Genomic DNA, 57,671 nt, shown 5'->3' on the forward strand with positions numbered 1-57,671 from the left:
CGGCGCCCCCCGCGGCGGCCGCCCCGGCCACCGGGGCCCCCCCGCGGCGCGCGCACCGGCGCCGGCCGGGCTCAGGCGCTCCAGCCGCCGCCGACCGCCCGGCTCGACAGGTAGGAGTCGCGCAGCGCCTTGCGCAGGCCGGGGACGGTCTCGTCGAACCGTGCGGCCAGCGTCTTGAGCGGCTCCTTGTGGGTACGCAGGTCCGCGCGGCTCCACACACTGGTCACTTCGAGCTCGACCGCGAACACGGCCATGGCCAGCTCCTCCAGCGGGACCGACACCGGGTCGGCGCCGCCGAGCACGACGCCGCGCACACGTTCCTGGAGCGCGGCCACCTCCTGCGGGTGGGTGACGGTGACGCGGTCGGCCGGGATGAGGCCCATGACCTTGCCGCGGGACACGCTGACCTCGCCGGCTGCGGCGAGCTGGTCGCGGACCGGAGTCTCGGCCGTATGGGCCTTGTTGTGCACGAACTGCAGCCAGCCCTTGGGCCTGCTGTCGGGCAGGTCACCCCACACGTCGGCGGCGAAGGGGTCGTCCGGCGCCTTGCCGGGCTTCCGGACGACCTTCTTGCCCTCGGTGGCGAGCAGCCCGTCGCGGGCCAGCTCGGTCAGGGCGCCGGCCCGCAGCAACTGGCCGCGGCCCTGCAGGTTGTCCAGCTGGAACTTGCCCTTGTCCACGGTGTAGCAGAGCAGATAGAGCTGTTGCGGCAGTGTCGTGAGCACGTTGTCTCTCCTCGGACGAACGGTAGGGACGGATGCATGCGGTGTGGCGCGGTGCGGGCGCGGTCAGAGAACCGCGCGGGGAGCGCGAGCCGAGGAGCACGCCGGTGACGCGGCGGTCCCGGGCGGCGCACGGCGCGGAGCCGGGTGCGCTCAGGCCGTGTCGGTGTCGAGACCCAGGTGTTCGGTCAGGAAGCGTTCCGCCGCGGTGTAGAGGGCGACCACGTTCTCCGGGTTCTCGATGGCGTGCCCCTCGTCCTCCATGACGATGTATTCGACGGGCACGTTCCGGGAACGCAGCGCCTCGACGAGCCGGTCGGACTCGGCCAGGGCGACACGGGCGTCGTTGGCGCCGTGCACCACCATCAGCGGAGTGCGGATCCGGTCGGCGCGGCTGATGGGGGAGCGGGCCAGCATGTCGGCCTCCTGCTCCGGGTCGGCCGGGTCGCCGACGTACGCGTACCAGTTGTAGGCGAGCATCGGTTTCACGAAGTCGGGCTGGCTGCGCATGAAGGCGGCCAGGTCCGAGACACCGACGACGTCGATCGCGGCGGCGAAGACGTCCGGTGTGAAGGTGACGCCGACGAGCGACGCATATCCCCCGTAGGAGCCGCCCATGATCGCCACACGGTCCGGATCGGCGTAGCCCTGCTCGACCGCCCACCGCACCCCGTCGATGAGATCGTCGTGCATCCTGCCCGCGAACTCGCCGATGCCCGCCCTGGTGAACGCCCTTCCGTAGCCGGTGGAGCCCCGGAAGTCCACCTGCAGCACCGCGCAGCCCCGGTTCGCGAAAAGCTGGGCGGCGGGGTTGTAGCCCCAGCTGTCGCGGCTCCACGGGCCGCCGTGGACCAACAGCACCAGCGGGAGGCGGGAGGGCTCCACGCCCACCGGAAGCGTCAGGTGCGCGGGCAGCGTCAGGCCGTCACGGGAGGTGATCGACACCGTGCGCATCGGCGCCAGGGACTCCGGGTCCAGGTCCGGCTTCGCCCGGTGGAGCAGGCGGCTCTCACCCGTGGCGTGGTCGTAGAGGTAGGTGACCCCGGGGTCGCGGTCGTGGGTGAAGGCGGCCACCCAGCGCCGGCCGCTGTCGTCGGACGACAGCGCCGCGAGATCGCCGTCGGACAGCTTCTCCAGGTTCTCCAGCACCGCGGCGAAGTCCGGGTCCAGTGCGTGGACGACCTGGCGCTGTCCGAGGTACCGGACTCCGAGCAGGTCACCCGTGCGCCGGCTGCGGATCAGGGGGGAGGGCAGAGCGGGGAAGACCCGGGCGCGGGTGTCCAGGTCGTACTCCGGATGGGAGTCGACCTCGTGCTCCTCGCCGGTGGCCAGGTCGAGCCGGGCCAGGCGGAGGCGGTCGCCCCCGCGGTGCGAGCCGAGCCACACCCCCGAACCGTCCGGTGTGACCTCCAAGGGGTAGATGCCCAGGGGAGCGTCACCGCCGTCGAACCGTGCCACGGGGTGCGCCGAACCCGTGGCGCCGTCCCACCGGGACAACTCGATGTCGCCCTCGGGCGTCGTCGCCGTCATGAACGGTCCGCGCTCGCTGTACAGCCACCCCTCGCCGTTGTTCCGCGGGCTCTCGGCGAGCGGGGTGATGTCGCCGGTGGCGATGTCCAGTTCGACCAGGTCGAACTGGGCCCGGTCGCGGAGGTTCAGCTGGGTGACCACCGTGCCCGGCCGCTCGGCGGGCAGGTCCAGGCCGATGGTCCGCGCCCCCGGGTACGGCGTGAGGTTCACCGCGGCGGCGTCCGGGTCGTCCAGGTCCACGCGGTAGAGGTGCAGGTTCTCGTCGCCTCCCTGGTCCCGGGTGTAGAGCAGCCAGCGGGGGTCGCGCGTCCAGTGGTAGCTCACCACTCCGCGGTCCTCGGTGGTCACGCACCGGGCGTCCCCCGGTGTGTCGACGCTCTCGACCCAGACGTTCATACGGTTCTCCCACGGCGCCAGGTAGGCCATCCGCCTGCCGTCCGGGGAGAGGGTGACCTTCGCCCGGGGCGGTGGTCCGAAGAACTCCTCGACGGAGATGGTCTTCCGCTGTGCCATGTCGTCCCTCCTGCGATCGGCGCCCGAGGGCGCGGGGGAGGCCGGGTCGAACGCCCCGCCTGTCACTTAATGACACTGTCACTAAATGACAGGAGTGGCAAGTGTGCTCCCGGAGTCCGGGCGGGCGCGCTTCCGGGGCTCGGGCGAGTCGGTGCGCTTTCGGGCGCCTCGGTGTGCCTCGGTGCGCCTCGGTCGATGACGTGGGCACCTCGGTCGGCGAAGTGGGCGCCTCGGGCGGGGAGTAGGGGCGGCGTGCCGGGGAAGTCGGCCGAACAGGGCCCGCTTGTGGCGTGCGCCACACTGTGAGGGGTAGCCAAGAATGTCACTTGATGCCAAGATGGCATTAAGTGACGCAGTGAAGATTTCTTGTCCCCCCACATGAACTCGGGAGAGCTGACCACCATGAAGACCAAGAGCTTCCTGGAGACGGAGTCCGACGCGAAGGCGGAGACGACGGGAGCCCCGCAGCGCCCCTCGGCCCTCGAACAGGCCGGAGGAACCAAGGGGATCGTCTACTCGGCCCTGCCCGCGCTGGCGTTCGTGGTCGCCAACAACTTCGGCGGGATAGGGGTGGCGATCATCGCCTCCCTCGCCGTCGCGGTGGCCATCGGCCTGGTGCGTCTGCTGCGCAAGGAGTCGATGCAGCCCGCGATCGGCGGGGTATTCGGCGTCGTGGTCGCCGCAGGCATCGTCTGGTTCACGGGCTCCGCCAAGGACTACTTCCTCATCGGCATCTGGGCGAGCCTGGCCGGCGCCGTCCTCTTCCTCGGCTCCGTCCTGGTGCGGTGGCCGCTGGCCGGCGTCCTCTGGAACACGGCCACCGGAAAGGGCAACGTCTGGCGCGAGGACAAGCGCTCGCGGCTCTACTTCGACATCGCCACCCTGGTGCTCGCCGTCGTCTTCGGCGCCCGTTTCGCCGTCCAGCAGTACTTCTACGTGACCGACCAGGTGGGGTCGCTGGGTGCGGCCAAGATCGCCATGGGCTTCCCCCTGCTCGCCGTGGCCCTGCTGGTGGTGGCCTGGGCCGCCCGCAGCTCGAACAAGCGACTGGCGGCCGTCGGTCTGCTGCCCGCCAAGCGCGGTTGACCTCCACGTGCACGCCGGTCGTCGAACGGCGACCGTCACGCGCGATGAGGCCTCGCGCACACCGTCCGACAGCGGGCGGCCCCCTCCGTCCATGAGGGGGCCGCCCGCTGTCGTGCCGAGCCCGCGCGGTCGGTGGGCGTGCGGCTGCCGTCCGGAGACTCGATCGCGCCGCTCTGGCACGAGTGCGTCACTTAATGTCATTATGACACTGAGGAGTCGGCTGAGCGGAGGTGACCTGGCATGGCTACGGCCAAGGGCGGTGGGAACGGAATGAGCGAACAGCGGCGCCATCGGCTGCGCCTGGAGATCTCCCGTGAGGCCTCCCGGCTGTTCTGGGAGCAAGGTGTCGATGCCACCAGCGGTGATCAGATCGCCGAGGCGGTGGGTCTGTCCACCCGGACCATCTGGCGGCACTTCCGCAGCAAGGAGAGCTGTGCCGAGCCCATTGTGAGGCAGGGCGTCGAATGGGAGATGCGCACGCTGCGCGACTGGCCCGCGGAGCTCTCGCTCGAAGAACGCCTCGTCGCGGAGTCGAGCCGCTTCCACCAGGAGGCCGAAGCCGTCGAGCGGAGCGACAACGCACTCGCGATGCGGATGATCCGGCTGGCCGACACGGAGCCGGCCCTGCGCACCGCCTGGCTGATGGCGTGCGACCAGGTGGAGCGCGAGATGGCCGAGATCATCGCCAAGCGTCTGGGACTCCCCGTCACCGATCTCCAGGTGCGCCTGCACGCCGCCGCGGCCTCTGCGGCCCTCAGGGTCATCAACGAGGACATCGGTGCCGCTCTCCTCGACGGCGCCGACCCCGCACAGTTCGCCAACGCGGCCGAACTCGTGGCGAGCGCCGTCCGCAGGGCCACGGGCGGGGCCGTGGGAGACGCGGTCACCGCCTGAGCTGGACCGTCCCGGTGCGCCCCTGCGGCCGACCGTGCGCACCCGCAACCGCGGGGCGGGGCGAGGCGTCCGCTCCGTTTCGTTGTCCCGGGATCCGGGAGCGGTGAACTCCGCCGGTGAGCACGAGCGCGCGGGCCCGGGCTCCCTCCTGGTCGTTCAGGTGCAGGAACTTCCCATGGGCGGTTGGTCGACTTCGTGGAGAAGGACTGCCGGAGCGCGATCGCTGACGGCCGTGCGAGGGTCTTCACGCATCATGTGTGCAACCTCCGAACGTCTGTTGGCTCGTTCTTGAACTCCACCGGTCTGCTCTTGGACGGCTGAGGGTCGATGTTGCACAGGTGCGGAACGTTTTTCCCGTCCCGTTCGGGGGTCCCCTCACCCGCCGTCCGCCGGGCGGGTCCGTCCAAGGGTCATGGGCGACGTACGCCCCGGTCCTCGCGTGCCGCGCACGGGCGGCACGGGGACCGCGTCGGCGGCTGCCCACTTGTCACTCGCGCCACTTAATGCCATCGTGGCACTTGGTGACATTCATAGTGGGTTCAAAGAGGTGGTACCGGTGGAAGCCCTGCTGAGCCCTGCCGCGAGGAGCACGAGCGAACGACGGCGGCATCGGCTGCGCCTGGAGATCTCCCGCGAGGCCTGCCGGCTGTTCTGGGAGCTCGGCGTGGCCGGGACCAGCGGCGACCGGATCGCCGAGGCGGTGGACCTGTCCACCCGCACCGTCTGGCGTCACTTCCGCAGCAAGGAGAGCTGCGCCGAGCCCATCGTGCTCCAGGGCGTCGGATGGGAGATGAGCGCGCTGCGGAGCTGGCCGCTCCATCTCTCCCTCGACGATCACCTGGCCGCGGAGGTCGTCAGGCACGAGAGCGCCGTCGGTGCCGTCGAGCGCGGTGACATCCTTCTCGCGATCAGGATGATCCGGCTGGCGGACGACGAGCCGTCGATCCGGACGGCCTGGCTCATGGCCTGTGACCAGGTGGAACGCGAAATGACCGCGATCATCGCGGGACGGCTGGGACTCCCGGCCGACGATCTCGTGGTGCGGCTGTCCGGGGCGGCCGCCTCCGCCGCCTTCCGGATCGTCAACGAGGACCTGGGCGCCGCCGCCCTGCGCGGTGCGGTTCCCCTGGACTCCGAGGCCGAGGTGATCCGGCGTGTGGCACGGGCGGTGCGCGACGCCACCGGAGGCGCGATCGGCGACGCGGTCTCCCCGCTTCCGCCACGGGGATCCCCGCACGGACTCCGCTGATCCGGTCCCCGTGACGGGGCGTCACCGTGCCACCAGCTCCGTGAGGTCCGCCAGCAGTTCGGACGCGGTCACCGGATCGAGTTCGGCGAAGGAGGGCCCGGGCAGCTCACCGCCCGGACCCCACGCGCTGGGCTGAGCGGACAGTCCGACGAATTCCAGAGACTGTTCGGTCGAGACGTCGACGGCTCCGATGGCGAACCCCTCCGACGGGCCGACGGCGATCCAGCGGCCCTGCGCGACGCGCTTGGAGAGCCGGAACTGCAGACCCGAGAACATCGGCTCCTGGCGCTCCCGGCCGCGCCGCTCCAGTCCGAGCAGTGCGGTGGTCGGCAGGTGAGGTTCTCGAACCGCTCCAGCCGGTCGTCGCCCGACAGCCCCAGATCGGCCGCCAGCTGAGCGATCTTCACATCGAGCGCAGGCAGAAGGGGTGTCCGGCCGGGCTGGCGTAGACGCGACTACCGGTGCGGGTTTCCGGGGTGATCTCGTCGGTGGGTCGCAGTCGGGTGGCGCCGCCGTCGGTGGCCGCACGGTCGGAGGTTGCGAGGTCGTCGACGCCGAAGTCGAGGTGCATCTGCTGGGAGGTGCCGTCCGGCCAGTTCGGGACAGTGTGTCCGGGAGTGGACTGGACGACGATCACCGGGAGGCCGGGGGCCTGAACGAAGTGGTGGGTCGGTGTGAGGGTGAGGGAGCCGCCGAGCAGCCGGTGCCAGAAGGAGCTTTCCTTCTCGATGTCGGCGGCGTCGATGACCACGGAGGTCAGGGTGATGGGCATGGAGGTGTCCTGTTCGTACTGTCGGGTGGTTGCTCAGACGGTCGGGATGATGCCGCCGTCGACACGGAACTGCGCTCCGGTGAGCCATTTCGCGCGGCCGGAGGCGAGGAAGGCGATCATCTCGGCGACGTCCTCGGGATCTCCGGGGCGGCCCATGGGGACCTTCAGGTGGTCCACGATCTGCTGCGTGACTTCCTCGGTGGTCACGCCCTGCGCCTCGGCCATGTGCCGGAGGTGGGCGGTGGCGCCCTCGGTGACGACGAAGCCGGGAAGGACGCAGACCACGCGCACCCCGTGTGAGCCGACTTCGGTGGCCAGTTCGCGGCTGTAGGTGTTGAGCGCGGCCTTCGCGGCGGCGTAGGACGCCTCGGTGCGCTGAGGCAGTTGGCTGGCGATCGAGGAGACGTGCACGACGACGCCGGAGCCCCGCTCGACCATTCCCGGCACCAGGGCCCGGTCCAGGCGCACGGCGCTGAGGAGGTTCGTCTCCAGGTCCGCCTGCCAGGACTCGTCCGACCGGCCCAGGGTCGGTGCCGGGGCGCTCGCCGCGCCCGCGTTGTTCACGAGCACGTCCACACCGCCCACCTGCTCGACGACCCGGCGGCCGAGTTCGGCCACACCCTGCTGCGTGGAGAGGTCCGCCGCGAGGAATGTGGCACCGCTGTCCTCCTCGGGCCGGCTGCGGGAGGCCGTCAGCACGGTCGCGCCCGCGGCGACGAAGCGGCGGACGGTCGCCGCACCCAGGCCCCGGCTGCCGCCGGTGACCAGTACCCGAAGGCCGTCGTGGCTGTTGTCCGCGATGGACATGGGAGCTCTCCTCCGTAAGATGAATCCGACTCCGGAAACGATACACGCAAACGGAGTCGGACTCACCTTATGGAGGTTCTCTTGCCGGCATCACGCCCGCTGCGCGCCGACGCGCGGCGCAACCGCGAGGCACTGCTGTCCGCGGCCCGCCAGGCGTTCCTCGGCGGCGACACCGACGCACACGTCGAGGGCATCGCCCGCAAAGCCGGCGTCGCCGTCGGAACGCTCTACCGCCACTTCGAAACCCGCGAAGCGCTGATCGAGGAGGTCTACCGCACAGAGGTCGACGACCTGTGCGCCGCACCCGGTGCCCTGCTGGACCAACACGCCCCGGAGGAGGCGCTGCGGCGCTTCCTGCTGCTGCTCGTGGACCACGCGGCGGTGGGCAAGGGGATGTCCAGTGCGCTGGAAAGCATCATGGCGACAGACTCACCGGTCTTCGGCGACGCGCGCACCCGTATGGCCAACGCCCTCTCCCTGCTGCTCGAAGCCGGCAGCGCGGCCGGCACCGTCCGCGACGACGTCACCGGCTCCACCCTGTTGCGCGCCCTGGGCGGTATCTGCGGAATGCGCGCCACGGAGGGCTGGTTGGTCGAGGCCCGGCAGATCACCGCTCTCCTCTTCGACGGTCTGCGACACGGCGCCCCGCCGCCATCCTGAGCCGGGGGCAGAGCGCCGGCGGCCGGGACGCTGGCGGTGAAGTCGTAGCGGCCGAGCGCGTCGAGGTCGGCGTGATTGAGCGGGGAGACGCGGGCGACGTCTTCGTCCAGGACGTCGTGCTCGCGCTCCTCGGCGGGCAGGGCCCGCAACTCCTCCACTGCGGCGTCGAGATGGCGAGTCTCCCACCGTACGGCGGCGTACAGCACAAGACCGAGCGCGCCGAACTGGTCCTCCTGGCCCGTCCTGTACGCCTGCATGACGACAGAGCCAGCCTCGCACCACGTCCGCGCCGTCGTTCCGTACCCGGTCTCCCACCGACCGGATCGTGCTCGACAGCACCATCGGGGACACCCATCTCGACCGCGAGGGCATGTGCCGCTACGCCGTCGGTACGGAACAGACCCTCCCCGACTTCGCGATGTGGGCGGCCGGACGGCACGACAGCTACGGACTCGGCCGAACCTCCGCGGAGGCCCGCACGAACTACCTGGCCCTCGTCGTGACCTGCAACGACGTCGTGTGGCCCACGAGTGTGGACACCTACCGCGCGGGGGTCGCCGAGGACCGCAGGCGCGGGGCCCCGCCACCCCGCCGCGGCGGCGGGTGTCCGCCCTGTTCGACGCCCTGCTGTGTTTCAAGCTCGCCAACCGCAGCCCCGCGTTCGCCCTGGAGGACGGCGGGGGCTGCAGCCCCTACCTGGCGGACCACTAGGCGCGCTGGCACCGCCTGCTGCGGGACGTCCTGGAGCAGATCCCCGGACGGAGCGACGGCTCCTTCACCGCCCACGCGCTGCTCGCCGCCACCCGGGCCGACCTCGTCGAGCACCTGGCCGGGGAGGAGCGGGCGACGCGCGAGGAGATGCGCGCCCGGCTGGCGGGCTTCACCCGCAGGGTCCTGGGGCCCGGATCACCCGGTGAAGCGGCCGTGGAGGACTGACCGGGGCGTGGGGCGCCGCCGGTCGAGGCCGCGGACGGCGGCCGGCCCGCGCTCCGTCCGGGTCGCACGCGCCGCCGCTCAGCCGGACGGCGTGTCCTTGCCGCGACCCGCCCGGACCGTGCCCACGGCCGCAGCGGTGAGCCGCACCAGGGAGACCAGCCCCCCGGGGCCGAACAGGAGCACCCACAGGGCGGGCTGCCCCGGCGAGGACCGGTCCGCCGCGATCACCAGGGCCACCGTGGCGGCCAGGTGGGCGCAGCCGAACACGAGCCGGGCGGTGCGGCGGCGCAGCGGGAGCAGTGCCGCCAGGAACCACAGCAGACCGATGAGCAGGACGAGCAGGACGAGTCCCATGGGCCGGACGCTCTCCAGACGGAAAGGGTCCGGCCGGCCGCGTGAGGGCGGCCGGCCGGACGTGGATCAGGATCGGACGGTCAGTAGCTGCTGTACCCGGCGTCGAGCGGGATGCTCTTGTCCAGACAGAAGTGTGCCGGGGAGGGATCGGTTCCGGCGGACGACGGCGCCGTGATGTCCCAGGGGTTTCCGCTCTGGTCGGTGGCGAAGTTGCACGGCCCGAACGGGTTGGGCCACAGCGGGTAGTCCTGGTTCGGGTCGGGGATCTTGCTGAAGTCCTGGAAGTCGCCCTTGATCACGGGCGACGCGCCACCTGCGGTGCCGTCCAGGTTCATCGCGGTCCCGTCCAGATACAGGTACTGGTCGGGCATGTGGCTGGAGCGCAGGTAGGGGCGCCCGCTCACCTTGCGCACCGATCCGTCGGCGCAGACCTTCAGACTCAGCTCCTGCCAGATGGGCGGCGCCTGACCGAAGGCCGTACCGACCAGCGGGGACAGCAGCTCGGTCTGGAAGAAGTTGGACCAGATCCCGTGGGCCAGTTCGGCCACGACGTCCGGCACCCGGCTGTCCCCGTCGGCCTTCTTCTGCCAGTTGTCGACGTTCTGCTTGGGCGCGTCGGCGCTCAGCATGGGCCGGTACCCGATGGAACCGCCCGAGGTGTACAGGGTGGCCACACAGGTACCACCGGTGTCGACCGGGGTGTCGTCGTCCTTCACCACGGTCGGCTTCTTGCCCGCGTAGGCGTAGGAACGGCCCGGCAGGACGCCCGTCGCCAGTGGGTCGGCGTTGTGGCTCTTGTTGTCGTGCTGGTTGAGGTTCTTCAACGCGTAGCGCAGGTCGGGCCTGGCGATCCCGTAGTCCGTGGCGAGCGCGGAGAAGGTGTCCAGCATGAACTTGGGCAGGTGCGTGTTGCCCGTGCGGTTGCCGTAGTCGACGTACTCACTGCCCGGGATGACGGTGCCCGCGGCGTCCTTGACGAACGACACGGTGGTCCGCGAGCGGATCTTGTACGAGTTGTCGTCGGTGTCGAACCTGGACGGCTTGGCCGAACTGGTCGGCCGGTCGGTGTACGGGTTCGCGAAGCCCACCCAGGTGGCCTCACTGGTGCCGTCCGGGTGGTTGACCGGGTCGGTCCCCGCGGCCGTCACCTGGGAGCGCCAGGCGGTCATGGCGCTCTTCGTCGCCGGCATCACGCACCCGGAGGCCGGGCCCGCCGTGCACGAGGGCAGGGAGGAGATGCGGCCGGTGAGGTCCATCCCCCAGTCGTAGAGGTTCTGACGGCTGGTGAGCGGACCGCCGATCCAGGACGCCGGGGCGGAGGTGTCGATGTCCTGGTCCTCGTCGAAGAGGGCCACGGCGTCGATGCTGCGTTCCACGTACGTCCCCGTGATGGGCACGAAGGCGACGGCGTCGAAGGCGATGTCCTCCTCGCCGGTGCCGTCCGACGTCACGGAGCTGAGGGTGACCTTGGGGACGTTGCCGAACATGAACGCCCCGATGGAGACCCAGCGGTTGCCGTTGCCGGGCTGCCGGACGATGCGCGAGCGCACGCCGTTCTTGGTGGTGACGTCGTACTGGGCGAGCTGGGTCTGCGCCCCGTGGTCGGGCAGGTGGACCAGGACGCGGGCCGGCTGGCTGAGCGTCTTGTTGAGGGTCCAGGTGCCGGTGACCTTCATCTTGCCGCTCTCGGCGCTCGCCTGGCGGGTGTGGGCGAAGGAGAAGTGGCCGCCGTAGCCCGCGCCGAGCTGATGGAAGTCGATCTTCGAGGGGTAGAGGCCCTTGGAGTCGGCGGCGAAGTTCAGCCCGAACGTGCCCTGGTTGGTGGTGGGCGTGGTGCATCCGGGCCGCACGGACGGGGTGCCGTCCGGCATGTCGTCGATGACGAGGGCGCCCGAAGGGAGGCCCGAGGTGGAGCAGTTGGGCGGATAGGCGGTGCCGTCCGGCTGTTCGGCGTAGGTGCTGTCGAAGCGGACGAGCTCGTTGCCGCAGGAGTAGGAGCAGTCGCTCTTCCAGGTGGTGCTCTGGTGGTACCAGCACTTCAGGTCGTACTGGCCGGAGGCGTTCTTGTGGGCGCAGGGGCCGGCCTTGGCGCCCGCGACGTCCGGGGCGTTCGGCGTGTACGACTTGCCCGGCTCACAGGTGTTGCTCGCGTCGCAGAACTGGTTCACCGGCGGCTTGGCGTTGGCGCGGTTGAGCGGGGCGGTGACGGCGTCACCGTTCCACCAGGCCGGACGGTAGGCGGAGACCGGGGTGTTGGGGGACTCCAGCAGCTCCGGCGGATGCCCGGCGAAGCCGATGACCTTCTCCGGGTAGGGCCAGTCCTGCGGGTGGGCGGCGTCGGCGTAGCTGGTGTCCATGAACGAGGCGCGGTTCGCGGGGTACTCCGGGTTGGCCGGGTTATTCGCCCATCCCACGCCCCAGGCGCCGCTGTTGCTGCCGCTGCTGGACTGCGGGTAGAAGCCCGAGTTGTAGGCCCAGAGGGCGAAGAACCAGTTCTCGATCTTGGTCGCGTCGCCGTTGTTGACCTTCATCCCGGCGCCCCGGGTCTGGTTCCACTTGTCGGTGAGGATCTGCAGACCGGCCGCGACGTTCACCGCGTAGTCCAGAGCGACGGCACGCTGGGTCTGGTAGGCCCAGGCCGTGTCCGACGGCCCCTTCTCCTTGCCGGCCAGACGCATGTGGTCGGTCACCTGCGTGATGCCGTAACCGCAGTCGGCCTCGGCCCAGTTGATGTCCCAGTCGTCGGCGCTGCTGCTGTTGTAGATCTCCAGCCCGTAGTAGTTGCCGATGAGCGGATTGGCGGTGACGCCGGGGACGGCGAAGCGCGCCGCCTGCCACATGTTCGACTCCTGCGCGGTCACGCCGAGCATCACCTGAGCCGGGACGTGGTCACCCTCCAGGAGCGTCTTCCTCGGGAAGAGGCCCTGCGGCGAGTACGCCGGCATGCCGAGGTTCTTCCAGTTCGCGGGGCGCGACGCCTTGGAGTCCAGGGTGCCCATGACGGCCTGGTCGACGGCCCACTCCACCTGGCGCGGCTTGGGCTGCATCGCCTGGTTGCGGGGATCGTTGCGCGGGACGGAGCAGTACCGCTCGTCCTCGACCGGATCGCTCGGCGAGGCGGCCGCGGCGAGACCGCTCGTCGCCCGGGCCGCCTTCTTCCCCGTCCCGGTGCCCAGACCGGGCGCGGGTGCCACGCCCTGCTGGGCGTCGGCGCCGACGACCGCGGCGGGATCGACGACGAACGTCATCGTGCGCTTGCGCGCGGGCAGTGTGACGCCGAGCGTCACGGAACGGGCCTCCGTCGCCTGCTCCGCGGTCACCCGGGAGTCCTTGCCGTCGGTCCAGGCGGTGCTGGTGATGACGGCCCTGCCACGGGTGGAGACACGGGCCCCGCTGGGGGCGTCGAGCATCCTGACCGCCTCGGGCAGCGCGCCCGCGGCTGCCTCGCGCCGGGCACCGGTGAGGTAGACCCGGCCGTCGGCGGAACGGGTCACGTCGACGGCGTCGAGCTTGCCGTGCCCCAGGGTCGCGGCCCTGCGCCCGGAGGCGGGGGACTTCACCTGACCGGCGCTCAGGTGACGTGCGGTGGCGCGTTCGCCGGAGCGGTCGAGGAAGGTCAGACCGCCGTCCTGGTCCGGGGTGAGCCGGAAGGGCACGGCGTCGGTCGCGGCCAGGGTCGAACGCCGGCCGTCCGCGGAGACGGAGACGATCCGGGAGGTGTCGGCCGCCACGATGCGCCCGCCGCCCGCGGGAACGGCCGAGGTCAGCTGTCCGGTGACCTTGACGGGAGCGGCGACCTCACCGGTCGCCGCGTCGACGCGCAGCAGCCGGGTCGAGGACTTGTCCTCGCCGCCGCTCTGCGTGAGGACGGCGTCCTCGCCCGCACCGCAGCCGGGGTTGTAGTAGGCCAGGCTGACCTGGCGCCGGAGCTTGGTGACGTCACCCGTGGTGAGGTCCACCACCGCGGCGAAGGCGCCGCGGGCGAAGAGCTCCGCCTTGTTGGTGAAGGTGCGCGGCGCGTAGACCACCACGGCCCGTTCACCGGACGCGGTCACGCAGGCGTTGCCGATCCAGGCGTCGGTGTCGAAGCCGGGCTCGGCGAGCGTGGCGGCCGTCCGCCAGGCGTATCCGGACCGTTCGTCGGCGACCAGCAGGTGCAGCCCCTGGGCGTCCCCGGTGGTGGTCCACAGCCGGTCCCGCGAGCTGCGCCATCCCTTCCCGAGCGTGGCGTCGCGGTCCTTCTCCGGGATGCCTGCCTCCGCGGCGTCCGGCCGGCGCTCCGGCACGTCGGAGCGCGGTGCGCCGCTCCACGGAGTGTCCTGCGCTGCGCCCGAAGCGGCCGGCTTCGGGGTGGGGGGCGCAGGCGCGGCGGTCGCCTGCAGGGTGCCGGCCAGCAGGCCTGCCAGCACGACTGGTACCGCCGCTGCGAGACGGAGTCCGCCTCTGGGTCTTGGCATGGGGGTTCACTCTCTGTCTGCGCTGTCGGCGCTCATCCGGTGCGAGCGGCTCAGGCGCGCCACCGGGCGCGGAAGGCTCGCAACCGGCCATGCTGGAACCCGCACGTCTCGGTACGCTCTCCGCGCCGTCTCACGGGCCGTCTGACGCACCGGGGCGGGGACCGGAGCGGGGACCGGGCCTGCGGCCGCCCGCCCGTGACCGGGCTCCGGGTGCTTCCCCGCGTCGCCGTCGGTCCGCCGCTGCTGCGGGCCGCGCGGACCCGTGCGGGGGTGCGCCCGCGCGGAGCCCGGTCCGGTGCCGGTACACGACGGCTCCGGCGTCTCCGGCCTACGGCACGTCCCGAGGACCGTCGGACGGGCACGGCCCTCCCGAAGGACGCCGGACGGGCACGGTCCTCCCGGCGAACCCCGGCCGGGCACCGGGGCGGGAGGCGAAGACCTCCGTGGGGTGCCTACGGGAGAGCTCCACCGGACCGGAGGTGTTGGTGCTGTCCCGGGAAACCACGGGAACCGGTCGATCGCGCCCGCGCCCGCGCTCGCCGGACACGGGCCGGGGCGGCCCGGTGAGCCCCGGGGATCGCACGGGGTGCCGGCCGACGGGGCCCCGAGCGCCCCGGCCCGCTGCCCCGGGCACGAGGCCGACGGCCCCGGCGGGCGGGCCTCCACCGGTGTCCCTCGCCGGCCGGCCGGGTCGCGGGCACGCGGCGGGGGTCAGCCGTCGTGCAGCTCGCCCTGGGCGATCTCCACCGTGTGGTGCAGGCTCACGAGCCCGGCCGTGGCCTCTGCGCCGGCCGCGACCGAGCAGGCCAGCAGCAGACCGGCCGCCGCGGTGGCCAGCCGGTGGGGGACGGGGGCCGGCCCGAGCATGGCCCGCACGCGTTTCGGCACGGGGCCGCCCACGGCGCTCGCGGCGAAGCCGGGGCGACTGCTGCCGGCCCGCCCGGCGAGGGCCGCGCGGCCGATCGCGCGCGCGGTCAGGCCGCGGTCGCCGACCGTCTCCGCGGCCGCCTCGTCCGCGACGCGCTCGACGGCCAGGCCGACGGCGTCGCGCAGGCCGCCCATGGCGGGGTGACACCGGGTTGCGAGGTCCGCGGCGGCGAGGAAGTAGTGGTGGCGGCCGGTCAGATGGGCCCGTTCGTGGGCGAGGAGGGCCTCGCGTTCGGGTCCGTCCAGGGAGCGCAGCATGCCGGAGGTCACCACCACGCGCCCCGGGTTCCCCGGGAGGGCGTAGGCGTCGGCCTCGGGGCGGTCCAGGATGCTGAGGTCTCCCGCGGTGGTCGCGTCCCGCAGGTGTCCCCGCGCGGTGCGGTACTGGCGGAGCTGGAACAGCACCGAGCGGATCACGGCGCGGCCGCAGACGGCGAGCGCGCCGAGGGCGAACACCGTGACCGGACCGGACACGACGGCCGGCGCGACGCCCAGGGGGTGGATCAGATGGCCGAGCCGGGCGACGGCGGAGACGGTGAGCGTGCCGGCGAGGAGCAGGGCGCCGAGCGCCGCCAGCCAGCCGGCCGCCAGCACGCACGCCGTCGCGGTCAGCGCCCACATGGCGGCCACGGGCCGCAGGCGGGGAGCCGCCCACCGGGCGAGTGCCGGTGCCGCGAACGGCATCAGCAGCGGCACCAGGAGTGCGGCGATCACCGGCCGCCCCCCTCCTCCAGGAGATCGCGCAGAATGCGCTCGTCCTCGGGCCCCAGGTCCGAGACGAACCGGGCGAGCACGCTCTGGCGGTCGTCGTCCTTGTCGAGCTCGTGGTGCATGCGCCGCGCGGTCAGGCCGTGGGCGTCCCGGACGGGGAAGTACGCGAATCCGCGTCCGGCGCGCTCCCGGCCGACCGTCCCCTTGTCGTGGAGGCGGGACAGGATCGTCGTCACCGTCGTGCGGGCCAGCTCCACCGCCAGGGCGCGCTGCACCTGGCCGGCGGTCCGGGGGCCGTCCGCCGACCACAGGGCCGCGAGCACGCTCGCCTCCAGCTCACCCGCTCCTCTGCGCTCCGCCGCACGTTCCGCCATGGCGCCCCCTCGTCCCTTCATCGTCTACAGTGCAGTAGACCGTCTACGTGATTGTAGTCGACCGGCGGTCCTGCCGGTCACCCCTGTCCGCGTTCAGCGAGAGGCCGCCCACCCATGGCCCTGTCCGTCATCGCCGCAGCCCCCCTCGCGGTGAACCTCCTCGACGCCCGGTCGCTGCTGGCGACCTTCGGCGTCCTGGGCATCGCGGTGGTGATGTTCGCCGAGACCGGGCTGCTGGTCGGCTTCTTCCTGCCCGGCGACTCCCTGCTCTTCACCGCCGGACTGCTGTGCGCGGGCACCGCGGACCGGGCCGCGACACTGTCCCTGCCCTGGGTCCTGGTCGCCGCCGCCACCGGCGCGCTGGCCGGTGCGCAGTGCGGCTACCTCATCGGACGCAGAGCCGGGGGAGCGGTTCTCGCACGGAGCAGGTCCGAGCGCCTGCGGGCGGGCGCCGAGCGCGCCGAGGCGCTCCTGCGGCGGTACGGCCACGCCCGAGCGATCGTGCTGGCCCGCTTCGTCCCCGTGGTGCGCACGGTCCTGAACCCGCTCGCCGGTGCGCTGAACATCCCCGCCCGGGTCTTCACCGTCTGGCAGCTCGCCGGCGGCCTGGTCTGGACGGCCGGCCTGGTGCTGGCCGGGTACGCCCTCGGCTCCTCCGTCCCCGACGTCGACCGTTACCTGCTGCCCATCGTCGCCCTGATCGTGGCCGTGTCCCTGGTGCCGCTGGCAGTCGAACTGCTGCGCTCCCGGCGGGCCGCCGCACACCGGAACGAGACCCCCTGATGCAAGCTTCCTACGACGGCTCCTCCCTCGACGGCCCGGCCTACCTCGAGGTCGTCGGACTGGCCCACCGGACGCCCGGCTGGGCCGACGGCCTGATCACCGCATGGTCGGCCTACGGGCTCGGCGTGTTCGCGCTGCTGATGCTCCTCGCCTGGTGGCGGGCCCGCCGGGCGGGCACCCCGGCCGCCGCGGTCACCACGCTGGCCGTCCCCCTGGTCACCGTCCTCGCGTTCGGCGTGAACTCCCTGCTGAAGTCGGCCGTCCACGAGAACCGGCCCTGCCGGCAACTCCACGCGATCACCCTCGAAGCGTGCCCCGCGCCCGGCGACTGGTCCTTCCCGAGCAACCACGCCGTCATCGCCTCCGCGGCCGCCTTCGCCCTGCTCCTCGTCTCGCGGCGCCTCGGCCTCGTCGCGGCGGTGGCGGCCGTCCTGATGGCGGCCTCCCGGGTATGGGTGGGCGCGCACTACCCGCACGACGTCCTGGCCGGGCTCCTCGTCGGCGCCCTCGTCGCCCTTCCCGTCATGGGAGCGGTACGGCGGCATGGCGGCGCGCTCGCCACCCGCCTGGAGGGCGGCCCGCTGCGCCCCCTGCTGACCCCGGCGTGACCCGCCGCCCGCCCTCCGCCGCACGGTGGCTTCCCACCGCTCGCCCCGGCGGGAAGCCGCGGGTCCGTGCCTTCCCGCCGGGCGGGGGGCCGTCCGCGCCTCGCTCAGACGGTCGAGAATCCCGGGACGGATCCCCCGCCGAGGACCCAGAGCGCGGCGGTGTACCAGAGGAGGGCCACCCCGAGGACGAGCAGGGACCCGACAGCCGGCAGCAGCAGGCCCGGCAGCCGCCTGCTGCGCACCACGATCACCTTGGCCACGAACGCCCCGTAGAGCGCGCACCCGGCGAAGGAGTGGATCGCCACCCGCGGTGACGTCGTCTCGATCCCGTAGGTCGTCAGGCAGTGCCAGGCGATCGGCAGCGAGAGCAGGAACGCGAGGACCCCGAGCGCGCGGTGCCACGGGCGCACGGCCCGGGGCACCGTGGCGACGCCCGGCACACGGCCGTACATCCACACGGCGAGGCAGAGCTGGACGAGGGCGAGACCGAGCAGCGCGGTGCTGAGCTCGGCCTTGAGGTCGACGGCGGCGGGGCCGTGCTCACCGAGGAGCCCGCTGTCGTAGCGCGGCGTGTGCAGGGTGCCGAAGAGGTAGACCCCGACACCGGCCGCGACGGGCAGCAGGACGGCGAGGACGGCGACGGGGGCCGCGCCCCTGCCGCCGCCCGCACGGCGCCCGGCGCGCAGGTCCTCCGGCCGGCTCAGCTCTCGACCTTGTCGCCCTTGGCGTCGAGCACGTACCACTCGGCGCCGAACTGGTTGAGGGCCTGGCCGTTCGTCTGGCCGGGCTTGGTGTCGCCGGCGTAGTAGTACAGGGGGTGGCCGTTGTACGTGACCTGCTCGTCGCCGCCGGAACGCTTGGTGCTGCCCAGCAGCTTCTTGTCGGCGCCGCTGCCCACCTCGGCGGCCCCCTTGGTGAGGAGGGGAGGCCACGCCGTGGCGCAGGCGCCCGCGCAGTTCGACGTGTTCTTCGTGTCGGCGAGGAACAGATAGAGCGTGTTGCCCTTGTCGTCGACGAGGATGGTGCCCAGCTTGCCCTCGGCCTTGGTGTCCACGGTGGCCGGGGCGGAGGGCGAGGCGCCGGCGGCGGTGGGCCCGAGGCCCTCCCCCTGCGACGTGCCGTCCGAGCAGCCGGTGAGGGCGGCGGCGAGCAGCAGGACGGTGGTACAGGCGGCCGTGGCGGCGGGGCGTTTCATCGGGGCTCCGGGTGTGAGGGGGACTGCGGCGGGACCCCCGGTATCTCCCCGTCCGCAGCCGTCCGTTCACAGCCCCACCGGCAAGACCACTCACCCGGGGGCACCCCCGACTCCCGTGCCGCGGCGGCCCGTACGCAAGGCCGGACCGACCGGACCGGCGCCCCGCGAGCCGCCCGCCGGGGCCCGCCGCACCTCGTCATTCCAGCTCCTGCACCGTGCCTCCTGTCGTCAGCGAGACCGCGGTGGTCCCGAGCCGGGGCAGCGGGACCGGCAGGGAGCCGTCCGCCGCGGCGTGCAGCGCGGGGCCCACGGCTCCGAGGTAGTCGGCGGACGCGGCCCCGGTGAAGGAGAAGCCCGGGGTGATCCGGCAGACGACGGCCTCCTCGGCGAAGGACTGCAGGCGGACGAGCACCCGGCCCGGCTCCGGCACGGTCAGGCCGACGATCCGCACCCGCGGGTCGTCGAGCGTCAGCAGCGCGTAGGAGGTGCCGGGGGAGGGCTCGGCCGCCCCGCCCGCCCGCACCGCCAGCAGAGGACGGCTGCCGACGGCGGCGGTGCGCATGCCGAGCACCGCGCCACCGGGCGCCGCGGCGTCCTGCCACCCGACGCTGTACCGGAAGACATGGTCGAACGCCTGCTCCGAGGGGAAGTTGGTGTCCCAGATGTTGTTGTGGACCCACGAGAACACCGTCCCCGGCTCCTCCTGCGCCAGTGACTGCGGATACGGCGCGTAGGGGACGGCCACACCCCCCACCTGGACCAGCGGTGCGTCGTGGGTCGCGAGGGCCGCGCCGGTGGCGCCCTCCTGGAGACTGACCCAGCGGCGCACCGCCCGCATGTGCCGGGCCGAACCGGGAACGACGGGCAGCCCCGTGCCGGTCACGCCGCCGGTCGCCTCCATCCGGACGACCGGGGAGCGCATCGCGAACGGGAAGGCGAAGAACGCGCTCTCCTTCGTCAGCGTGGCGGCCTTGTCGATCCGGTTCTCCAGGTCGATCCGCGCACTCCCGCGCGGCAGATGGACCCTGACCCGCAGGCCCCGGGTGCCGGCCGGGGTGCACGCGTAGACCAGCGTCTCCCCGGTCGCGTCCGAGGTCCGTTCGACCAGGGCCGCCGGGGGAGCCGTGTTCCGGGTGGCCAGCAGATGCATCGAGTCGTCGGCGATGGTCTTGCTCGACTGGTGGTTGAACCCGCCCGCCGTGGCGTACTCGTCGTAGAGATACCCGTTGAAGCCGACGGTGGCGTCCTGGCGGACCAGTTCGCGGTCCGTCCGCTTGTCCAGGACCGAGTCGATGCAGGCGGACGCCAGGTCCACCCGGACGCGCAGGAACTCGTTCTCCAGGACGGTGGAGGCACCGGCCGGGGAGCCGTCCTCCCGCTCCGGTCCGGCCGAGGGGGCGGGCGCCGGCTCGACGTCCACCCGAACGGCTCCGTGCGCCGGTACGCCGGGCAGCCGGAACAGCAGGAAGCGGCCGGCCGCGCGGTGGAGTTCGTTGCTCTGCTCCTCCTCCACCACCTCCAGCGCCGTACCGCTGCGGGAGTCGACGACCCGCACCGCGTCGGCGAGCGGCACGGTGCTCTCGGGGAGGAAGAGCCTGACGGTCTCGGACCGCTCCCAGCCGCAGGTGTTCACGACGTAGTACCCGGCGAGGCTCCCCTCCCGGGGGGCCAGGCGCTCTCCCAGTGCCGCGGCCGCCGAGTCGAGCAGGGTGCGCGCGCCGTCGTGGGCGCCCAGGGCCTGGGCGTACTTCCAGTGCCACTGCCGCTCGCCCGACGCATGGCCGTGATCGCCGTGCGTCCAGGGGTCGCCGGCCCCCCAGGTGTGCTCGTTGAACAGGGAGGCGGCACGGTACACCTCGGGGGCCGCCGCGGTGATCCCGGACGCCTCCGCGGCTCCGAGGATCTCCGCGTGGCCCGCGACGGTCTGTGCCTCCGCCAGCGCCGCCTGCCCGTCGCGGGTGGCGGCCAGCGGGACGGCCCCCGCGCCGACGCCGTCGACCCACCAGTCCGTCCAGTCGCCCTCGAACGTCTCGATCCGGTCGCCGAGCCGCTGCTCGGCGTCGGCGAAGAAGTCCTCGTTGCGCGAGGTGCGCAGGACGGGGAAGGCCCACTCCTCGTTCCACCGGCGGACCGTGTCCGCGATGATGCGGCGCGGCGGCCCGTTGTCCGCGAACTTGCCCAGGACCCGCAGGTGCAGGACGTCCCAGGGATACGGTTCACCCGTGAACTCCTCGTCCAGGACGGGGAATCCCGGGATGCCGCGGCCCTCGTGCGGGTACGGGTGGCTCGCCAGCGCCGAGAGGTAGCCCGGCAGGAGGTCGTCGACGCGCTCGAAGGACTCGTCGAAGCCGATGATCGAGCCCTCCATGTAGGCGAGGCCGTGCGGGGTGTCGGTCCGCCACACCAGCACCTCGTTCCCGCTGGGCCCGCGCCACCGGAACAGGCGCGGCAGGTCCTGGCCGCCGACGTGGTGCGGCACCGCGCGCCCGGCCCAGTTGTGGGCGACCGAGAGGTAGCGGATCCCGCTGGCGGCGAGGACGTCGGGCAGCCCGACCACCTGCCCCGGCACGTCCGTCTGCATGGCCGTGGTGATGTCGATGCCCTCCCGCTCCCGCAGTTCCCGCACCGGCCGCAGCAGCTCGTGCAGTTCGTCGGTGGAGCAGGTCTCGGTGTGCAGGTTGAAGGGCATCGCGGTCAGTTCGACACGCCCCTCGCGCACCCGGTCCAGGAACTCCGCGACCATCCGCGGCGGCCGGTTCCGCGACCAGTTCTCGTAGCTGAAGAAGCCCTCGACCGCCCAGCGGAACTTCGACGCGTCGGGCCGGTCGTCGGTGGCGCGGCACAGTTCGAGCAGCGAGTCGAGGTACTTCCGCCCCTCGGCCAGCACGGTGCCCTGCGGGTCGGTGTACCCGATGTCCAGGTGGGCGTGCTGGACCAGGTGGAGCGTCCAGTAGCGCTGCGGGGTCAGGAGCACCTCGATGCTCTCCGCGCCGCCGAGCTCGGGCAGTTCGACCCGCACCGGGGTCGGCGCGTCCACCTCCGGCACCAGCAGCCGGGTGTCCGTCCCCGGCCCCGGAAGGACGTCGCAGCGCAGGACACCGCCGGCGAGGGTGGTGACGCGGGCCCGGGTGAGCCGCCGGTCCGCCGCCACCCGTACGGACTGGAGCAGGCCGCCCGCACCGTCGTGCCGCAGCAGCGGCTCGCAGGAGAGCCTGACCCGGTGTCCGCCGAGGTCCCCCTCGGCGGACACCGCGCGCCCGCGCAGGATGTCTCGGGCCATGTTCGAGTCCCACCAGGAGGGACGGGCAAGTTCGGGGCGGGGCATGGGAGGGTTCTCCACTCGTATGGGATGCCGGGACGTGCTGCTCGGGCCGCGCCGGGGACGGCTCAGGAGCGCTCGGAGGCGAGACCCGCGAAGATCTGCACCATCGCGGACTGTTCGAGGGTCTCGACCTGGGCGGCCGGCGCGTGGTCGCCGCCGCCGGAGGGCTGGAAGCGGAACAGGCCGTCCGACGCCGTCCGGTTCTCCTTCCAGGTCCGCTCCGCGTAGGCGGCGGCCGCCGTCCGGTAGGCCCGGTCGGGCCGCACCCGGTTCAGGATGCGGAGGTTGTCGAAGTAGAAGGCGTTGAAGATCGCCGGCTGGTCGTGGAGCCGGTCGCCCTGCTTCCAGTACGCCAGCGAGCCCCTGGCGTCCTCGACGGCCCGGTCGAGGTAGCTCCGGTCCCCGGTCGCCCGGTAGAGGGTGGTCGCGGTCCCGATCATCGCGCCGGAGTTGTACGACCAGAGGGTCTCGTTCACGGTGCCGTCGTCGTCACGGCTGTTGTCGTACAGGCCGGGGGACCGGCGCAGACACGACCAGTTCCACTCGTACCACTTCTGCGCACCGGTGAGGAACCGGCGGTCGTGGTCCAGGGCGTAGAGCTCGGCCGCCAGCTGGGCGGCCAGCCCCGTGACGTTGGCGGCGCGCATGGTGTTGTCCGGCGAGTCGACCCAGCGCATCCCTCCGGGGCACGGCTTGGCGGGGTCCTCGTCCCAGCCCCGGGCGACGATCGCGTGGGTCTCCACCGCCCGGTCGAGATAGCGCCGCTCGCCGGTCGCCCGGTACTGGTCGAGGAAGGAGAGCCCGACGACGGCGTTGTCGTCGTAGAAGACGTCGCCGCCCTGGCCGAGAGGCGCGGGCAGGTAGGAGTCGTATCCGGGCCGGCCGTCGCGTGGTTCGAAGTACAGGCCCAGAGTCTCGAAGCGCTCGGCGGCGGCACGCTCGTAGCGGGCGCCGACCTTCGGCAGTTCGGACATGTCGACGGTGGCGGCGGCCGCCTCGCGCAGCGGCCAGAGGTAGGAGTGGGGGTTCTCGCCCTCCTTGCGCGGCGTCTTCTCCAGGTACAGCCCGTGCGCACGCGGGCCCTGGTAGAGGTGCTCCTGCAACGCGTCGTAGGTGACCTCGGCGCGACGCGTCCAGGCGGCGGGCGAGGTCTCCCCGCTGCCGCCGGCAGCGGCGGCGGGGCTCGCCCAGAGTGCTCCGGAGAGGAGGGCGAGGGCCAGTGCGGCACCCAGGGGTGTCTTCGGCATGGTCTGCCTTTCGGGAGGTGGAGAGTGCGGGGGCGGCCGGGACGGGCTCAGCCGTGCAGCTTGAGGCTGCTGACGAAGAAGCGCTGCGCCGAGAAGAACAGGACGACGGTCGGCAGCGAGACCAGCAGCGCACCGCCGAGGACCACCGGGGGGCCCACGCTGGAGTAGTTGCCCTGGAGCTCGGCCAGCGCCGCCATGACCGGCCGGATGTTCTTGCTGGTGGACAGCGTGATGCCGAACAGCAGGTCGTTCCAGACGGCGACGAACTGGAAGACGAAGGCGGCCACCATGGCGGACCTGGACAGCGGCACGTGGATCTGCCGGAAGATCCGCCACCACGACGCGCCGTCCATCCGGGCGGCCTCGATGATCTCCGGCGCCAGCGTCAGCGCGAAGTTGCGCATGATGAAGTAGGCGAACGGGACGGCGATCGCCGCGTACACCAGGAACAGCCCGAACTGGGCGTCGTAGAGGCCGGTTCCGGCGTAGGCGAGGAACAGCGGGCGCAGGAAGACCTGGAGGGGCAGCAGGGTCCCCGAGTAGATCAGCCAGAACCAGAGCGTCTTGCGCTGCACCGGCATGATGACCGTCGCGAACGCGGCGGTGGTGGCCACCACGATGGCGGCGGCCGCACTGGTGACGGCATAGAGCAGGCTGTTGGCCATGGAGGGGCCGAGCCCCGCCTTCGTCCAGGCCTGCGCCATGTTGTCGAAGAGACCGAAGCCCTGCGGCCACCAGTGCGGCGTACCGCTGTAGTCGGCCGCGGGCACCAGGGCGTTGACCACCAGCAGCCAGGTGGGCAGCGCCCAGACCAGGGAGACGACCACCAGGGTCGTGTTGCGCAGGATCCTGCCGGGCGTGGGGCGCGTGCGCGGGACGGTGGGCATGATCAGGTGCCTTTCGGGGTCAGCTGACGCCGCAGATACAGCCACGAGCTGAACAGCACGATGGTGGTGAGGACGACCGCCACCGCCGCTCCCGCTCCGGGGTGCAGGGCGAGGAAGGTCTCCTGGTACATCGAGACCGCGAGCGTCTCGGACTGCCGGCCCGGTCCGCCCTGGGTGAGCACCCAGATCAGGTCGAAGGACTTGAGTCCGTTCACCAGGCTGGTGCCGACGACGATCACCGACACGGTCCGCAGCTGGGGCAGCACGACGAACCAGAACTTCCGCCAGCCGGCCGCACCGTCCAGCGAGGCGGCCTCGAGGGTCTCCGGCGGGATGGTCTGGAGCCCCACGAGGAAGAGGATCACCGCCACGCCCGCCGACTGCCAGGTGTTGGCGATGATCATCACCAGTGTGTTCCCCGGCCACTCCAGCAGCCAGCCCTGGGCGAACGACTCCATGCCGAACGCCTTGAGCACCTGGTTCGCCGCGCCGTCGGTGTTGAGGACGAAGTTCCACACCACCGCGACCGCCGAGCCGGACAGGGCGTAGGGCAGGACGACGATCAGCCGGGCCGCACGGGACCAGCCGGCGCCCTGGGTCAGCACGGCGATGGCCAGGCCCAGCGCGAGCGGCAGCGCTACCGTGCCGCCCACCCACATCAGGGTGTTCTGGATCGAGCGGGTCAGCACCGGGTCGTCGAGGAAGAGGGCGTAGTTGTCCAGCCCGGCGAAGCCCGAGACGCGCCGGTCGTCGAAGAAGCTCCGGTAGAGGGTCGAGGCGAACGGGAGCAGCAGCAGCGCGCTCACCAGGAGGACGGCAGGGGCCAGGAAGCCGGCTCCGGCCAGCCTCTCCCGGGTCCGCCGGGTGGGCCGGCGGGCGGGTGGGGAGCCCGCGGGGCCGCGTCCCGCCGACGGGGACGCACCGGGGAGCGGCGCCGGGCGCCGGTCGAGGGAAGAGCTCATGCCTCGTCCCTCTCCCACACGGCCCACTCCTCGGCCGCCCGGCCCGCCATGCTGCGCAGCGTGGCCCGGGGGGAGGACGCCCCGGTCATGAAGCTCCCCAGGTCGTCGGTGTTCCCCTGGACGAGGTTGGGCGGGCCCGACTCGCCGTAGCGCGGCAGCAGGGTCCAGCCCTCCCGCAGCGACCGCTCCTTGAGGCCGGCCATCACCGGGTTGCCGGGCCGGGAGAGCGGATTGGCGGACGCGTCCTGGAGGAAGTCGGTCCACACCTTCTGGACCTTCGGATCGAGCCAGTTCGCCGCGTTGGCCATGGCCGCGTCGTGCGAGACGGCCTTGCGCGGCACGGCGAGCACCCCGGACTCGGTGATGACGGAGCGCCGGGTGGAGGCGTCGACGGGAGGCATGACGAAGGCGTCGAAGTCCACCCCCGGTGCCATCCCGGTGGCGGCGATCCCCTGGGACTGCCAGGAACCGTGCAGGAACATGCCGACCCGCCCGGCCTTCAGCGCGGCGGCACCGTTGTTCTGATCGAAGTCCGCCGGTGTCATCCAGCCCTTGCGCATGAAGTCCTGCCAGATCTGCAGGGCCTTCTCCGCCTGCGGGTCGGTGTAGCGCGCCTTCCCGCCGACCAGGTCCGCGTAGAACGCCGGGTCCACCTTGCTGACCAGCTCCTGGAACCACTCGTAGGCGGGCCAGTTGCCGCTCTGCGTGGCGACGAACGGGACGACGCCCGCCTTCTTCAGCACCTCGGCGTTGTGCAGCAGCTCCTCCCAGGTACCGGGCGCACGCAGACCGTGCTTCCGGAAGAGGGCCGTGCTGTAGAAGAGCACGTAGTACGACTCGTACAGCGGGATCCCGTAGACGGAGCCGCGGTACGACATCGCCTCACGGGTCTGCGGGGTGACCCAGCCCCTGCGTTCGTAGTCGGCCCACAGGGAGGAGAGGTCGCTGAGCTCTCCGGTGCGGGCCAGCGACTTGAGGAAGTAGCCCGAGGCCCACTTGATCATGTCGGTCGCCTTGGTCGTCTGCAGCGAGATCTGTGTGACCTGCCGGTACGACGTGGGATTCGGGTTGGACAGCGGACGCAGCGCGTGGCCGGTGAGCTTCTTCAGCTCCCGTCCGGCCGCGACGTAGCCCTCGTCCCAGGTGGCGTTGTCGTTGGCGAGCGAGGTGGTGCCGGGCTTCACCGCGGTGCTGTCGCCCCGTGCGCAGCCCGTCAGGACGGCCGCGCCGCCCGCTCCGATGCCCGCCAGGACGCTGCGGCGGCCGAGCGGGTGGGACGACCATCGTGTCGCCCCGCCGGTTGATCTCATGGGTTCCCTTCCCTCGGGACCCCGGCAGGGATCCCCGGCTCTGGGGTGTGGTGGGTGAGGGCGTACGGCCCTCCGAGAGATCTCGCCGCACCGCACGGCATCGGCGGTTCGGATGGCCAGGATGTTAACGACACCATGGGGCCGAAACAAGACTCCGTGACGAGAAAACGTCCGAAGACCGCGCCCAACTGCTGCGATGCATGACGATCGTGCACCGACCTTGTCCACCTTGATTGTTATCGATACCATCTTTCCGGTCGATCGATCGCCCGCCCCTCCAGGAGATCCCGTGCACCCAGAGTCCCGCCCCTACGAACACCGTCCCCGCTACCCGGCCGCCGGCGCCGTGGCCACCGGGTGGAGCGAGGCGGTCGCCTCCCTGCCCGCCCGGCCGGTCGTGCTCGCCCTGGACGGTCCCGCGGCCCTGGACTGGGACGAAGCTGCCCGCGGGATCACCGCGGCCCTGCGGGAGCGCTCCACCGGGACGGCGGTCCTCGACGTGCGCGCGCGCTGGTCACCGGAGGCCACGGAGCGGTTGTGCGTCCCGGGGCCCGACGCCGACGCCTTCATACTGCCGCTCGCCGGGTTCGAGATGGCCGATCTCTTCGACGGCCCGCTGTCCGTGGAGCGGCCCGGGACCGGCGTGCTGCTGGTGTTCGGCCCGGGCGCCGCCCTCTGCTCGCCCGACCTGGTCTGGTGGGCGGACCTGCCCAAGCGGTACGCCGAGCGTGCTGTCGCGTCCGGAGCACTGCCCGTGGGCGTCAACCTCGGGCGCCCGCACACGCCGGGTGAACTGCGCAGCCTCTTCTACACCGACTGGCCCGTCGCCGACCGCCACCGCGACGCCCTCGTGCACCGGATCGACCGGTGGATCGACGTACAGGACCCGCAGGCCCCCGCCTCCCTGGACGGCGAGGCGGTCCGCACCACGCTCGCCGGCCTCGCCCGGCAGCCGGTGCGCACCCGCCCGTACTTCAACTCCACCCCCTGGGGCGGGCAGTGGGCCGCCGACACGCTCGGTTTCGTGCCCGAGCACGGCAACACGGCCCTCGGCTACGAGCTGATCGCCCCCGAAGCGGGCGTCCTCGTCGGCGAGGACGCCGGACCGCTGGTGGAGCTGCCCTTCCAACTGCTGTGCGTCCTGCACCCCGAGCAGTTCCTCGGCGCGGACGTGCACCGGCGCTACGGCACCTCGTTCCCCATCCGCTTCGACTACCTCGACACCGTCGGCGGCGGCAACCTCTCCCTGCACTGCCACCCAAGGGAGCGGTACATGCGGGAGACCTTCGGCTGGCCCTACACCCAGCACGAGACCTACTACATCACCGCGAGCGACCCCGGCGCCCAGGTCTTCCTCGGACTGCGCCGGAGCACGGACGCGGACACCCTGCGCAAGGAGGTGGAGGCGTCGGCGACGCACGGCACACCGCTGCGCGTCGAGGACCACGTCCAGACGTTCCCCGCCGAGCCCGGTCAGCTGTTCCTGATCCCGGCGGGCACCCCGCACGCCTCCGGCGCCGGCAACCTCGTGCTGGAGATCAGCGCCACGCCCTACCTCTACTCGCTGCGCTTCTACGACTGGCTGCGCCGCTCCACATCCGGGGTGCCCAGGCCGCTGTCCCACCGCCACGCCTTCGCCAACCTCGACACCGCACGGAGCGGCCCCGAGGTCGCCCGGGACCTCGTCCAGCGGCCGCGCGTCCTCCGTGAGGGCGCCGGCTGGCGCGAGGAGGTCCTCGGGGACCTGCCCGAGATGTTCTACGCGGTCCACCGTCTCGTCCTCGACGGAACGGCACCCGCCGACGACGACACCGACGGCCGCTTCCACATCCTCAACGTCGTCGACGGCGACGGGGTGGTCGTCGAGACCGCCGACGGCCGGCGGCACGACCTCGCGTTCGCCGAGACCCTCACCGTGCCGGCGTCCGTCGGCGGCTACCGCCTCCACACCGTCGGTGAACGGCCCGCCCAGGTCGTCAAGTCCCTGGTGAAGCCGTCATGATCCGGGTGCCCGTGCTGGAGATCGGCGGCACCCACGTCACCGCCGCCCTGGTCGACACGGCCACCGGCCTGCCGGTGCCCCGGTCCGTCGTCCGCAGACCCGTCGCGGCCGGTGCCGGCGCCACGGAACTCCTCGACTCCTTCGCCGAGGCCGCCCGGCACCTCGCCGCGCCCGGCGGGGCGCGCTGGGGCGTCGCCCTGCCGGGGCCCTTCGACTACGCGGCCGGCATCGGCCGGTACCGGGGCATCGGCAAGTTCGAGTCGCTGCACGGCGTCGACGTCGGTACGGAGTTGCGCGCCCGGCTGCCGCGTCCGAGCGCCGTCAGCTTTCTCAACGACGCGGACGCCTTCGCCGTGGGGGAGTACCACAGCGGTGCCGCGGAACGGCGCGCGAGGGCCGTGTGCCTCACGCTCGGCACCGGCGTCGGATCCTCCTTCCTGCAGGACGGACGCCCCGTCACCGACGGCCCCACCGTGCCGCCCGAGGGCAGGGCGCACCGCATCACCGTCGACGGCCTGCCCCTGGAGGAGGTCGTCTCGCGACGGGCGATCCGCGCGCGCTACGCCCGGTCCGCGGGGCTCGACGCGCGGACCGAGGGCCCGGACGTCGGAGCCCTCGCCGACCTGGCGCGCGGCGGCGACCCGCACGCCGCGGCGGCGATCACCGGCTGCTTCACCGCGCTCGGGCGCGCCCTCGCACCCTGGTGCGCCGCGTTCGGGCCGGACGTCATGGTCGTCGGCGGCTCCATGGCCGCGTCCTGGGACCTCATCGGCCCCGCGCTGCGGAGCGGACTCACCGCCGCCGGGGCCGCGGGACCGGACGCGCGCACCACCGTCTCCGCGATGGGCCTGAGTCCCGCCCTCCGGCCCGACGCGGCCCTGATCGGCGCCGCCCACTGGGCCCTGGGGCACCCGGCGAGGGCCGTCACCCCACCCGCCGACGCCCACCGGGCCCACCGGGCGGACCGGCCGTGAGGCGGCCGGCCCGGAACCCGCGGGGAAGCGGCCGGATCCGCCCGCGGGGCCGGACGGCGCCACCGGCCCGGAGTTCTCTACAATGACGGCGCCTGCGGCTCCGGCAGCCCATCGACGGCACAGACTCCCTGACGGCACCAAGGAAGGAACGGCCGTGGCGCAGCACCGACCCACTGACGCCGCCGGCACGCCGACGATGCGTGACGTCGCCGCCCGCGCCGGGGTCAGCGCGATGACCGTCTCCCGGGTGCTCAAGGAGGACCCCCGGGTCACCGAGGCGACCAGGGAGCGGGTGCTGAACGCCGTCGACGCCCTCGGCTACCGGCGCAACGAGACCGCCCGCCGCCTCCGGGTCGGCGGCAGCGGGATGATCGGCCTGGTCGTCACGAACCTGGCCAACCCCTTCTACTCGCGGCTCGCGCTCGGCGTCCAGGAGGTCGCGTACGAACACGGCCTGCGGGTTCTGCTCGGCAACACCGCCGAACAGGTCGACCGGGAAAAGGGACTGGTGGAGGACCTGGCATCCCGTCAGGTCGACGGGATGATCGTGGTGCCCGCGGGCGGCAGCCACCGCCATCTGGGACCGGCCGCGCTGCGCGGCATGCCGATCGTCCTCGCCTCCCGGCCGCCCGCCGGCATGGACGCCGACTGCGTCCTGGTGGACGACTTCGGCGGAGCCGAGGCGGCCACCGGCCGGCTGATCGAGGACGGGCACCGGCGGATCGGCTTCCTGGGCAACCCGCCCGCCCTCTACACCGGCGCCGAACGCTTCCGCGGCTACTGGGCCGCCCACGAGGCGGCCGGCCTGGAGCCGGACGAACGCCACATCCGCCGCGGACTCGCCGACGTGGCCACCGCCGAGCGCGCCGCCGTCGCCCTGCTGGCGGAACCGGACGCCCCCACCGCGCTCTTCTGCACCAACAACCGTCTGACCCAGGGCGCCATCAGGGCCGTCCGCACCCTCGAAGTCCCCGTCTCCCTGGCCGGTTTCGACGACTTCGACCTCGCGGACGTCCTCGGGCTCCCCCTCACCATCGCGTCCTACGACGCCGACGAGATCGGGCGCAGGGCGGGCCAGATGCTGATCGACCGCATCAGCGCCGGCTCCGGCACCCCCGTGCCCGCACGACGCTCCGTGGTCCCCACCCAGGTCATCCGGTACGGGACCGACCGACCGTAACCCTCGCACCGTCCGCCCCTCCCCGGGACACCGCCGCCACCCGGCGGACCGGCGGACGGTCCGCCGCTCCGCGCGCGCAACCTTCGATGGAGTCCCCATGCACGACGACCGCCTGCTGACCGAACGCCGTCTCGCCCGGGTGCTCGACCAGCGCCTCAGGCCCGCAGTCCACGTCCGCTCCCTGCCGCTGGAGGTGAGCGCCCACCACGTGTCCGGCGAACCCGTGCCGGTGAGCGCGGGAATCGCCGGACCCTACGAACCGATCAGCACCGGCGCACCGTGGGGCCCCGCCTGGTCCACCAGCTGGTTCAGGATCCGTGGGACCGTCCCCGCCGACTGGGCGGGGGAGCGGGTCGAGGCCGTGCTCGACCTCGGCTTCGGCACCACCCAGCCCGGCTTCTCGGCCGAAGGCCTCGTCCACCGGGCCGACGGCACCCCCGTGAAGGCCCTCAATCCACGCAACACCTGGCTCCTCGTCGCCGAACAGGCCCAGGGCGGGGAGGACTTCGAGTTCCACATCGAGGCGGCCGCCAACCCGCTGATCTTCGACTCCGCGACCGCGGGCGACCCCTTCGTCCCCACCCGGGCCGGAGATGTCGCCTCCTGGCTGCGCGACGGGGGGAACACCGGATCCGCCGGCGAGCCGCTGTACCGGCTGACCCGGATGGACCTCGCCGTCTTCGACGCGACGGTCTGGGAGCTCGTCCAGGACCTCGACGTCCTGTCCGGACTCATGCACCAGCTCCCCGAGGACTCCACCCGCCGCAGCCAGATCCGGCACACGGTGAGCGCCGCCCTCGACGCCGTCGACCTCCAGGACATCGGCGGCACCGCCGCACGGGCCAGGACCCTGCTCGCCCCCGCGCTCGCCGCACCTGCGCACGCGGGCGCCCACCGGATCTCCGCCGTCGGCCACGCCCACATCGACACGGCCTGGCTGTGGCCGGTGCGCGAGACCGTCCGCAAGGCCGCCCGCACCGTCTCGAACGTCACCGCGCTGATGGACGACCACCCCGGGTTCCGGTTCGTCATGTCACAGGCCCAGCAGCTGGCCTGGCTCAAGGAACAGCGGCCCGAGGTCTACGCCCGGGTGCTGGAGAAGGCCGCGACCGGGCAGTTCCTGCCGACCGGCAGCCTCTGGGTCGAACCCGACACCAACCTCTCCGGCGGGGAGTCCCTGGTCCGCCAGTTCGTCCACGGCAAGCGGTTCTACCTGGAGGAGTTCGGCGTCGAGACGCGCGACATGTGGCTGCCGGACACCTTCGGCTACAACGCCGCGCTGCCCCAGCTCATGAAGCTGGCCGGCATCGACTGGTTCCTCACCCAGAAGATCTCCTGGAACACCACGAACGCGTTCCCGCACCACACCTTCTGGTGGGAGGGCATCGACGGCTCCCGCGTCTTCAGCCACTTCCCGCCCGTCGACTCCTACAACGGCGACCTCTCCGGTGCCGACATCGGCCACACCGAACGCAACTTCCGCGACAAGGGGGCCGCCAACCGCTCCCTGGTCCCCTTCGGCTACGGCGACGGCGGGGGCGGTCCCACCCGCGAGATGCTGGCGCGCGCCGACCGGCTCGCCGACCTGGAGGGATCCGCGAAGGTCGCGATGGAGGGGCCCGCGGAATTCTTCACCCGGGCCCACGCGGAGTACCCCGACGCGCCGGTCTGGGTCGGGGAGCTCTACCTGGAGCTGCACCGGGGCACCCTCACCAGCCAGCTCGCCACCAAACAGGGCAACCGGCGCAGCGAACACCTTCTCCGGGAGGCGGAACTGTGGTCGGCGACGGCCGCCCTGCGGACCGGTGAGCCGTATCCGTACGCCGCCCTCGACCGCATCTGGAAGACCGTCCTGCTGCACCAGTTCCACGACATCCTGCCCGGCTCCTCCATCGCCTGGGTGCACCGGGAGACGGAGCAGGCCCACGCGGAGGCCGCCCGCGAACTGAACGCCCTCATCGACACCGCCCAGCGCGCCCTGGCCGGACCGCCGGACCCCGAGGGCGGCGTCGTCGTCTTCAACGCCGCCCCGCACGAGCGCGACGGCGTGCCTGCACTCGCCGCCGCCCCCCGCCGCGCACCCCTGCGGACGGCACCCGTACGACCGGGCGACGACGGCAGCCTCGTCCTGGACAACGGCCTGGTCAGGATCACCGTCGACGCCCGCGGCCTGATCACGTCGGCGTACGACCTGACCGCCGGACGCGAGGCGCTCGCCCCCGGCGCCGCGGGCAACCTCCTCCAGCTCCACCAGGACTTCCCCAACCAGTGGGACGCCTGGGACCTGGACGCGTTCTACCGCAACACCGTGCAGGACATCGACCGGGCCGAGACGGTGACCGCCCACGAGGACGCCGTCGAGATCGTGTGGCACGTCAACCGGTCGCGCGTCCGCCAGCGCCTCACCCTCCAGGAAGGCACCCGCCGACTCGACATCGACACCGTCCTGGACTGGCGGGAACGGGAGAAGATCCTCAAGGTCGCCTTCCCCTTCGACCTCCGTGCCCGGCACTCCACCAGCGAGATCCCCTTCGGCCACGTCCAGCGGCCCACCCACTCCAACACCAGCTGGGACGCCGCCCGCTTCGAGATCTGCGCCCACCGCTTCCTGCACGTCGCGGAACCGGGCTGGGGAGCGGCGCTGGTCAACGACTCCACCTACGGGCACGACGTCACCCACGACGTCCGCCCCGACGGCGGCACGACGACCACCGCCAGGCTCTCGCTCCTGCGCGCCCCGCTCTTCCCGGACCCGGACACCGACCAGGGCGAACACCACCTGCGCTACGGCCTGGTGATCGGCGCGGACATCGGCGACGCCGTCCGCGAGGGCTACCGCTTCAACCTCGCCGAACGCACCTGCGCCGGCACGAGCACCGTCGCCCCGCCGGCCGAGGCCGACCACCGCGCCGTCGTGATCGAGGCGGTCAAGCTCGCGGACGACCGCTCGGGAGACGTGATCGTACGGCTCTACGAATCGCTCGGCGGGCGCGCCACGACGACCCTGCGCGCCGGGTTCCCACTGGCCGCCGCCACCACGACCGACCTGCTCGAACGCCCCGTCGACGGCGGCCCCGACCTGCCCGTCACCGCCGACGGCGTACGGCTCGCGCTGCGCCCCTTCCAGATCGTGACGGTGCGGCTGACCCCTCGCGCCTGAACGGCGGGGACCGCGGGACGGCCGGGCTCGCTCGACCGGGGCCGTACGGCGGCTCAGTCCTCCGCGTCGCGGACCAGGAGCGCGACCTGCACCCGGTTCTCGGCGGCCAGCTTGGCGAACAGGGCGCCGGTGTGCGCCTTGACCGTCGCGACGGTGATCCGCAGCCGCTCGGCGATCTGCGGGTTGTCCAGCCCGTCCGCGATGGCCCGGGCGGTCTCCCGCTCCCGCTCGGTCAGCACGGACAGCCGTTCGCGCGCGGCGGCCCGCGAACGCTCACGGGTGTGCGAGGAGTCCGGACCGGTGGCCGCCGCGATCACCCGTGCGGTGGCCGCGGGGGAGAGCACCGGGTTGCCGTCCGCGACGGTCCGCACCGCGTCGAGGATCCGGGAGGGCGGGGTGTCCTTGAGGACGAAACCGAGCGCCCCGGCGCGCAGCGCCCCGAGCACCAGGTCGTTGGAGTCGAAGGTGGTGAGCATCAGGACCCGGGGCGGCGCGGGCCGGGCGAGCAGCTCCCGGGTCGTGTCCAGACCGTCCCGCCCCGGCATCCGCACGTCCATCAGCACCACGTCGGGCCGCAGTTCGTCCACCACGGCCAGAGCGGCGTTCCCGTCGGCCGCCTCGGCCACGACGGTCAGGTCCGGTTCGCCGTCGATGACGAGCCGCAGGGCCATGCGCACCAGTTGTTCGTCGTCGACGATGACGACACGGACGGGGGCCTGCCGGTTGTCCATTCACGCGCTCTTCTCGTAGCTGTGGGCGGGACCGTCCGGCCAGGGCAGCCGTGCGGTGAGGACGTATCCGCCCTCGGGTGTCGGACGGTGGTCGAGTTCGCCGCCGGCGAGGGCGATCCGCTCGCCGAGACCCAGCAGGCCGAAGCCGGAGGCCGGCGGCGGTGCCGTGCGCAGGGGGGCCGGTCCGTTGCGCACGCCGATGTCGAGGGTGCCGTCCGCGGCGCCGGCGAGGGTGACGCGCACGACCGCTCCCGGAGCGTGTTTGGCGGCGTTGGTCAGCGCCTCCTGGACGATCCGGTAGCAGGTCCGCCCGACGCCGCCGGGCGGCGCCCCGGACACGGTGTCGGTGAGAGTGACGTCGAGACCCGAGGCGCGGGCGTCGGCCACCAGGTCCGGGACGCGGTCGAGGGAGGGCTGAGGCGGCTCCGGCCGGCCGGGGTCGGCGCGGAGCACCCCGAGGACCTCCCGCAACTCCTCCAACGCCTGGTGGGAACCCTCCGCTATTCCCCGGACCAGGACGCGGCGCTCGTCGGCGGCGAGGTCGCCGCCGCGGTGGTCGAGCACCCCGGCCTGCATGGCCACCAGGGAGATCCGGTGCGCGAGGACGTCATGCATCTCGCGGGCGATCCGGTTGCGCTCCAGGGTCCGTGCCTGCGCCGCACGCGCGTACTGCTCCCGCTCCGCGCTCTCCGCCCGCTCCCGCAGCGACCGCACCTCGACCCGCCGCGCCCCGACCGCCATCCCGGCGGCCACCGCGATCCCCGCGGTCAGCGCGGGCGCCGCGAACTGGGCCCACCACCACACCTCGGGCGGCTGCTCCAACGGGTACACGTCGACGGCGAGCTGTGACGCCGTCACATAGGCGACGACGACGGCCCCGATCTCCACCGGGCGACGGCGGGCGGACAGCGAGCACATCGCCAGCAGCGCGGCGCCGGTGGCCAGCGCCGACACGCTGGAGGCGATCACGACCGTCAGGGCGACCGTGAGCGGCCACCGGCGCCGCCCGAGCAGCACCGCCAGGCAGCCCAGGGCCACCAGCGGATCGGCGACCAGGGTCCAGGTGCCCGGACTGCCGGTCTGGTTCCGCATCAGCACGAGCGTCGACAGCCAGATCGGCAGGCTCACCACGACCGCCACCGTCAGCCGCCAGGTCTGCTGCCACACCCCGAGCCGAGGCCCCACATCCGTGTTCACCAGGCCATTGTCCCCATATCGCGGGACCGCCGGATCCGACCGCGGACCGAGGCGCCCTAGACCCAGGTCTAACCGGTACCTCTCCCGCGGTCGGGACACGGCCCGTCCGCCGGGCCGATGTGCCTCCCTCGCCCGGCGGACAGACTCGTTCACGAGCCGGTCACACCCCCCACAGGAGGAACCCCCATGCGCAGAAGACTGTCCCTCGCTCTCGCCGCCGTCACGGTGGCGATGACCGCCCTCCCGGCGGCGGCGTCGTCCGCCACGACCGCGACGGCGCCGGGCACCCTGCGCTGGGGTCCCTGCCCCGAGGGGGCCTCCGCGCCCCGCCTGGAGTGCTCGACGCTCGAAGTCCCGCTCGACCACCGGGACCCCGGCGGCCGGCAGATCGAGATCGCCGTCTCCCGGCTGGCCAGCGAGAAGCCCGCCCAGCGGCGCGGCGTCCTGCTGACCAACCCCGGCGGCCCGGGCGGCGCAGGCCTGACCTACCCGGCCGTACTCGCCGCGGCGGGACTGCCGCAGGAGGTGCTCGACTCGTACGACCTCATCGGCTTCGACCCGCGCGGTGTCAGCCGCAGCGCGCCGGTGACCTGCGACCTGACGCAGGAGCAGCAGTGGCGCGGCAACTTCCCGCCGTACGCGCACACCGCGGCCGACGTCACCCGGGAGGCCGGCCACGCCCGCAGGATCGCCACGCAGTGCACGAGCGCGCGGACGGCGGAGACGCTGCCGCACATGACCACGGCCGAGACCGCCCGCGACATGGACCGGATCCGGGCAGCCCTGGGCGAGCCGAACCTGTCGTACCTCGGTGCCTCCTACGGCAGTTACCTCGGCGCGGTCTACACGACCCTGTTCCCGCGGCGCGGTGACCGGATCGTCCTCGACAGCAACTTGGGCCCCGGCGGCTACGACGTCACGGCCATGCGGCTGTTCGCCCGGGGGATGGAGGACCGCTTCCCCGACTTCGCCGCCTACGCCGCCGGGCACCCCGAGTACGGGCTGGGCTCCACCCCGCAGGAGATCACCGCCACCTTCCACGAGCTCGTGGAGAAGCTGGACGCGAAGCCCGTCCAGGGCGTCGACGGGACCGCACTCCGTGCCTACACCTTCGAGCAGCTCTACGCCGACGGCTCCATGCCCCGGCTCGCCGAGTTCTGGCAGGCGGTCGACACGGGCGCCACGCTGCCGCTCCCGGAGCTGACCGACGACGTGGAGAACCTCATGGCCGCACGCTTCGCCGTGGTCTGCGGAGACTCACGCTGGCCGGACACCGTCCGGGAGTACCAGCGCAACGTCGCCGTCGACCGGGTCAAGTACCCGATGCTGGGCGGCTCCACGGCGAGCATCAACCCCTGCGCCTTCTGGCCGCGGGAGCGGACCGAACCGCCGGTGCGCATCACCGGCCACGGACCCGCGAACGTGCTGATGGTCCAGAACGAGCGCGACCCGGGCACACCGCTGGCCGGCGCCCGGAAACTGCGCCGGGCCTTCGGCGAGCGGGCCGTGATGGTGACGGCCGACCAGGGCGGACACGGCGTCTACCCGTACGGCGGCAACCGGTGCGTCAAGGACGCCGCGACGACGTTCCTCACCACCGGGGAACGCCCCGCGCGGGACCGCGCCTGCGCGGCGGAACCGGGCACGTGAGCGAGCAGCGGAGGCATCGGACATGTTCGAGGAGATGCGAAGCCGCCGGGCCGCCCGGCGGATCACCCCGGGAGACGGACGGCCGCTCAAGCGGTTCCGCTGGTGGCAGCTGCCCTACCGCTCGCTGTTCTACCTCCGCCTGCCCGACGGGCTGGGCGGACAGGCGGTCTACGCCGTGGACGTCAAGCGGGGCCAGGACCAGACGTCCGAGACGGCCGGGACCGACCTGTACCTCGACGGCAGGCACCACGCCCGGTCGAAGCTCCCCGCCTCCTTCCCGGTCCCCGGCGGCACCGTCGAGGTACGGCTGAGCGGCTTCGGGCTCCGGCGCTGCCACTACGTCACCACCAAGGGCACCGAGCACCTGCTCGTCCCGGACAGTGCCTCGGCCGAGGGCCGCCGCGCCCGTCTCGACCGGGCCCATCCGGTGCTGAGCCGTATGATCGGCGCCGTCTCGCTGACCGTGCTCCTCGTCGCCCTGGTCGTGCTCGTCGCCCAGGTCGCCGAACAGATCACCGCGGTACCCCCGGTGGCCGAGCGGGTGGGCGCCTTCACCGCGCCGGTCGATCTCTCCTTCTGGCCCAATCTCGCGCTGACCCTGGTCACCCTGGTGGCGGGCACCGAGCGGGCCCTGCGGCTGCGGTACAGCCGGCTGCTCGACGGCGCGGCGGGCTGACCCCGGCGGGGTGGGACCCCGGGCCGCCCGCGGATCGTCGGCCCGGGGTGGGACCACCAGACGGCCGGCTCCGGTGCGACGCGTCAGGCCCAGCCTCGCGGATGTGCGAGACGGGGCCTGAGTCCGGGACGGGGCCTGGGCCGAGGCGGTGCGGGGAACGGCGGTGCACGGGTGTCACACCGCCGTCCAGCGCCGTCCCCGCCGGTTCTCCGAGGGTCAGTTGTGCGCCTCGTCGATGGTGACGGCGACGCCGTCCTTGATCTTGACGATGACGGCGATGCCGCCCTTCTTGGCCGCTGCCTCGAGATCCTTCTCGGTGCAGTCGATGACGTCGCTGGGGTCGCCGCAGATCCAGCCGGCACCGTTGATCCGGGTCTCGGTGGAGGTGAAGAACGCGCGCTCGGAGTCTTCGCCCTTCAGGCTGTACTTGCCCGGGGCCATGTACCCGAGCTTCCCGGTGAAGAGGTCGGAGGTGTCCCCGCCGCCGGCACGGTCCTCGACGACGCTGACGGCCACACCGTTCTTGAGCTCGACCGACGCCGCGAATCCCTTCTTGGCCGCGGCTTCGAGCTGCTCCTCGGTGCAGGGCGTGGCGGCCTGTCCGTTCGCGTCCCCGCAGATCGTGCCCGCGCCCTGGATCTCGGTGCTCTCGGAGACGAAGAACGCCTGCCCAAAGTCGTCCTTGCCCGTGATCATGTACTTCCCGGGCGCCATGTAGGAGACCTCTCCGGCTCGTTCGCCGGTCACTCCCTTGCTGCCGGTCTCGCTGCCCGAGCCGTCGCTCGACCGGGTCCCGACGGCATCGGTGCCCTTCTCCCCGTCGCCGGACTTCCCCGTGCCGGCCGAGTTCGAAGCCGGGGTCCCGCTCGACTTGCTGTCACTGTCCGTGCTCTCCCCCTGGCAGGCCGTCAGCAGCACGGTCGTGGCCATCAGAGCGGCGGCGGTGAGAACGGTCTTGCGGTGGTAGCTGCGAAGCATGTCAGGAATCCCTCTCCTGGTGGTGATGATGCGGTCGGTTGGTCATTCCGACCGAGCTGGTCACTCGGTTGATCACCAGCCTGACCGGCATGACGATCACTGAAAAGTGCGGTTACGGAACCAGGACACTCCTGGCGAGACCGTGGGACACGAGGGTGCGAAAGGGTCACTGTCTCCTCGGCCCGTTCACATTTCTCACGTGACCTTGGACGTGACGGGCCCTCAGGGCCAGGCGGGTCACCCGGCCGCGAACGGCGGCGCTCGTTCTCCCCTTCGCCCGCGGTTCGAGCCCGGGAACCCGCTCGCGGCGGAACGCGTCACGGTGACGCGCCCCGGCCCTCACCGGTCACGGAAGGTGACGATCCGGCCGTCGTCCGGCTGCTCCCGCCGACGATCGCCCGGCGACGGACTCCGACGCCTGTCCCGAGACGGAGTGGTCGGCGGGAGCAGCCGGACGACGGGGGACGCCGATGACCTGACGGGTGCTCGGCGTGCCCGCCGGGGGAGCGCCGGGCACTCGCAGACGTGAGCACACGGGCCGGAGCGCGGGGCACGGACCGGCGTTCACCGTCCATGACCCCGCGTCAGCCGATGCCGCGCCCCGGCGGAGCGGGGGCGCGGCATCGGCTGACGCCCGATGTGTCCACACCTCCGGCGCGCCCCCTCGTGGTGCTCGGCGCACGAGCCCGTCGAAGCCGACCGGTCCGGTCAGTGCGTGGGGGTGCGTGAGCCGGGACGGACCAGACCCACGATGGCGGTGATCACCAGCGCCACGGCGGCGAGGCCGGAGAGCAGCGGCAGCACGGCCATCTCGTCCGTCAACTGATACGCCGAGCTGATGGCGAGGAGAACACCGGCCACCAGGTAGAGGGCACTCACGCCCCGGCTCGACGGGATCATCTGCCATGTGCGGTTGCCCATGTCGTCCTCCAACTAGACCTGACGGTAACGCCGTTCACGTGCCCGAAGATCCAGAAGTCATTCCCGCCGACGGCCGCTCCCTGGAACCGTTCACCGGGTGGTCCGCCAGGGCCGCACAGAGTCACGAAAGTACCTCGGCGGTGACGGGGCCGCCGATCGGCGTGCGGCGTGACCGGTGCTGTCTCCGCGCCTGCGGAACGGCCGGGGACAGCCCCGGCGCGGAGGGTCCGGAGCCCGTCCAGTCGCCCGCTGCCACCGCGACCGGCCACAGGCCCGGAACGGGCCCCACCAAGGAACGGGCCGACCCGCGGCGGCTCGCGTGCCCGCTGCGCGGGCGGCGTCCATACCGGCACGCATGCCGGACCCGTAGGCCCCGCCGACCGCCGGACCGGTTTCGCCCCGACGGCCGCCGCCCGGCGCGACCTGCCACGAGCGCCCCGGTCCGGGTGAGCCTGGCCGGTTGCTCGTCCGGGGCGGGCTGTTCGTCAGAGGGCGGACGCTCCCTCCTGCGCCGGCCTCCAGGCGTCCGCGCACAGGGACTCGGACACGGCGGACGCGTACCGGGCGGCGGACAGCCAGTGGGCGGCGAAGCCGTCGGTGTCGGCGGGGAGCAGCCGGCCGAAGGCGTCGCGTTCCCGTCGGGCCGCCGAGGCGCCCAGGGCGACGAGAAGGCCGGCTGCCGTGGGGAGGCCCGCCCGGCGCAGACGGCGGGCCTCTGCGGAGACGTCACCGAGCATGCCGAGCGCGGCGCGGCCCGCCGGGACCGTCTGTTCGACGCGCCGCTCCAGGAGGTGCAGGGGGGAGTGCGCGCCGGAGTGGTCGTGTTCGAGCGGTGCGGGGTGCTCACGGCCGTCCGGGACGGGAAGGTCCGCGCGGCGCAGACGGTCGAAGCCCAGGTCGACCGTGCCCTCTCCGGTGGGGTGGGAACAGGCGAGCAGGGTGACCCTGGGGTCCGGTGCGGGGACCAGGCGGCCGATGATCCTCAGCCGTGTCCCCGGTGCCGTGGCCAGCAGCATCAGATTGTCCCGGTGGGCCAGCGCGGGGTCGTCGTCGGCCACCGTGAGCCGGACCTGGACACCGCCGTCGCACCGGGCCAGCAGACAGGTGCCGCCTTGATCCCGCACGGCGCCGCGGAGTTCGACGTCCAGGAAGAGCAGATCGCTGCCCCCGCCCTCCGGGTCCGCGTACCGGGACGTGGACCGCAGCGCTCGCGCGGCCTGCTCGGACGGCGGTGTCTCCCACAGGGCGGCGAGCGGCGGATCCGTCCACGCCGCCCCGCGCGCGGTGACGGCCTTGACCGTCTTCCCGGCGCCCAGCCTGCCGTCCGCCGAGACCGTCGCCCCCGAGACCGCCAGCCCGGCCCGGCCCAGTTCCCGGTGGGTGAGCGCGCTCTCCCCGAGGCGCACGGCGCGATCGGCCACGCCCAGGGCGCGTCCGACACCGCCGGGTGCCACGTCGCCGACCGTGCAGAGCCGTCCGCCGGGGCCGACGACCCAGGTCCGGGCGCCGCCGTGACCCGAGTCGGTGACCACGGGCTCGGTGAACAGACCGTACAGGCGCAGCGAGCCGTCCGGGCTGTACGGGCGGCGTGCCCGGCCCCTGACGGCGGCCAGCTCCGCACCGGACGCGGTCCCCACCCGGTGCGCGGTCCCCAGGACCTCGGCCAGAGCGGTGATGAGATCGGCGGTGCGGTAGGACGGATCCCCGGCGCGGGCCGCGCGCAGCAGCGTGACGACGGAGACCGCGGCGCCCGCGGCGCGCGGCAGCTGCTGGAGCCGGGCGGTGTGCGCGGCGCGGAGGAGCGCCGCCTGGGCGACGGCACCGGCGCCGCCGACTCCGGCCTCCAGCACGGCGGCCGCCGCCGACCACACGGAGCCGGCCGCCGCACGCTGGGCCGGAGTCGCCACTTCGGCCGCCGCGTCGGCGTCGGCGTCGGCGCCGTCGGCGCCGGCGTCCTCGGACGGCGCCACGGGTGCGGCCGGGTCCGGCTGTTCCGCCTGTTCCGCCGCCTCGGGAACCGGGTCCGCCGCGGGGGCGGCGCAGGCGGCGGCCGCGCGATGGACACAGGCCGGGGCGAGGAGGCACCCGCAGGTGATGCCGTCCGGCGTCGCCACCACGCCGCCCGGGGCGTGCAGGCGCAGAGCGGTCTCCTCGTCGACCGCGAGCGTCACCGTGTCCCCGTCGCGGTGCGCCGGGCGGGCGCCGAGCTTGGTGACGGCGGCGTCCAGCCGCTTGCGCAGCCGGGGCGAGAGTTCCTCCACCAGGACGGCCGTGACCTCCGGCGCGACAGGTGGCAGCGGGACAGCGGTCATGCGGTCTTCTCCCCGATCCAGCGGGCCAGTTCGAGCGGACTGAGTGCCGCCACGGGCATCCCGGCGGCCACGAGTTGACCGGCGACGCCCGTCGAGTAGCGGGGCCGGCCCGCGTCGTCGAGACTCGCGCACCCGAGGACGTGCGCTCCGGTGCCCACCAGAGCCCGCACCTCGGCCAGCAGCCCGCCGAGCGGAGCGCCCTCCTCGAAGTCGCTGATGACGACGACGAGGGTCCGCGTGGGCACCGTGATCAGGCTGCGCGCGTGCCGGAGCCCCCCGGCGATGTGTGTGCCGCCGCCCACGCTGACCTCCAGCAGGAGGGAGAGGGGATCGTGCACGTGCCCGGTGAGGTCGACGACCTCCGTGGAGAAGGCGAGGAAGTGGGTGCTCAGGGTCGGCACCCCGGCCAGCACGGAGGCGGTGAGCGCGGACCAGATCGTGGACGCCTCCATCGATCCGGAGACGTCGGTGACCAGGACGAGGCGCCAGTCCGCCGACCGACGGGCACGGCTGCGGAACACCGGCCTCTCGGGAATCACCCGGACCGTCCCGTCCTCCGCCCTGCGGGCCGTGGCCAGATTGGCGCGCAGCGTGCGGGGCAGGTCCAGCCGGCCGCCCGGCCGGCGGGTCGGCCGGGCCAGCATCGTGCCGGTGAGGGCGGGCCGCAGCCGGGTGGCGAGCTGTCGGGTCAGTTCGTCGACCAGACGGCGCACCAGGGGCCTGAGCGCCGCCAGACGTGCCTCGGGAAGGCCGCCCGCGTAGCGCAGGACCGTACGGAGCAGCTCCACGGAGGGAGTGGCGGCCGCAGGGTCGATCTCGGCGAGGACGTCCTGCCGGCCGGTCGCGGCGGCGGTGGCGAGGACCTCCTCGCGGATGCCGGGGCCGAACAGCGCGGCCAGTTCCTCCGACCACTCCCGCACGCCGGGGAACGACGCCTCGCGGCCACCTCCTCGGCCGGGCAGGCCGGCCCGGGATCCCTCGCCGCGGCCCTGCCCGTACAGCTCGTCCAGTGCGGTCGCCAGCCGGGACGCGCCGGACGGCAGCCGGTCGGGGCGGCGGCCCAGGACCAGCCGCCACCGGTCGGCGGGCGCGAGGGTCCGTGCCGGGGCTGCTCCGGGAAGACCGGCCTGCGCCGGTTCGGGCACGGCGCAGGTGCCCGTCCAGGCGTGTGCGGTCGAGAGGGCGGCCGGCGGGGGAGCGGCGAGCGGGTCCGTCCGCGGTGGGAACCGGTCGTCGTGCGCGGGAGGCGGCACGGGCAGGCCGAGCCCGGTGAGCAGGGCGCGGGCCGCGAGATCGGCGGCCGTCCGGGCTGCCAGGTCTGAGGGGTCGTCGGCGTCGAGGCTCTCCACCCGCTCGCCGAGCCGCTCCTCGACGGTGTCCAGCAACCGGTCACGGGCGGCCGGGCTCAGGGTGTCGAAGCCGCCGCGCAGAGCCGGAAGCCGCGCGAGGAACGCGGAGTCCTCCAGCTCCACGACACGGCGGAGCAGCGGATCCAGGGTGTCCGCTCCGACCGTCAGGAGCGGGCCCGCCGCCGTCAGGAGGCCGGTGAGGCGGGCGGTGAGCGCCGTGCGGGTGGCGGAGTCGACCGCACCGTCCACCCAGGAGGCGACGCGGACCCCGAGGGCCGCGGCCTCCTCGTGGCCGGTGAGCACGCGTACGGCTCCGGCGGCCGCGGAGATCAGCGGGGTGCCGTCGGCGGTCAGCCGGACCAGTGCGTCGGTGAGGCGGATGCCGCCCACCCGGTCCGCGCGCTGGGCCAGTTCGAGGAGAGCGCGGGCGTCCCCGGGATCCTCGGATCCGGTCAGGCCGTCGACCTGGCGAACCGCTGCCGAGGTGAGGAGCTCCGCGGCCTCCGCGACACGGCCGGCCCGCGCGAGGCCGGCGGCCGGGACGGGGCTGTCCGGGTCCTCGTCGGCCCCGGAGGACGGCGGAGCGCCGGGCGCCGCCAGGGCCGGCAGGTGGCCGGCCCGGATCCGGTCCAGCAGGTCGAGCCCGGCGAGGATCTCCGGGAGGGTGCCGCTGGAGGGGAGCACGGCCGCGAGGTCCGCGAGACGTTCGTCGGCCAGGGCGGGGAGGCCGCACTCGGCGGCCTCCGTGAGGCCCCGGACGACCTGGGCCGCCGTGGGACCGCCCTGCGCGCGCTCGGCCGCGCACCGCTGCCGCAGCACCCCTTCGGCCGCCTGCGCGGGGGTCACGCCCCGCGCCCCGGCCGCGCTGAGCATCGCGGCCGTCGCGGGCGTCCACCGCACCTGCCACCGGGTCGTCAGCCCCTCCGTGCCCGCGGCACCGGTCACCTGCTGTTCCTGCGCGTAGGGGATCCCGCACACCGTGAGCCTGCGCAGCAGCAGCTCACGCCGCCCGTCGAGGGCGGAGCGGGCCGGGTCGAGCCGCAGATCACGAGGATCCTTCTCGTCGGCCTCCCCGGGGCCGGGCAACGACAGCGCCGCGGTCTCGGCCTCCACGGCCGGGCCCAGGCCACTGCGCGGAGCGCCGGGTGCGGGCCGTCCGGTGCGCGTCCCGACGAGGACGTGTTCGAGAGCCCGGGCCACGGCGCGGCCGGTCCCGTAGGTCTCGCCGCGCCCGAGCACCGTCTGCACGGCCTCCAGGAACTCGCCGCGACCGGGGGCGGGCAGCCCGCGCAGGCGTGAGAGGTCCCCGGCGACCCGCACGACCTCCCGGCCGTCCGCCGGGCCGTAGGGGTGGCCCTGTTCGCGCAGCGCCGCGCAGACACGGACCGCGGTACGGATCAGCGCCTCGTGCAGCGCGTGCGGCGACCCGGCGGCCTCCAGAACGGTCTGCTGCCACTCCGGGTCCCGGATGCCCGCCGGATATCCGGACCGCGAGTCGAGCAGCGGATAGGTGTAGGGGATCAGGGAGACCGTGCACCCCTCCGCCGCGCCCCCCACGGTGCTGTCCGCTTCCTGCCGCCGCGGGACGGCCGACGCGCCCGGCTCCCGCGCGGCCGGCGTCTCCCCGGCACCGGGGACGGGCGGCAGCAGCGCCGGGGCGTGGAAGGCTCCCACCACCACGGCGGGCCGCCGCCCGCCCGCCAGTGCCTCGGCGATGTGCCCGCGCATGCAGTCCTCGCGCACCAGGTCCCGGGCGTCCACGCCGTCCCCCGCCTCGGCTTCGCGGCGCAGCGCCCACCCGGTGAGGAGGGCGGCACGGCGCAGGGCCTCGGGCGTCGAACCGGGGGCCGGGGCCTCCACCAGCCGGTCCCACAGGTCGTCGCCGTCCCGGCCGGTCAGCCGGGCGCGGAGCGCGGCGGACAGTCCGCGTCCCGGCCCCCGCGCGGATTCCGTCCCCGCGTCCGGGAGGGACACGGGGACGGGAGCGTCCGGCGCGCCCCGCGCCCAGGACCGGTCGGCGAGCGGCAGATCGCACGCCACGGCGGGGACCCCGTTGCGCGCCGCCCACCGCAGGGCGACCAGCTCGGGCGAGAAATCAGCGAACGGGTAGAAGGCGGGACCGCGTTCGCCGGCCGCCCCGGTACCGTCGGCGGGCACGGCCGCCAGCGCCACCGGGGCCTCGGTCTCCTCGTGCGCGAGCCAGCCCAGCCACGGCTGGAACTCGGCGGGCAGCTCGACGAGGAGGACGTCGGGGGTCGCCTCGTCCAGGAGCACCGGCAGGGCCGCCGCGAGCGAGGGCGCGTGGTGGCGCACCCCGATCAGGAACGGCAGTCCGGGGCCGGCCGCCGCGAGGGCCGCCACCGCGGCCTGCGGAGTCGTGGGTCCGTCCGCCGCCGGGCCCCGCGCCGCACCGGCGGACGGTGCGTCAGCGGTGGCCGGGGCCCCGGCTGTGTCCTGCGTGCCCGGAGCGGCGCCCCGTGTGTCCGGGCCGGTCGACTGGCTCATCCGTCAGCTCTCCAGCACCGAGCGAAGCTCCCACAGGGCACGCCAGGTGGCGGACCCCTGCTCCGCACGCCGGCGGACCGGCCCGTCCCAGTACCCCAGCAGCCGCGCCGCGTCGGCGGGATCGTCCTTGCGCACGACACCGAGCAGATGACCGGGCAGCAGGGACAGCACGTCCCGGTCGCCGGGGAAGTAGGCGGTGGCCAGGCCCAGGGCCCCCGCCACCGAGACCGCCTCCGCCGTGCTCATCACCGTGGAGGGGCGCTCGACCTCCCAGCCCTCCGCGGAACGGCCGTCGCGCAGGTCCCGGAAGGCGGTGACGAGGGCCTCGAGGACCGCGTCGTCCACCTGGTAGGCGGCCCCCGCCCGCTCGACGGCGGCCCGCGACTGGTGCCGCACGAGCGCGGTCTCGGCGTCCACGTCCCCGATCGGGCCCACCGTCTCGAAGTTGAAGCGCCGCTTCAGCGCCGCCGACATCTCCGAGACCCCCTTGTCCCGCAGGTTGGCGGTGGCGATGAGCGTGAAGCCGGGAGCCGCGTGCACCTGCGCGCCCTCAGCTCCCGCGAGCTCGGGCACCGCGATCCGGCGTTCGGACAGCAGCGACACGAGCGCGTCCTGGACCTCCGGCAGACAGCGGGTGACCTCCTCGACACGGGCCACGGCACCCCGCTTCATGGCCGCCAGCACCGGCGAGGGCACCAGGGCCTGCTCGGTCGGCCCCTGGGCCAGCAGCAACGCGTAGTTCCAGCCGTACTTGAGCTGGTCCTCCGTGGTGCCCGCGGTGCCCTGCACGGTCAGCGCGCTGGTCCCGCAGACGGCCGCCGACAGCAGCTCGGACAGCATCGACTTGGCGGTGCCGGGTTCGCCCACCAGCAGGAGTCCGCGCTCCCCGGCGAGCGTGACCACGCAGCGCTCGACCAGGGCCCGCTCGCCGACGAACTTCTCCTCGATCACCAGGCGGCGCGGCACCCCGGCCCCGGGCCGCGCGGATGCCGGCAGGCCGAGCGCCTCGCCCGCGCTGCCCATCACGAAGGTGACGACGGCGCGCGGGGTGAGCAGCCAGCCGGGCGGGCGCGGCCCCGAATCGTGGGCGGCCAGGAAGGCCAGCTCGGTGCCGTACCGGTCCTCCGGCGGGACGACCTGGCGGTTCGTCCCGCCGGAGTCACCGGTGGCAGGTGTCGCCCGGTCCGGGCCCACGCCGTCTCCGGCGTTCTCGGTGGTGGTGGTGTCGCTCGTCATCGGCGGCGGCCCTTCCGGGGTGCACGGGTGTCCAGTTCTTCGAAGGCGGGGGCGTCGCCGCCCCGGGCCCGGGCCCAGGCCGTGGCGAACAGCTCCGGCACGGGTGTCTCCGGCAGGGTCCGGGTGGACCCCGCCACCGGGTACAGCCCTTCCTTCCAGGTCTCCAGGGGGAGTCCCGGCGCGCCGCGTTCGAGCCAGCCGCACGGAAGGAACAGGGTGCGCCCGGCGCGGGAGCGCTTGGCCTCCACCACGAGATCGGTGGCGGCGAGCTCGGCCCGGGCCTTCTTGGTCCGCGCGGGCTTCCAGGCGTTCCACCGGGCGCAGTTGCGGTCCGTCGGGTCGGGCAGGGCGAGCAGCATGAGGTACAGGGCGGCGGCGTCCGCACTCAGCCCGAGGGCCGCGGCGGCCTCGGCCACCAGCTCCGGCACCACGCGCTGCGGATCCTGCGCGGGGCGGTGCGGGGTGCCGTCGGGCGCGCCGGCCGACACCAGGGCGTCGATCTCCTCGCCCAGCAGCGCGCGCAGGGCGCGGAGCTCATTCGCCCGGTGCCGCGCGACGGTGCCTTCGAGCAGGCCGAACGCCGGATCCTCGGGACCCTCCAGACCGGCCGGGCGGATCAGGATCTTCTCGTGGGTGCCGTGGCCGGGACCCAGAAGCAGCGCCGATCCAACCCGGACGAGGCCGTCCGGTCCCGCGCCGCCGGACTCGGGGAGCTGGTGGGCGGACCGGACCACCGGGCCGACCGGGTCGCCCGTCTCGGTCCAGTCCAGCCCGATGTCCAGCACCAGACCCGGATCGGCCAGGACGCCGCGCAGGGCGGCGAGCCCCACCGGCAGGTGCGCCCGCAGGGGGTGCCCGTACGGCAGCGTGTAGGCGAGAGCCCGCAGCGCGGTCACGGCGGAGGAGAACGCGCCGTGCGCGTGCACCCGGTGCAGACCGGGACGGGCCGTACCGTCCTCGACGGGCTTCCCCCGGCCCAGCCAGGTCCGGGAGCCGGAGTTGAGCACCAGGTCGACGGCGTCGGGGCCGGTGCCCGACAGGTCGAGGTCCAGCTCCTCGGGGACGCGGACGAGGGAGGCCAGGCGTGCCTGCCAGACATCGGCGGCCGCCCGGACGTCGGGCCCCGTGGACCACAGCTCGGCCGGGTCGTCCGGCAGCAGCGCCTGGAGCAGGGCGTGGCGGTCCGCGGCCGGCAGGGTGCCCAGCCTGGCCATGGCCGCCTCGAAGACACGGGTCTTCACCCCGAGCAGCCCCAGTGCCCCGGCCCCCGGCTCGTCGACGGCGGCCGAGACCAGGGCCACCGCCTGGAGGGCACCTATCCCGGTGGCCGCGTGGAAGGCCTCCGCGGCCTCGGGACGCCAGGGAGCCGGGCCCTGCTCCCGCACCAGGGCGGTGAGCCGGGTGAGCACGGCGGGCGTGACGCCCTGCCGGTGGACGTGCTCGCGGTCCAGGGCGAAGCCCGGGACGGGGCCGAACACGCCGGTCGGATCGTGGTCCAGGGCCAGCCAGCGGGCCGCGTCGGTCCGGGAGTTGCGGCCGCGGTCGGCGAGGACCACGACGGTCCGGGCACCCTTGCGCAGCACCTGCCCGAGCCGGTGCACGGCCTCCTGGCGCCCCTGTCCGGGTGTCCCGGCGTACGGCTCGACAAGCTCCACCTGCCGGACCGTCCCCGCCGGGTCCGCCAGCGGGCCCTCGGCCAGGGCGTCGAGCAGGAGTACGAGACCCGCGCGGTGCTCCGGCGAGGTGGCGGCCGAGGCGGCCCGGTACGCCAGCTCGGGCAGCATGTCGAGCAGGGACGTCCAGTCGGCGGACTGACCGGGGACGACGTACTCGTCCCGCTGCCAGCCGTCCACGGCGGCGAACGGGGCTCCGGACGGCACGGGCGGTCCGAAGGCCGGCCTGCCCGCGAGGACGTGATGGACGGCCAGGATCTGCCGGATCGTCGTCCACCGGTTCCCCCCTCCCCACCAGCCGTTGCGCATCCGCTCGGACCCCCAGGCGGTCGCCCGCAGCAGGGTCGCGTCGTCGCCGTGCTCGGGCGAGTGGTCGCAGAACATGTCCCGGTTGCGTGCGTCGTCGCGCGGGGCGGCGGGCCGGGGCGGCTCCAGGTAGACGGCCGCCGCGACGGCCCTGTCCACGGCGTCGCGGACGACCGCGGTGACGCCCGTGAGGAGCCGCGCGTCGGACACCTCCGGCAGGACCCGGGCGACGGCCTCCGCGCACAGCTCGGGCGCGGAGGGCCCGGAGTAGTCCTCCACGGCCCGGACGGCCTCCAGATGCCGGGTGACCGCGCCGGCGACCGCCTCGAACAGCTCCTGCGCACGGGAGTCCGGCAGGTTCCGCAGAGTGGTGGAGGCCCGCTCGTCCCTGGGACGCAGCGCGTGCCAGTAAGCGACCGGAGGGAGATAGGGGGTGCCCGCGGCGTGCGTGCCGCCCGAGGAGGCGGGGATCACGGACCACAGACCGGTGCCGGTGCTCGCGGTGTCCGCCGGGTGGGCCTGGACGGTCCGCCCGGCGAGGACCATGACGGGGCGTGAACCGCCGGGAAGGGCGAGAGCGCCGAGCGGCACCGCGGAGCCGCCGGCCGGCGGCTCCGCCACGGTCACCGTACGGCCGTCGGGGCTGCCGGCGACGATCCGGTGCCCGCCCGCGGGAGCGGCCGCGCCCGCTTCGGTGACCGTGCGCCGGACCCAGCGGCCGAGCACCGTCCCGTCCGTGCCGAACGGCGTCCGCTCCAGACCGGGCTGGAGCGGCAGCACCTGGCAGTGCTCGGCGAGCAGCCGGGTCCCGTCCTGCACCCCGGACCGGAGGAACGCGGGGAGGGAGGCGCGGCCGTGCGTCCCGCTCGCCGGGTCGTACTCCAGCCAGACCCGCCGCGTGCCCTGGTGGCCGTCCCGCCAGTGACCGGTGCCGTCGGAGAGGACGGAGCGCTGCGGCGGGAGGGAGGTGTCTCCCGCGTGCAGGGCCTTCCCACCGGTGGCGCGGCCCCCGCCGGGCAACGGCAGGCAGACGTCGTCGGAGGGGCCGGAGGCGCCCCAGCGGGGGAGCTGCTCGCCGCCCACGGTGAACACCTCGGCGGGGCGGTGCGACCAGTAGCCGCGCTGCTTGCCGTCCTCCCACCAGATGACGAGCAACTCGCCGTCGGTCCAACGGAAGGCGAGCTGCCGCCAGGGGTCGGTGCTCGTGGGCAGCCGCAGCGGGTGGCGCAGCAGGACGCCCTCCGGGCCGACGACGACGGCACGCTCACGGGTGTTCAGGATCAGCGCGGGCCAGGCGCCGGTGACGCCGACCCCCTCCGAACGGCCCCGTTGCCGAGTGACCGCGGCCGCCTCCGCGGCCAGTTCCGCGTAGGCCTCGTCGAGCGCGGGCCACCCCAGCTCGTCCAGGACGCCGGTGCGCAGGGTCGAGGCGAGCAGCGGCACCACGTCGTGCTCCTCCAGGAGCCGCACCGCCTCCGGGGCGACCTGGGCGACCACGGAGCGGTACCCCGAGAGCTTGTTGAGGGCGACGCGCAGCCCGGGAAGACCCCGCGCGGCCGTGTACTCCTCGGCACAGGCGGTCAGCCACTCCCGCAGGACCACGGACAGCACCGGATGCGCCGCCAGCTTCGCCATGTCCGCGTTGTCCAGCCGCTGACCGCGTGGGCCGCCGAGGCTGCCGAGGGTCCGGCCCAGCAGCGCGCGGAAGACCGGACGGGCCGCGACGGCGGTGAGGTCCCGCGCCCCGGGCTCGGTGTCGGCGAGCCAGGCGCCGAGCGGCAGCCGGGGAGCCCAGGCGGGGCCCTCCTCCTGGTCGTCCGGTTCCGCGACGGGGATGCCGGAGGCCAGGCAGAGGTCGAGCAGGTCCACGTCGGCGGCGGGATGCCAGCGGCCCTGGAAGAGCTCGACGGGACGCCCGTCGGCGCGCAGCCGGTCCGTCATCCGGGCGACCAGGCCGAGGGTCTGCGGGCTGCGTCCGGAGGTCCCCCGGCTGCGCCGCCGGTACGCCTCCCAGCGGGCGATCCAGTCCGCGGCGGAGACCGACGGGTCATCGGGACCGGACGCGTCCGGGAGGGCGGTCAGCAGGTCCTCGGCGCCGCACTCGGCCAGCAGCCCGAGCCAGCCGTGCTCGCTGTCGCCGTCCCGGGCGTTCTCGCTGAAGGTCTCCGGGAAGAAGCCGAGGAGCCGGGCGCGCACGGACGTCTCCTGCCGGGCGAGTGCCACGAGCGCGCCGCGGTAGGCCGTCCAGAACGAGGCAGGGGCGCGGACGATGCCGGGGGAGCCGATCAGATCCGCCACCAGGGCGCGTTCGGCGGACTCACGGTCCAGCCCCGCGGCCTTGACCAGCGCGCGCACGTCCTGCGGCAGCGCCGCGTACGGGGGCATGCCGGCGGCGCAGCGCTCGACCAGCAGACGGCGGTACTGCGCCCACGCGTCCTCCGGGGCGAGCCGGGACACCAGGTCGCGGACGTACTGCCGCAGCGCCTTGACGGTCAGGGCGCCGGCGAAGGCGAACTCCAGGAAGACGGACCGCTGCCGGTCCTCGTCCACGACCAGCCCGTGCACCCGCTCGGCCTCCCGGGCCTTGCCGAAGAAGGACGCGGCGTAGCTGGTGTTCTCCGCCTGGAGGAAGAGGCGTGCGACCTGTTCGTAGTAGGTGGGGAGGAAGTGGGGCACGGCCCGGCCGAGCCGGGTGCCGAGGGCGTCGAAGCCCTCCTTGGCCGCTCCGGCGCGGCTCCTGGCCTGCCGGCCCAGCCGCTCGATGTCCTTGACCAGGGCCAGGGCGTGGTGCCCGTTGGCCGGGTCGTTGACCAGCGCCCAGGCCGGGAAGCCCAGGGTCTCACGGCGCACCTGCCCCACCACCGGGGTGTCGTCGGCGCGGGCCAGCCCGAGGAACTCCAGGGCCAGGTCCTCCGCCTCGCCGAGCGTGCCGGGAACCAGCCGGACCACGGGGCGGTCGCCGAGGGCGGTGTGCGTGTAGGTGCGGGCGGTCAGCGCGTCCGCGTCCTCCCGGTCGGTGGTCCCCGCGGGCAGGACGGCGCCCGCGTCCAGCAGGGCCGCCGCCCGGACGTCCGCCGCGGGGGAGCCGTCCTCGCCCCGTGCCCGGCCGGGCACGGACACCGCGCCCGGCGCGGTCGTGTTCACGTCGGTGTGCGTCGTCGTGGTGCTCATGCCGCCTGCTCCTCGTCTTCCACGTCGCGGCCGGCGTAGAGCGCCGCCGCCATGCGCATGCCCTCGGACCAGGTGACCGGTCCGATCTCCGCCGCCGTCAACGCGCGGCCCGCGGGGTCGGTCCAGCCCAGGGGGCCCGTCTCCGTGCCGTACTCGTCGTATCCGTCGTGCTCGCCGATCCAGATGCGGGCCTCGGCGGTCGCACCGTCCTCGACGACCGGGCAGACCGCGTACCCGCCGCGCGACCGGTACCCGAACTGGGTGACGCGGCCGTGCAGGAAACGCAGTTCCTTGAACACCCCGCCGGCGTAGGTGTCGACGGAGACGGTGTCCGGGGCGAGGTCGCGCGGTCGGCGCCACACCTCGCGGAACAGCTGCTCCACGCCCTGGCTCACCCCCAGCTCGACCGCGAACTCCCGCAGCTCGTCGAGGTCGTCGAGGAGGACGGGATGAGGCACGCGGACGACGTCCGGCGTGATGCGGACCGTGTCGCCGTCCAGATCGACGAGGCCGAGACCGCGCCCGGGGTCGACGTCCCGCAGGAACCCGGCGACCCCGCCGTCCGCGCCGGTCACCACCACGTCCCGCAGCGCCGCCTGCCACGCGGGATCGGGCCAGACCCGGGCGAGGAGAGCGGTGGGAACGGGCAGCGACCGCACCATCCACTGCTCGACGTCGCTCAGGCACCGGCGTTCGTGCCGCTCCAGCCACTCGGTCAACTGCCGGAGCCCGACGACCGCCGGATCCTCCTTCAGCTTGGCCGGGACGGACTTCAGCCGACGGCCCTTCGCGTTGCGGCACACCACCTTGCCCGCCTCCAGAGCGACCTCGTAGTCGCCCGCAGGTACCCACCCCATGCGCTGTTCTCCCCGTTGTTCCGGACGCCGCCGGTCGGGCGGCACACTGATGAGACCCGTCGACGGCGACGCACCGTGACGAGTGGGAGAGACTCTAGGGGCAGCCACTGACAATGCGTTCGGGGGCCGTCCGCACGGTCGTACGCACCCGCACCGCCGAAGGCCGGAACCGCCCCGCGGCACCCGTGCCGAGCAGGCCGGGCACCCTCCGATCACCGGTCGCCGAGGTCCCGCCGGACGGTCCGCCGGCCGCGCACGAGGGTCCGACTCCCCTCGGCGGAAGCGCGGGTGGGCCGTCTCGTCCCGGGAAGCCGGACCCGGTCCACCGCACCCGTCCGCTCGCTCCCGTCCGTCCGCGACGGACCGGAACGGGCCGCCCCGCACTTTGAACTCGCAGATGACAAAGTATGGACTTCCCCAGCAGAAGCGCCCTAGCGTGGCGGCGCGACCGCACACGGTCGCACATCGCGGATCAGTACAGCCCGTCCGGAGAACCCCCGTTCCTGGAGGACCGATGCATCCACGGCTGTTCACACGTGCCCGAAGACTCCTCACCCCCCTGCTCGTCGGGGGCTTCCTCGCGGGAGGCGTCTGGGCCGGCCCTCCGGCCGCCGCCGCGCCCGACGACATCCCGCCCCAGGAACCCGGTGTCACCCTGCGGGTGTTCGACACCCAGGTGCCGCTGAGCAAGCTGTGCACGCTCAAACTCGGGCAGACACCCAACAGCGACAGGCTGATGCCCACCGTCGACTGGTCCACCACCGACGACTTCGGCGGCTACGCCGACAACTTCGTGGCCGAGGTCTCCGGGTACCTCGTCGTCCCCGCCGACGGCAGCTACACCTTCCGGCTCACCAGCGACGACGGCTCGCGTCTCACCATCGACGACGAGCAGGTCATCGACCACGACGGACTGCACGGTGCGGAGCCGAAGGACGGATCCGTCCAGCTCACCGAGGGATCGCACCCGTTCCGCGTCGACTACTTCGAGCGGACCGGCGATCAGGCGCTGACGCTCGCCTGGAAACCGCCGGGCGCGGGCGACTTCACCGTCGTCCCGAGCGAGGCGCTCAGCACCGACGCCGGGGTCGTCCGGGTCACCGCGCCCGGCCGCAAGGAGTGCGAATCGGGAGCGGACACCCCCGGCGACGGCCTCCCGCTCGCCGGTGTGCGCCCCGACCTCGACCTCACCGACCTGCGCCCCGAGGGCTTCGAGCCGCAGGTCACCGGAATGGACTGGCTGCCCGACGGACGTCTGGCGCTGTCCACGTGGGGCGGCTCCGAGAGCACCACCGGAGAGGTCTACCTCCTCGACCACGTCACCGGTGAGACCAGCCGCGACAAGGTGACGGTGGAGAAGGTCGCCGAAGGCCTCCGCGAGCCGATGGGGATCGCCTACGTCGACGGCTCGCTGTACGTCTCGCAGAAACACGAGCTGACGCAACTCGTCCACTCGGAAGGCGACTTCGTCACCGACGAGTACCGCACGGTCGCCACCTGGCCGTACGGCGGGAACTTCCACGAGTTCGCCTTCGGGCTCCTCTACCGCGACGGACACTTCTACGTGAACCTGTCGGTGGCCATCGACTACGGCGGCGCCACCACCACCCCGCAGCCCGCCGAGGGCCGCGGCACCACGTACAAGGTCAGCAGGAAGACGGGCAGGATCCAGGCGGTCGCGGGTGGTCTGCGGACCCCGAACGGCATCGGCTGGGGCCCCGGGGGCTCCCTCTTCACCACCGACAACCAGGGCGGCTGGCTCCCCGCGTCGAAGCTCGTCCAGATCAAGCAGGACCGCTTCTTCAACCACTACACCCAGCCGTCGGGCGCCTTCGACGACCGGACCCCCACCCAGCCGGTGCTCTGGCTCCCGCAGAACGAGATAGCCAACTCCCCCAGCACGCCGCTGTACGTGAAGGATGGCCGGTTCGCCGGGCAGATGCTGTTCGGCGACGTCACCTACGGAGGACTCCAGCGTGCCTACCTGGAGAAGGTGAAGGGGCAGTACCAGGGCGCCGTCTTCCGCTACACCCAGGGGCTCGAGGCCGGGATCAACCGGATCACCACGGGACCCGACGGTGCGATCTACGCGGGCGGGCTCGGCGCCGACGGCAACTGGGGACAGGAAGGCAAGCTGAAGTTCGGCCTGCAGAAACTCACGCCGAACGGCGGCAACACCTTCGACATCAAGGAGATGCGCGCCGTCCCCGGCGGCTTCGACCTCGAATACACCCAGCCGCTGTCGCAGGCCACCGCCGAGGAACTGGCCTCGCACTACCAGGCGGAGCAGTGGCGCTACACCCCCACCGCGGACTACGGCGGTCCGAAGATCGCCGAGGAGAGCCTCGCCGTGAACACCGCGACGCTCTCCGACGACAGCCGCACCGTGCGGCTGCGTCTCGACGGGCTCAAGCCCGACCGCGTCGTCCACCTGCGCTCACCGCGCCCCTTCTCCTCCGACTCCGGTGAGACCCTCTGGAGCACGGAGGCCTGGTACACACTCAACGCGCTGCCCGGGAAGCAGCCCCCGCCGGCCACCCTGTACGAGGCGGAGGAGGCGCGGCTCACCGGCACGACCGGGATCCACACCGACCACCCCGGCTACTCCGGCAGCGGTTTCGTGGACCGGTACCACACGGAGAACCGCGGCGCCACGACCTTCGACGTCACCGTGCCCTCGGCCGGCGACTACGACGTGAGCCTGCGCTACTCCAACGGGCCCGACCCCTTCCAGGGAACCAAGTCCCTCTCCCTCCACGTCAACGGGAAGAAGCTCGGCCCGACACCACTCGCCTCGACCGGCACCTGGGACGCCTGGTCGACCCGCACCGAACGGGTCCGGCTGGACGCCGGGCGCAACACCGTCTCCTACCGCTTCGATCCCGGAGACACCGGGCACGTCAACCTCGACCTGATCACCGTGCGCCCCCACGGTGCGCCCGTCGCCCTCTTCGACGGCACCGCCGCCTCCCAGGACCAGTGGCAGCACACGGACGGACGGCGGGTCGAGTGGCCGCTCGCCGCCGAGCGGTCCATGGAGGTGTGCTGCGGCGACATCCGCACCAAGGACGCCTACCAGGACTTCAGACTGCACGCGGAGTTCCGCGTGCCGCTGCTCCCGGACGACGTGACGGGCCAGGACCGCGGCAACAGCGGCATCTACCTCCAGGACCGCTACGAACTCCAGATCCTCGACTCGTTCGGTGACACCACCCTCGACACGAACGAGGCCGGGGCGGTCTACGAGAAGAAGGCGCCGGACGCCAACGCGGCGACGGCTCCGGAGACCTGGCAGACCTACGACGTCACCTTCCGGGCCGCGCGCTTCGACGACAGCGGCCGGAAGACCGCCGACGCGCGCGTCACCGTGGTGTGGAACGGCCGCACGGTGCACGACGACGTGGCGATCGACGGACCGACCGGTGGAGGTGCGCCGGAGGGTCCGTCGGCCGGAGCGATCCGCCTCCAGGACCACGGGAACAGCGTGCGGTTCCGCGACATCCGTATCGAGCCGCTGGACTGAGCGGCGCGCCCGCCGCCGAGCCGGGGCGCCCACCGTGCGTGGGTGCCCCGGCTCATCCGTCCGGAGCGGACCGGCCGTGCTCCCTGACCGACTTCTCGACGATCTGCGCACAGGTGGTGAACACCTCGATCTGGGCGGGGGTCAGGTCGCGCACGGAGATCTCCTCCAGCGCGCGCCACATGCCGGCGATGGGTTCCCGCAGCGCGCGGCCGGCATCGGTGAGGTGCACCACCATGGCCCGCCGGTCGTGGGGGGCGGGCTCCCGGGTGAGCAGTCCGGCCTCCTGCATGCGCCGCAGCGATTTGGAGACCGTGGAGTGGTCGAGACCGACGCGTTCCAGCAGTTCCGCCTGCGTCTGGCCGTCGCGGTCGAAGAGCTGCATGAGGAGCAGCTCCTGTCCCGGGTGCAGGTTCAGCGCGCGCAGCATGGCGGCGGCGTGGCCGCGGTGAGCGCGGGCGAGCTGGAAGACGGCGTAACTCAGTCGTCCGTCGCGCGCCGTGTGCGGCGGTTCCGTCGCGAGGGGTTCGGGCATGGCTGCTTCCTCATCACGTGAGTGGGGCTGACCGTTCAGTTGACGGTGAGGACGACCTTGCCACGGTTGTGGCCGGCATCGCTGGCCCGCTGGGCCAGGGCCGCCTCCGCCAGCGGGTAGGTGGCGCTGAGCGTGGTCACCAGAAGCCCGTCGGCGGCCTGCCGGGCCAGCTCGGCCAGCCGCGCGGCGGAGCGGCGCTGGGGCCCCTCGGCGAAGACGATGCCGAGTTCGGCGGCACGGAAGTCGGCCGTGGTGACGATCCGCTCGGTGCCGCCGCGCAGGACGATGGAGTCCTCCAGCGCACCCTTGCCCGCGGCGTCGAAGACCGCGTCGATCCCTTCGGGGGCGAGCGCGCGGACCCGCTCGACCAGGTTCTCCCCGTAGACCAGGGCGGTCGCGCCGAGCGAGGTGACGTACTCCTGGTTGGCCGGT

At 73.4% G+C, this 57,671-nt stretch carries 40 protein-coding genes and 2 pseudogenes (1 of these 42 running past the window's edge); 14 read left to right on the top strand and 28 right to left on the bottom strand.

The window, feature by feature from the left end; genetic code table 11:
* Positions 1-71: 71 nt before the first annotated feature.
* Positions 72-725 carry a GPP34 family phosphoprotein gene (locus tag ABZ172_RS16790; protein ID WP_356884477.1) on the bottom strand — a complete coding sequence of 218 codons (654 nt, stop codon included), beginning with the start codon at positions 723-725 and terminating at the stop codon, positions 72-74.
* A gap of 150 nt (positions 726-875) precedes the next feature.
* Positions 876-2,765 (bottom strand): S9 family peptidase, encoded by a 1,890-nt coding sequence (locus ABZ172_RS16795; protein WP_356884478.1) that lies wholly within the window; start codon positions 2,763-2,765, stop codon positions 876-878.
* Between the two features lie 378 nt (positions 2,766-3,143).
* Between ABZ172_RS16795 and ABZ172_RS16800 the strand changes: the two genes are divergently transcribed.
* The 3 genes from ABZ172_RS16800 (at position 3,144) to ABZ172_RS16810 (ending at position 5,994) form a co-directional block, all read left to right on the top strand.
* Complete coding sequence (locus ABZ172_RS16800; RefSeq protein WP_356884479.1) at positions 3,144-3,851, top strand: DUF3159 domain-containing protein; 708 nt, start codon at positions 3,144-3,146, stop codon at positions 3,849-3,851.
* Between the two features lie 240 nt (positions 3,852-4,091).
* The gene (locus ABZ172_RS16805) at positions 4,092-4,745 is read left to right on the top strand and encodes a TetR family transcriptional regulator (protein ID WP_356884480.1); all 654 of its coding nucleotides are present in this window, start codon (positions 4,092-4,094) and stop codon (positions 4,743-4,745) included.
* 556 nt (positions 4,746-5,301) lie between these two features.
* The gene (locus ABZ172_RS16810) at positions 5,302-5,994 is read left to right on the top strand and encodes a helix-turn-helix domain-containing protein (RefSeq protein WP_356884481.1); all 693 of its coding nucleotides are present in this window, start codon (positions 5,302-5,304) and stop codon (positions 5,992-5,994) included.
* A 21-nt stretch (positions 5,995-6,015) separates the two neighbouring features.
* Here ABZ172_RS16810 and ABZ172_RS16815 read toward each other — a convergent pair whose 3' ends face one another.
* The 3 genes from ABZ172_RS16815 to ABZ172_RS16825 form a co-directional block, all read right to left on the bottom strand.
* Positions 6,016-6,270: a hypothetical protein gene (locus tag ABZ172_RS16815; RefSeq protein WP_356884482.1), complete on the bottom strand. Its 255-nt coding sequence runs from the start codon at positions 6,268-6,270 to the stop codon at positions 6,016-6,018.
* A gap of 127 nt (positions 6,271-6,397) precedes the next feature.
* Positions 6,398-6,766, bottom strand: coding sequence for a VOC family protein (locus tag ABZ172_RS16820; protein WP_356884483.1), 369 nt, complete (start codon positions 6,764-6,766; stop codon positions 6,398-6,400).
* Positions 6,767-6,799: 33 nt separating this feature from the next.
* Positions 6,800-7,573: an oxidoreductase gene (locus tag ABZ172_RS16825; protein ID WP_356884484.1), complete on the bottom strand. Its 774-nt coding sequence runs from the start codon at positions 7,571-7,573 to the stop codon at positions 6,800-6,802.
* A gap of 81 nt (positions 7,574-7,654) precedes the next feature.
* On the opposite strand from ABZ172_RS16825, the gene ABZ172_RS16830 reads away from it, so the two are divergent.
* Positions 7,655-8,233 carry a TetR/AcrR family transcriptional regulator gene (locus tag ABZ172_RS16830; protein WP_356884485.1) on the top strand — a complete coding sequence of 193 codons (579 nt, stop codon included), beginning with the start codon at positions 7,655-7,657 and terminating at the stop codon, positions 8,231-8,233.
* Here ABZ172_RS16830 and ABZ172_RS16835 read toward each other — a convergent pair.
* A pseudogene (locus ABZ172_RS16835) lies at positions 8,227-8,493 on the bottom strand (Tn3 family transposase); the annotation flags it as partial. The gene ABZ172_RS16830 and the pseudogene ABZ172_RS16835 overlap by 7 nt on opposite strands.
* A 316-nt stretch (positions 8,494-8,809) precedes the next feature.
* Between ABZ172_RS16835 and ABZ172_RS16840 the strand changes: the two are divergent.
* Positions 8,810-9,169: pseudogene (locus ABZ172_RS16840) on the top strand (TetR/AcrR family transcriptional regulator); the annotation flags it as partial.
* A gap of 78 nt (positions 9,170-9,247) precedes the next feature.
* Here the strand turns inward: ABZ172_RS16840 and ABZ172_RS16845 are convergent.
* From ABZ172_RS16845 to ABZ172_RS16860, 4 genes are all read right to left on the bottom strand, one after another.
* The gene (locus tag ABZ172_RS16845) at positions 9,248-9,523 is read right to left on the bottom strand and encodes a hypothetical protein (protein WP_356884486.1); all 276 of its coding nucleotides are present in this window, start codon (positions 9,521-9,523) and stop codon (positions 9,248-9,250) included.
* Between the two features lie 80 nt (positions 9,524-9,603).
* Positions 9,604-13,980 (bottom strand): hypothetical protein, encoded by a 4,377-nt coding sequence (locus ABZ172_RS16850; RefSeq protein ID WP_356884487.1) that lies wholly within the window; start codon positions 13,978-13,980, stop codon positions 9,604-9,606.
* A 711-nt stretch (positions 13,981-14,691) separates the two neighbouring features.
* Positions 14,692-15,621, bottom strand: a complete 930-nt coding sequence (locus tag ABZ172_RS16855; RefSeq protein WP_356884488.1) for a M56 family metallopeptidase — start codon at positions 15,619-15,621, stop codon at positions 14,692-14,694.
* The gene (locus ABZ172_RS16860; protein ID WP_356884489.1) at positions 15,618-15,992 is read right to left on the bottom strand and encodes a BlaI/MecI/CopY family transcriptional regulator; all 375 of its coding nucleotides are present in this window, start codon (positions 15,990-15,992) and stop codon (positions 15,618-15,620) included. Before ABZ172_RS16860 ends, ABZ172_RS16855 begins: the two co-directional genes overlap by 4 nt.
* Positions 15,993-16,106: 114 nt before the next feature.
* On the opposite strand from ABZ172_RS16860, the gene ABZ172_RS16865 reads away from it, so the two are divergent.
* Positions 16,107-16,775 carry a DedA family protein gene (locus ABZ172_RS16865; protein WP_356884490.1) on the top strand — a complete coding sequence of 223 codons (669 nt, stop codon included), beginning with the start codon at positions 16,107-16,109 and terminating at the stop codon, positions 16,773-16,775.
* On the top strand, positions 16,775-17,383 hold the full coding sequence (locus tag ABZ172_RS16870; RefSeq protein ID WP_356884491.1) for a phosphatase PAP2 family protein: 609 nt from the start codon (positions 16,775-16,777) through the stop codon (positions 17,381-17,383). Before ABZ172_RS16865 ends, ABZ172_RS16870 begins: the two co-directional genes overlap by 1 nt.
* A 104-nt stretch (positions 17,384-17,487) precedes the next feature.
* Here ABZ172_RS16870 and ABZ172_RS16875 read toward each other — a convergent pair whose 3' ends face one another.
* The 7 genes from ABZ172_RS16875 to ABZ172_RS16905 all read right to left on the bottom strand — a co-directional run bounded on the left by ABZ172_RS16875 (position 17,488) and on the right by ABZ172_RS16905 (position 26,306).
* Positions 17,488-18,069, bottom strand: coding sequence for a DUF6529 family protein (locus ABZ172_RS16875; protein ID WP_356884564.1), 582 nt, complete (start codon positions 18,067-18,069; stop codon positions 17,488-17,490).
* Positions 18,070-18,083: 14 nt separating this feature from the next.
* Positions 18,084-18,578 carry a hypothetical protein gene (locus tag ABZ172_RS16880; protein ID WP_356884492.1) on the bottom strand — a complete coding sequence of 165 codons (495 nt, stop codon included), beginning with the start codon at positions 18,576-18,578 and terminating at the stop codon, positions 18,084-18,086.
* Between the two features lie 196 nt (positions 18,579-18,774).
* A complete protein-coding gene (locus ABZ172_RS16885) occupies positions 18,775-21,903 on the bottom strand; it encodes an alpha-mannosidase (protein ID WP_356884493.1) in 3,129 nt (1,042 codons plus the stop codon).
* A 62-nt stretch (positions 21,904-21,965) separates the two neighbouring features.
* Complete coding sequence (locus ABZ172_RS16890) at positions 21,966-23,147, bottom strand: glycoside hydrolase family 76 protein (RefSeq protein ID WP_356884494.1); 1,182 nt, start codon at positions 23,145-23,147, stop codon at positions 21,966-21,968.
* Positions 23,148-23,194: 47 nt separating this feature from the next.
* Positions 23,195-24,034, bottom strand: coding sequence for a carbohydrate ABC transporter permease (locus tag ABZ172_RS16895; protein ID WP_356884495.1), 840 nt, complete (start codon positions 24,032-24,034; stop codon positions 23,195-23,197).
* A 2-nt stretch (positions 24,035-24,036) separates the two neighbouring features.
* Positions 24,037-24,996, bottom strand: coding sequence for a sugar ABC transporter permease (locus ABZ172_RS16900; protein ID WP_356884496.1), 960 nt, complete (start codon positions 24,994-24,996; stop codon positions 24,037-24,039).
* Positions 24,993-26,306 (bottom strand): extracellular solute-binding protein, encoded by a 1,314-nt coding sequence (locus ABZ172_RS16905; RefSeq protein WP_356884497.1) that lies wholly within the window; start codon positions 26,304-26,306, stop codon positions 24,993-24,995. The genes ABZ172_RS16900 and ABZ172_RS16905 overlap by 4 nt, the downstream gene beginning before the upstream one ends.
* A 289-nt stretch (positions 26,307-26,595) precedes the next feature.
* Here ABZ172_RS16905 and ABZ172_RS16910 point away from each other — a divergent pair, with 289 nt between their 5' ends.
* From ABZ172_RS16910 to ABZ172_RS16925, 4 genes are all read left to right on the top strand, one after another.
* Positions 26,596-28,308, top strand: a complete 1,713-nt coding sequence (locus ABZ172_RS16910; protein WP_356884498.1) for a class I mannose-6-phosphate isomerase — start codon at positions 26,596-26,598, stop codon at positions 28,306-28,308.
* Positions 28,305-29,282 (top strand): ROK family protein, encoded by a 978-nt coding sequence (locus ABZ172_RS16915; RefSeq protein WP_356884499.1) that lies wholly within the window; start codon positions 28,305-28,307, stop codon positions 29,280-29,282. The genes ABZ172_RS16910 and ABZ172_RS16915 overlap by 4 nt, the downstream gene beginning before the upstream one ends.
* 196 nt (positions 29,283-29,478) lie before the next feature.
* The gene (locus tag ABZ172_RS16920) at positions 29,479-30,462 is read left to right on the top strand and encodes a LacI family DNA-binding transcriptional regulator (RefSeq protein ID WP_356884565.1); all 984 of its coding nucleotides are present in this window, start codon (positions 29,479-29,481) and stop codon (positions 30,460-30,462) included.
* A 97-nt stretch (positions 30,463-30,559) separates the two neighbouring features.
* Positions 30,560-33,622: a glycoside hydrolase family 38 C-terminal domain-containing protein gene (locus tag ABZ172_RS16925; RefSeq protein ID WP_356884500.1), complete on the top strand. Its 3,063-nt coding sequence runs from the start codon at positions 30,560-30,562 to the stop codon at positions 33,620-33,622.
* Positions 33,623-33,675: 53 nt separating this feature from the next.
* On the opposite strand, the gene ABZ172_RS16930 is transcribed toward ABZ172_RS16925, so the two are convergent.
* Both ABZ172_RS16930 and ABZ172_RS16935 read right to left on the bottom strand, forming a co-directional pair.
* Entirely contained in the window at positions 33,676-34,353 is a 678-nt protein-coding gene (locus ABZ172_RS16930; protein WP_356884501.1) for a response regulator transcription factor, read from the bottom strand.
* Positions 34,354-35,550, bottom strand: a complete 1,197-nt coding sequence (locus ABZ172_RS16935) for a histidine kinase (protein ID WP_356884502.1) — start codon at positions 35,548-35,550, stop codon at positions 34,354-34,356.
* Positions 35,551-35,736: 186 nt separating this feature from the next.
* Here ABZ172_RS16935 and ABZ172_RS16940 point away from each other — a divergent pair, with 186 nt between their 5' ends.
* Both ABZ172_RS16940 and ABZ172_RS16945 read left to right on the top strand, forming a co-directional pair.
* A complete protein-coding gene (locus tag ABZ172_RS16940) occupies positions 35,737-37,200 on the top strand; it encodes an alpha/beta hydrolase (protein ID WP_356884503.1) in 1,464 nt (487 codons plus the stop codon).
* Between the two features lie 22 nt (positions 37,201-37,222).
* Complete coding sequence (locus tag ABZ172_RS16945) at positions 37,223-37,876, top strand: hypothetical protein (RefSeq protein WP_356884504.1); 654 nt, start codon at positions 37,223-37,225, stop codon at positions 37,874-37,876.
* A 216-nt stretch (positions 37,877-38,092) separates the two neighbouring features.
* Here the strand turns inward: ABZ172_RS16945 and ABZ172_RS16950 are convergent, their stop codons facing one another.
* From ABZ172_RS16950 to ABZ172_RS16980, 7 genes are all read right to left on the bottom strand, one after another.
* Positions 38,093-38,854, bottom strand: a complete 762-nt coding sequence (locus ABZ172_RS16950; protein WP_356884505.1) for a hypothetical protein — start codon at positions 38,852-38,854, stop codon at positions 38,093-38,095.
* A gap of 708 nt (positions 38,855-39,562) precedes the next feature.
* On the bottom strand, positions 39,563-39,775 hold the full coding sequence (locus ABZ172_RS16955) for a hypothetical protein (RefSeq protein WP_356884506.1): 213 nt from the start codon (positions 39,773-39,775) through the stop codon (positions 39,563-39,565).
* Positions 39,776-40,260: 485 nt separating this feature from the next.
* On the bottom strand, positions 40,261-42,087 hold the full coding sequence (locus ABZ172_RS16960; protein ID WP_356884507.1) for a hypothetical protein: 1,827 nt from the start codon (positions 42,085-42,087) through the stop codon (positions 40,261-40,263).
* Positions 42,084-45,941: a DUF5682 family protein gene (locus ABZ172_RS16965; RefSeq protein ID WP_356884508.1), complete on the bottom strand. Its 3,858-nt coding sequence runs from the start codon at positions 45,939-45,941 to the stop codon at positions 42,084-42,086. The genes ABZ172_RS16960 and ABZ172_RS16965 overlap by 4 nt, the downstream gene beginning before the upstream one ends.
* A gap of 3 nt (positions 45,942-45,944) precedes the next feature.
* Positions 45,945-47,177 (bottom strand): AAA family ATPase, encoded by a 1,233-nt coding sequence (locus tag ABZ172_RS16970; RefSeq protein WP_356884509.1) that lies wholly within the window; start codon positions 47,175-47,177, stop codon positions 45,945-45,947.
* Positions 47,174-52,327, bottom strand: a complete 5,154-nt coding sequence (locus ABZ172_RS16975; protein ID WP_356884510.1) for a hypothetical protein — start codon at positions 52,325-52,327, stop codon at positions 47,174-47,176. Before ABZ172_RS16975 ends, ABZ172_RS16970 begins: the two co-directional genes overlap by 4 nt.
* Entirely contained in the window at positions 52,324-53,184 is an 861-nt protein-coding gene (locus ABZ172_RS16980) for a DUF4132 domain-containing protein (RefSeq protein ID WP_356884511.1), read from the bottom strand. The genes ABZ172_RS16975 and ABZ172_RS16980 overlap by 4 nt, the downstream gene beginning before the upstream one ends.
* A gap of 514 nt (positions 53,185-53,698) precedes the next feature.
* Here ABZ172_RS16980 and ABZ172_RS16985 point away from each other — a divergent pair.
* Positions 53,699-56,707, top strand: a complete 3,009-nt coding sequence (locus ABZ172_RS16985) for a family 16 glycoside hydrolase (RefSeq protein ID WP_356884512.1) — start codon at positions 53,699-53,701, stop codon at positions 56,705-56,707.
* A 52-nt stretch (positions 56,708-56,759) separates the two neighbouring features.
* Here ABZ172_RS16985 and ABZ172_RS16990 read toward each other — a convergent pair whose 3' ends face one another.
* Together ABZ172_RS16990 and ABZ172_RS16995 are read right to left on the bottom strand one after the other, a co-directional pair.
* Positions 56,760-57,239 carry a MarR family winged helix-turn-helix transcriptional regulator gene (locus tag ABZ172_RS16990; RefSeq protein ID WP_356884513.1) on the bottom strand — a complete coding sequence of 160 codons (480 nt, stop codon included), beginning with the start codon at positions 57,237-57,239 and terminating at the stop codon, positions 56,760-56,762.
* A 35-nt stretch (positions 57,240-57,274) separates the two neighbouring features.
* A protein-coding gene (locus ABZ172_RS16995; RefSeq protein ID WP_356884514.1) for an NADP-dependent oxidoreductase crosses the window boundary here: on the bottom strand, positions 57,275-57,671 show its end. Its footprint extends 518 nt past the window's final position; only the last 397 of its 915 coding nucleotides appear in the window; its start codon lies off the right edge, out of view; the stop codon is at positions 57,275-57,277.

The sequence above is a fragment of the Streptomyces sp. NPDC006296 genome (assembly GCF_040613235.1).
Lineage (GTDB): Bacteria > Actinomycetota > Actinomycetes > Streptomycetales > Streptomycetaceae > Streptomyces.

Excerpts from the sequence above, each read along its gene's own strand:
- ABZ172_RS16795 (WP_356884478.1), bottom strand. The coding sequence starts at position 2,765 with ATGGCACAGCGGAAGACCATCTCCGTCGAGGAGTTCTTCGGACCACCG.
- ABZ172_RS16800 (WP_356884479.1), top strand. The coding sequence starts at position 3,144 with ATGAACTCGGGAGAGCTGACCACCATGAAGACCAAGAGCTTCCTGGAG.
- ABZ172_RS16805 (WP_356884480.1), top strand. The coding sequence starts at position 4,092 with ATGGCTACGGCCAAGGGCGGTGGGAACGGAATGAGCGAACAGCGGCGC.
- ABZ172_RS16815 (WP_356884482.1), bottom strand. The coding sequence starts at position 6,270 with ATGTTCTCGGGTCTGCAGTTCCGGCTCTCCAAGCGCGTCGCGCAGGGC.
- ABZ172_RS16820 (WP_356884483.1), bottom strand. The coding sequence starts at position 6,766 with ATGCCCATCACCCTGACCTCCGTGGTCATCGACGCCGCCGACATCGAG.
- ABZ172_RS16825 (WP_356884484.1), bottom strand. The coding sequence starts at position 7,573 with ATGTCCATCGCGGACAACAGCCACGACGGCCTTCGGGTACTGGTCACC.
- ABZ172_RS16845 (WP_356884486.1), bottom strand. The coding sequence starts at position 9,523 with ATGGGACTCGTCCTGCTCGTCCTGCTCATCGGTCTGCTGTGGTTCCTG.
- ABZ172_RS16850 (WP_356884487.1), bottom strand. The coding sequence starts at position 13,980 with ATGCCAAGACCCAGAGGCGGACTCCGTCTCGCAGCGGCGGTACCAGTC.
- ABZ172_RS16860 (WP_356884489.1), bottom strand. The coding sequence starts at position 15,992 with ATGGCGGAACGTGCGGCGGAGCGCAGAGGAGCGGGTGAGCTGGAGGCG.
- ABZ172_RS16865 (WP_356884490.1), top strand. The coding sequence starts at position 16,107 with ATGGCCCTGTCCGTCATCGCCGCAGCCCCCCTCGCGGTGAACCTCCTC.
- ABZ172_RS16870 (WP_356884491.1), top strand. The coding sequence starts at position 16,775 with ATGCAAGCTTCCTACGACGGCTCCTCCCTCGACGGCCCGGCCTACCTC.
- ABZ172_RS16880 (WP_356884492.1), bottom strand. The coding sequence starts at position 18,578 with ATGAAACGCCCCGCCGCCACGGCCGCCTGTACCACCGTCCTGCTGCTC.
- ABZ172_RS16885 (WP_356884493.1), bottom strand. The coding sequence starts at position 21,903 with ATGCCCCGCCCCGAACTTGCCCGTCCCTCCTGGTGGGACTCGAACATG.
- ABZ172_RS16890 (WP_356884494.1), bottom strand. The coding sequence starts at position 23,147 with ATGCCGAAGACACCCCTGGGTGCCGCACTGGCCCTCGCCCTCCTCTCC.
- ABZ172_RS16895 (WP_356884495.1), bottom strand. The coding sequence starts at position 24,034 with ATGCCCACCGTCCCGCGCACGCGCCCCACGCCCGGCAGGATCCTGCGC.
- ABZ172_RS16900 (WP_356884496.1), bottom strand. The coding sequence starts at position 24,996 with ATGAGCTCTTCCCTCGACCGGCGCCCGGCGCCGCTCCCCGGTGCGTCC.
- ABZ172_RS16905 (WP_356884497.1), bottom strand. The coding sequence starts at position 26,306 with ATGAGATCAACCGGCGGGGCGACACGATGGTCGTCCCACCCGCTCGGC.
- ABZ172_RS16915 (WP_356884499.1), top strand. The coding sequence starts at position 28,305 with ATGATCCGGGTGCCCGTGCTGGAGATCGGCGGCACCCACGTCACCGCC.
- ABZ172_RS16920 (WP_356884565.1), top strand. The coding sequence starts at position 29,479 with ATGCGTGACGTCGCCGCCCGCGCCGGGGTCAGCGCGATGACCGTCTCC.
- ABZ172_RS16925 (WP_356884500.1), top strand. The coding sequence starts at position 30,560 with ATGCACGACGACCGCCTGCTGACCGAACGCCGTCTCGCCCGGGTGCTC.
- ABZ172_RS16930 (WP_356884501.1), bottom strand. The coding sequence starts at position 34,353 with ATGGACAACCGGCAGGCCCCCGTCCGTGTCGTCATCGTCGACGACGAA.
- ABZ172_RS16940 (WP_356884503.1), top strand. The coding sequence starts at position 35,737 with ATGCGCAGAAGACTGTCCCTCGCTCTCGCCGCCGTCACGGTGGCGATG.
- ABZ172_RS16945 (WP_356884504.1), top strand. The coding sequence starts at position 37,223 with ATGTTCGAGGAGATGCGAAGCCGCCGGGCCGCCCGGCGGATCACCCCG.
- ABZ172_RS16950 (WP_356884505.1), bottom strand. The coding sequence starts at position 38,854 with ATGCTTCGCAGCTACCACCGCAAGACCGTTCTCACCGCCGCCGCTCTG.
- ABZ172_RS16955 (WP_356884506.1), bottom strand. The coding sequence starts at position 39,775 with ATGGGCAACCGCACATGGCAGATGATCCCGTCGAGCCGGGGCGTGAGT.
- ABZ172_RS16960 (WP_356884507.1), bottom strand. The coding sequence starts at position 42,087 with ATGACCGCTGTCCCGCTGCCACCTGTCGCGCCGGAGGTCACGGCCGTC.
- ABZ172_RS16965 (WP_356884508.1), bottom strand. The coding sequence starts at position 45,941 with ATGAGCCAGTCGACCGGCCCGGACACACGGGGCGCCGCTCCGGGCACG.
- ABZ172_RS16970 (WP_356884509.1), bottom strand. The coding sequence starts at position 47,177 with ATGACGAGCGACACCACCACCACCGAGAACGCCGGAGACGGCGTGGGC.
- ABZ172_RS16975 (WP_356884510.1), bottom strand. The coding sequence starts at position 52,327 with ATGAGCACCACGACGACGCACACCGACGTGAACACGACCGCGCCGGGC.
- ABZ172_RS16980 (WP_356884511.1), bottom strand. The coding sequence starts at position 53,184 with ATGGGGTGGGTACCTGCGGGCGACTACGAGGTCGCTCTGGAGGCGGGC.
- ABZ172_RS16985 (WP_356884512.1), top strand. The coding sequence starts at position 53,699 with ATGCATCCACGGCTGTTCACACGTGCCCGAAGACTCCTCACCCCCCTG.
- ABZ172_RS16990 (WP_356884513.1), bottom strand. The coding sequence starts at position 57,239 with ATGCCCGAACCCCTCGCGACGGAACCGCCGCACACGGCGCGCGACGGA.